This window comes from Marinobacter sp. NSM (assembly GCF_052380025.1).
GTDB lineage: Bacteria > Pseudomonadota > Gammaproteobacteria > Pseudomonadales > Oleiphilaceae > Marinobacter.
The window spans coordinates 57,474-113,305 of the sequence record NZ_JBQTCK010000002.1 but is presented as its reverse complement, the minus strand read 5'-3'; the positions used below and the strand labels follow the sequence as shown (position 1 = coordinate 113,305).

Sequence of the window (55,832 nt, the reverse complement as noted above, 5' to 3'; positions counted from 1 at the left end):
TGTTTGCGGACAACCTGCCGGGATTTCCCGATAATCTGGCGGTGGATGATCAGGGCCGCTACTGGGTTGCGTTTCCAACCCTGCGCAATGCCCAGGTGGACAGCATGCATCGCAAACCCTGGCTGAAGAATCTGGTGGCCAAGTTGCCTGACAGTCTGAAGCCCCAGCCACAGGAGTATGGGCTGGTGGTTGCCTTCGATACCAGCGGTAAGATGATCACCAGCCTGCACGATACCCGCGGCAGCCACCTTCAGGAAATCACCTCGGTGAATCCCCATGATGGCGTTCTATACTTTGGTTCACTTCACAATGACCGTATTGGCCGGCTACCGTTGCACGCTATTCCTGGCCTTGGAGAGCAACCATGACACGGGCACTGAACTGGGACTTGCCTGACCCGTTTACCATGACCATCACCGTTCGCCCGGAGGACACCGACCGCCTGGGGCACGCCAATAACGTGGTGTATGTGCGCTGGCTGGAAGAAGTGAGTTGGCAGCACATCGACAGCCTGGGCATGACCTGGGCCCTGCACGAAGAAACCGGCAAGGCCATGGCGATTACCCGCACTGAGCTGGATTACCTGGCCTCTGCCAATGCCGGGGATGAACTGGTGCTGGGTACCTGGCTCACTGACTGGGATGGCCGTTTCCGCTCTGCCCGGCAGTTTCAGCTGATTCGCCCGGCCGATGGCAAAACCTTGCTGCGGGCGCTCTCTACCCATGCCTGTGTCGATATGAAATCCCAGCGGCCAGCCCGGGCGCCCAAGGCCTTCGCCGAGATACTTGGCAGCGCGCTGGTTGCCGGCGGGCGGGGCCTGCCCGGTTGAGGCCGGGCCGGTAAAATTCTGCTAGTCTGAGAGTTCAGGCCGGTAACGGCACCGTTCACTGCTGTCTGGAGACGCCCATGGAATCATCTGATCTGACCGAAACCGGCACCATGCGCCACGTGGTCTATGATCGCTTTGGTGAGCGTGATGTGCTGCGCGTGACAGAATCGCCCATTCCGGAACCGGGTGAGGGCGAGGTGCTTGTTCGGGTACACGGCGCTGGCCTCAATCCCATCGACTGGAAAACCCGTAAGGGCATGGGGTTCGTCGCCACCCAGATAGAAAACAGTCTGCCCTGGACGCCCGGTTACGACGCGGCCGGTGAGGTGGTGGAAGTGGGCGAGGGCGTGACCACACTGGTGCCGGGCGACCGGGTGATGGGCATGATCGGCTTCCCGGTCACCGGCGGAGCCTACGCCGAGTACGCCATTGCCGACGCTGAAGATCTCGCCATTGTGCCGGAAGAGCTGGACCTGATCGCGGCGGCCGGCGTGCCCCTGGCGGCACTCACGGCCTGGCAGGCCCTGTTTGAAGTGGCGGAGCTGGAGTCTGGCCAGAAAATCCTGATTCATGCCGGGGCCGGTGGTGTTGGGCACTTTGGGGTTCAGTTTGCCCTGGAGCGGGGCGCCCACGTCATCGTGACGGCGTCCTCCCGTAACCGGGATTTTCTGGCGGAGCTGGGGGTGCATGAGGTGATTGATTACCACACCACTGACTTCACCGAAGAATGCTACGGCCTGGACGTTGTGCTGGACCTGGTAGGGGGCGAGACCGGCAAACGCTCCCTGCAAACCCTCAGTGACTCCGGCGTGCTGGTAACCATCCCTACGGTGACTGCCGATGACGTGGTCAGCGCCGCAGAAGCCATGGGCGTTCGAGCCCACGGCATGCGCTCACGGCCAGATGCCTTCCATCTGGAGGAAATCGCCGAGTTGATTGAAGACGGTGATGTGAAGGTCCATGTTGAGCAGGTATTTTCCCTGGATCAGGTACAGGCAGCCCACGAACTGCTGGAAGGCGGTCATGTGCGGGGCAAGCTGGTGCTGGATTGCCGTTAATCGGCCTGATTGGCTTTGCGGGCAATCCGGTTCAGTAGCCGGGAGGCGGCAAAGAAGCCAAAACTGGCGGTTACCGGGCTGGCTGCGCCGAAGCCGGAGGCGCAGTCGAGCCGCACCGGACCCTCGGTGGCTGGTTTCTGCAGGCATACCTCGCCATCGGCGGCTGGGTAGGTGAGCTGTTCCAGTGAATACACCGCCTCAATTCCAAAACGCCGCTTTGGATTCCGGGAGAACCCGTACTCCCGGCGCAGCATATTACGCACTTTTGCCAACAACGGGTCCTGGGTGGTCTTGCTCAGGTCTGCCACCTGAATCTGGGTTGGGTCCATCTGGCCGCCAGCCCCGCCGGCACAGACAATCGGAATCTTGCGCCGCTGGCAATGGGCAATCAGCGCTGCTTTCGCCTTCACGCTGTCGATGGCATCCACCACTCCGGTCATATCCTCGGTAATCAACTCCTCCACGTTTTTGGTGGTCAGAAACCCGAAATGCACGCGAATATCTGCCTGGGGATTGATGGCCTTCAGTCGCTCGGCTATGGCATCGGTCTTGGTGCGGCCATACTGGCCTTCCAGTGCGTGCAGCTGACGATTGGTGTTGGACACGCAGATATCGTCCATATCAATCAGGGTGAGTGTGCCGATACCGCTGCGCGCCAGGGATTCCGCCGCCCAGGAGCCAACACCGCCCAGGCCGACGATGGCTATGTGGGCATTACGGAAAGCGTTCAGGGCCTTGCGGCCATAGAGGCGCTCTATGCCGCCAAAGCGGAACGGATAATCATCGGCGGTCATGCAGCCTCCGGAATGCAGGGGAGAAAACAAAGGCGCATTGTAACCGAGACAGCGGCGGGCGGGAAAACACCATAAAAAAAGCCGCGCAAGAGCGCGGCTTCAAGAAGGTACCCGGCTCGGCAAGAGGCGGGTTGGACTAGTTCAGAGACACTAATCAACGTGACTATTATCAAGTTCTGATCTGTCTTTAAGAAGGTCAGAAGTTGCCAACTGTCGGTCATTTTCGGCCAGCCATTTTGGCCAGACCGGTATTGCCGTTTAAGCCACCCAGTGCTCGTCTTCAAATGCCATCAGGCTGTCTTTGCCGGTCTGGATGTCTTTCAGCAGCCAGTCCACTTCAGGCATCAGCTTCTCGAAATAGTAGCGGGCGGATACCTGCTTGCTCTCAAGCAACGGCTTAATGCCCTCTCCGAGTTGCAGCTGCTGGCCTGCGACGCCGGCCATGCGGGACCACAGATAGCCGATCACGGTCAGGGCCATAATCCGCAGGTACGGGGTGGCGGCAGCGCCGGCCTGTTCCGGATCTTTGGGGGCATTCTGGGCCAGCCACATGGTGGCCTGCTCCAGACTCTTCAGCGCACCCTTGAGTTCTTCGCGGTACGGCGCCTCCGGGTTGTCCTTCAGGTATCCAGTCAGTTCTGCGAACAGGGCGCGAACCAGCTGGCCACCTTTGAGGGACAGCTTCCGGCCCACCAGGTCCATCGCCTGGATGCCGTTGGTGCCCTCATAGATGCGGGCGATACGGCCGTCGCGAACCAGTTGCTCCAGGGGCCAATCCTGGGTGAAGCCAGAGCCACCCAGAACCTGCTGGCCCCAGTTGGCGTTGTTATAGCCTTCGTCGGTCAGGAAGGCTTTAACCACAGGCGTCAGCAGCTGCACCAGGTCGTCGGCGTTTTCACGCACGCTTTCATCCGGGTGAGCCACGGAAAGATCCAGCTGGTGGCCAGTGAACAGCGCCAGCGCCCGCATACCTTCGTTCAGCACCTTCTGGCGCATCAGCATGCGGCGCACGTCCGGGTGCACAATGATCGCGTCAGCCGGACCGTTCGGGTTCTTGGGGCCGCTCAGGGAACGGCTCTGCAGGCGTTCCCTGGCAAATGCCAGGCTTTCCTGGTAAGCCATCTCAGCCAGGCCAAGGCCTTGCATGCCCACCATCAGCCGAGCTTCGTTCATCATGGTGAACATGGCGCTCATACCCTTGTTAGGCTCGCCGACCAGCCAGCCTTTGGCGCCTTCAAAATTCATAACGCAGGTGGCGGAGCCTTTGATGCCCATCTTGTGCTCAAGGCCACCACAGAAGGCCGGGTTGCGCTCGCCGGAATCTGGCAGGAACTTGGGTACCACAAACAGGGATATGCCCTTGGTGGTGTCCGGTGCGCCCGGCAACTTGGCCAGTACCAGGTGTACAATGTTGTCGACCAGGTCGTGCTCACCGCCGGTGATCCAGATTTTGGTGCCCTCGATGGCATAGCTGCCGTCGTCATTGGGTGTGGCCTTGGTGCGGATCAGGCCCAGATCGGTGCCGCACTGGGGCTCGGTCAGACACATGGTGCCGGTCCACTCGCCGGAAATCAGTTTTTCCAGATAAGTCTGCTTCAACTCCTCGGAGCCGTGCGCGTACAGGGCGCTGATGGCGCCGTGGGTCAAGCCCGGGTACATGCCCAGGGACAGGTTGGTGGAGCACACCATTTCGTCCACGACAAACTTCAGGGTGTGGGGCAGGCCCTGCCCGCCGAATTCCAGTGGTGCATCCAGGGCGGTCCAGCCACCTTCCACAAACTTCCGGTAGGCCTCTTTGAAGCCGTCAGGTGTCTTGACCGATTTGGTTTCCGGATCGTAGCTACAACCCTGGCGATCGCCCACCTGGTTAGTAGGCTGGATGACCTCTGCCGCCAGTTTGCCGGCTTCATCGATCACCGCCGAAATCAGATCCGGAGTCGCATCGGCGTACTTTTCCAGTTCGTGCAGTTTGTCTGCGCCCAACACATCAAACAACAGAAAGCGAAGATCGTTCGCTGGTGCCTGGTATTGCATGGATACTCTCCTGTTTGGATATAGCAGTCTGGATGACTGCCGGATGTCGTTGTTTCAATCCGGAAGTGTCTCTTCATACGAGCGTTTGAATTTTTTGGTTTGCTGGCTGGTGGCCCGAAGGCATTGAATTTTCGTATCACCGTCATGGTATCCATTGATAGTGGAAGGGCGTGGGAATGACGATCGTGATTGCCGGTATATCCGGTGCAATTGGTGCGGCGTTGGCAAAACGCTATCTGGAGACTTGCCCGGAACAGGCCGTCATTGGTCTGTGCCGAGATCCTCAGTGGGCACCGGACGATCTCAGAAATCATCCCGGTGTGAGATTGCTGGCCTGGGATGCGGACGATGAGCAGCGGCTTGATAAAGCCGAGTTGAAAACGGCATTGGACGGTTCCGGCCCGATCGTCACGGTGATTTACGCCGCTGGCCTGCTGCATGACGACCGGCTTTTTCCCGAGAAGCGATTGGAAGACGTGGCGGCTGCTAACATGGCCCGTGCTTTCGCGGTCAACGCCACCGGATTTGCCTTGCTGATCCAGGCCCTGCTGCCCTGGCTGCGGCATCGTGAGTTCAAGCGCGTGGCAGCCATCTCGGCCAAGGTGGGGTCGATATCCGATAACGGGTTTGGCGGCTGGTATGCTTATCGGAGTTCAAAAGCCGCCCTGAATATGCTGGTGCGGAATCTTTCCATCGAACTGCCTCGCCGGTGCAAGCCCATTGCCTGCGTGGCGCTGCATCCGGGGACCACCGAGTCGGCCCTGAGTTCACCGTTCAGCCAGTCACTGTCCAAACTGACGGTACATACGCCCTTGCAGACGGCTGATAACCTGATCCGGGTATTGGGCGCCCTGGACGACAGCAGTAACGGTCGATTCTTCAGTTGGGATGGTTCGGAGTTACCCTGGTAGGCGGCGCCATGCGGGACACTATAGCGGCACCGCCCAGCTGAGCATGGAGTAATAAAGCCCGATGCCGACGAGCACATTGAATGGAAAGGTGACGCCCAGGGAAGCCAGCATGGCCAGGCCGATATTGGCATCGGGAACGGCGTGGCGAATTGCCACCGGTGCGGCGATGTAGGACGCACTGGCGGTGAGGGTGGCGAGGATGACGATAGAGCCGGTGTCGAGCCCGAGCAGAGTGCCCACCGTTAGCCCCGCCACCGACAGCACGGGGGGCATTGCAAGCCCGAATAGTACGATTCTCCAGTGGATCAGCTTCAGGTTGCGCAGGGTTTCGGCGGCCACCAGCCCCATCTCCAGCAGGAACAGCGACAGAATGACGGAAAAGGCGCTGGTGAGGGGGGCGGTGACCCCGGTGCCCTGTCCTGGCCCGTAAAGCGCTCCAATGACCACGCCACCCACCAGCAGGATAACGCTTCGGTTGGTCAGGGTTTCCTGCCAGAGCGGCGTGCCCTTGGCATCGCCAGTGCGTTTGCCAAAACGTCTGTAGAACCAAAGCCCGACCATGATGGCAGGTAACTCCAGAAGTACCAGATAGAGCGTGACCTGGCCGCCGGAGCTGAGGCCGCGAGTTTCAACCCAAGCCAGGGCGACGGCAAAAGTGCCCGCACTGACCGAGCCATAATGGGCGGCAAAACTGGCGGTGTCGGCGATCGACAAGCCGACGCCGTAGCGCAGGATCGGGATCATCAGCAGGGGTAACGCAAAACCAAGGCCTGCTATCGCAAGCATCTCCAGAAGCAGGTCTGGTGCCAGGTTCCCATACAGGGCCATTCCGCCCTTCAGGCCAATGGTGAGCATCAGCAGCAGGCTAAGAATGTCGTAGGCTTCTCGTGGAATGGACAGGTCAGATTTGACGGTTCCTGCTACCAGGCCGAGCAGGAAAAACATGACGATGATGTCGGGCATGTGTCAGCTATTGCGTTTTGAATGGGGCTGGAGTTGTTACCTACTATGGATCAGTTTAGGGCGATGGGCGCCCAAGTCAATTAAACCATTACCGGATTGCGATAACGGATCTTCGGTCGCCACAAAAAACGGAGGCAACCTGCCTCCGTTTTTCACTGGACTGATCAACTGAACTTACCGAATGAACGGATTCAACATCCTGGTGAAGGTGCCCGTCAGCTTGACCGGGGCGCTCAGTACAGACAATGTAATGCAGTCTTCACACCCGACGGCAACGGGCCTGTGCTCGTCCTGCTCATTTAACACCACAAAATCCCATTGGTTGAACACGCCCTTCTGGTCGGCGAACGCACCCTGCAGCACAATCGTTGTCTCATCACCGCGGTGAGTGTGGGCCGGAGCCTTGCCGCCTGCCACCAGTTTCTGCAGTACCACCCGCTCACCCTGGCCGGGAAACTTTTCCGAAATATCCAGTACGCTGACATCGCCCAGCTGACGTTTCCAGGGAAGCTCGTTGATGTCCTCACCAAGCAACTTCTGCAGCGGGCTCAATCGCGGTGCCTGCATAACCGGTGAAGCATCCTGGGGGACTGAGTCAATGCGCGCCATCAACTGCTCAAAACTGCCGACCGACACAGTGACCTTGGGCTGCTGTTCCATCATCACCGCGCCCAGGCTGTTCAGGGTGTCCACCCGGCTCCTACAGTGTGGGCACTGCTCGAGGTGCAGCCGGATGCAGAGAGCATGGGGCTCAGTCAGATTGCCAGCGCTGTATTCCATCAGGCTGAGACTGTCGGGGTGGTGCCGTGTCATACGTTCTGATCCTGCAAAATCACTTTTAACTTGTTCAATGCCAGGCGTACCCGGCTCTTCACGGTTCCCAGGGGGATCTGAAGTTCATCCGCCACCATCTGGTGGGATTTGTGCTCCATGTAGACCTTGGCAATCACGGTAATCTGTTCTTCTGGCAACTGGCTGAGCGATTCCCGAATCCGGCGTTCCGACATCAGCCGATGCAAGGAAGTCACGGGCTCATCTTCGTTGTCGCCCGGAATTTGCCACAAATCCTCGGTCTCCACCGCCATTTCAGCGCTGGTTCGCTGCATCTTTCGCAGCATATCAATCCGCTGATTACGGGCAATGGTAAAAATCCAGGTAGACGCCGCAGCCTTACGCCAGTCATACAGGCAGGAGCGGCGCCAGATGGAAATAAACACTTCCTGCACCAGTTCTTCGGCGTGGCTGGCCATGCCGTTGGAAATGGCGTAGTACTTTATCTGCGGCGCAAAGTGCTCGAACAAAGCGTGGTATGCAGCTCTATCCTGGTGTTTGCCTACTTTTTCCAGCAAGACACCCCAAGGGTCCTTTCGGCCCTCGGCTTTCGCTGGTTGCTGATCCAGTGTGGTCACCGGACGCTCCTTGACAGTCGCATGAGTTGAGCTGATTACAGTCATCATTCTAGGCACTCGCCGCTGGTTTGTCAGTCTGGTTATTTACGGGAGGCTGCAAGAAGTGGATTTCCTTGAGTGAAAAAAAATCTGGCCGCATTGTCGGCGGAGTTGTGTCAGTGGAGTGATTGCCGGATCCCAGAGCAGGCGCTAGTCTGACAACCATAATAACGACTCAAAGTTCAAACCATGAACGCACTGCTTTCCGGTGGCACCCTGCCTGTTATCCGGGCCCATTACGCAGAGATTCTTTGCCAGCTGGCAGAGGAGCGGGGCGTTGCCCAGCAAGAGCTGGTCAGCGCTGCCGGTATCCGCCAGCCACAACTGGGTCACCCGGATAATTTCATTACCCTGGACCAGTTCACGGAGCTGTGTCGTCAAGCCTTTGTTCGCTGCAAGGACGACAGCCTGGGGCTGGAGTTTGGCCGGCGCCTGAAATTTACCGCCCATGGTGCGCTGTCTCAGGCCGCCATCAGCTGCGACACCCTCGATCAGGCGCTGCGGGTGTTGATCAAATATTTTCGGATTCGTTTTGCCTACATGGCCCTGTCGTTTTTTATCGAAGGCGATGAAGCTGTCATTCAGCTCGATATCAAGCACGACACCCGGGATTTACATCGTTTCAACATCGAGGTCGTCCTGGCTTCCCTGATGGAAGTGAACAACTTGCTGTTTGGTCAGCGGTTGTTGGAGGGCGGGCGATGCCTGGTGGACTACGAACAACCAGCCAATGTGGGGCCTTACCAGCCGCTGTTTGGCAATGCCGTGAGTTTCTGCACCGGTGTTAACCAGCTCCGCTTCCAAAAGCAGTTTTTGAGCCTGCCGTTATCCTTGTCCAATCCTGTGGCTCGTCGCGTGGCTGAAGCTCAATGCGAGGAAGAAATGCGGCAGATGGAGGCATCCACCTCAGTAACGGAACGAGTGGTCAGGATGCTGGAATCGGTTCGTGACGGCCGCCTGCTGAGTCTGGAGGATGTGGCCGGGCAGTTACATGTGTCTGCTCGTACTCTGCGCCGCCAGCTGGCGGCAGAAGGCGCTCGTTTCCAGATGCTACAGGAAACCGTGCGCCATCAACGGGCGCTGGATTATCTAAGGCGACACTCTCCCCTGAGTATCGACGACATTTCGGAACACCTGGGGTACAGCGACCCATCCAATTTTGGCCGAGCCTTTCGCAAATGGGAGGGGATTTCACCCTCGGCCTGGCGCAGATTGCACCAGACCGACGATGATTGAGGGCTACTCCTCCAGGTAAGTGTAGCCCTCAAGACCGGCTTTCAGTTCGTCCAGTAATCGGTCCTGTGTGGGTTTATCCAGGTTGCTGGCGGCAAACTTATCCTGGTAGGACTTGATCAGGTTCTCCGGTTCAAAGTTGACGTAACGAAGCACCTTGGCGACGGTGTCGCCGGTAATGGGCTTGCCAATGTCATACTCGCCCTGGTTGTTCAGCCGCACATCCACCGAGTGGGTATCGCCGAACAGGTTGTGCATGTCTCCCAGGATCTCCTGATAGGCGCCGGTCATGAAGAACCCCATCAGCAGTGGCTCGCCCTCTTTCTCCTCCGGCAATGCCAGGGTAGTTTCGATGCCCTGGCCGTCCACGTACTGGTCAATCCGGCCGTCCGAATCACAGGTAATGTCCTGAATCACCGCGCGCCGGCTCAGCGGGCGGTTCAGGCCATTGATCGGCATCACCGGGAAAATCTGGTCGATGCCCCAGACATCCGGCAGGGACTGGAACAGGGAAAAGTTAACAAAGAGCTTTTCAGCGAGCTTTTCGTTGAGTTCATCGATAATTTCCCGGTGCGCCCGACTGCCACTGTCCAGCTGAACCCGAAGCAGGCGGCAGCAGGTGGTGTAGAGGGTTTCGGCCTGCGCTCGCTCGCTGAGTGACAGCAGACCATGGGCGAACTGGGCGTGGACATCGTTCATCGCATGCAGCACATCGTGGTAAATCTCGGCCAGCGACCGGGGTGAGTGATCATCCTGCAGGCTGAGAAAGTCGCGCCAAAGGTCATGCAGTGGTGCTGGTGCGTCTGCTTCAGGCTCAGTGACTTCCCGATGGTCTGGAGATTCCCGATCAATCACGTTGGTGACCAGAACCGAGTGGTGGGCTGTCAGGGCCCGGCCGGATTCACTGATCAGGTCCGGGTGGGGAATGCCCTGGCGATCGCATTCGGCTTGCAGCACATGCACCACGTTATAGGCGTATTCAAACACGCTGTAATTCATTGAGCAGCTGCTGCGGGAGCGGGTGCCCTCATAGTCCACGCTCAGGCCGCCGCCGATATCCACGGTGCCGACGGGTGCGCCCAACTGGTGCAGTTCCGTGTAGAAGCGGGCGCATTCCTTCAGGCCGGTCTGGATATCGCGGATGTTGGCAATTTGTGAACCCAGGTGGAAGTGCAGCAGCTGCAGGGTACCCAGAGCGCCAGCCTGTTTAAGGGTATTCACCACATCCAGAACCTGGCTGGCGGACAACCCGAACTTGGATTTTTCTCCGCCGGTGTTCTGCCAGTTACCTTTGCCAATGGTGGCCAATCGCGCCCGCACGCCAATCAGGGGTGATACCTCAAGACGCTCGGCCTCTTCCAGTATCAGAGGCAGTTCCGATTGCTTCTCCACCACGATAAACACCCGGTGGCCCAGCTTCTGGCCGATCAGGGCCAGGCGGATATACTCACGGTCTTTATAGCCGTTGCAGACAATCACTGACCCCGCTTTGGGGGCAAGGGCCAATACCGCCATCAATTCCGGCTTGCTGCCGGCTTCGAGCCCGACCTGTCCGGCCGAGGCGGCGGGTTGTGCCGCCAACAGCTCTTCCACAACCCGTCGCTGCTGGTTCACTTTGATCGGGTAGACCGCGGTATAGCGGCCCTTGTAGCCCTGTTCGGCGGTCACCTTGTTGAAGGCGCCACAAAGCTTGTTCACCCGGTCGTGCAGTATGTCGGTAAAACGGATCAGTACCGGCAGGGCAATCCCGGACTCGGCCAGAGACCGGGTCAGGTCAGGAAGGTTGATGCGGGCTGCGGTCCGCCCCCGGTCCGGGCAGATCTCGACTTCACCCCGGGGAGTCACCGCGATGTAGCCATCACTCCAGTGAGCGATGTTATAAACCTTGTGGGCAGGTAAGGCTGTGGTTTCAGGCATTGTTGCTATCCTGTCAGGAAACCGGAATGGCCCGCAGGCCGTTGTCAGGCTGCATTGTAGGACCTGACAGGCCGGATCGAAAGCATTGCCAGGCCACGAGTGGCCTGAAATGTGAAAAATACGGGGCGGCGAGGGGGAATAGTACTTTGGCTATGGCCTTGGGCCCCCTACAATACGCCCCTTTGAACAGGCCCCGACCCCGTGGTGGCGCAATGAATGGGAGATACAGATGACGGTATTGAACGAAGGCTGGTTTACCGAGGTATTTCAGGATCAGGGCACGGCATTTTCCCTGCAGGTCAAGCGCAAGCTGCACGAAGAGCAGACGCCGTTCCAGAAGCTGGAAATCTATGAAACGGAAACCTTTGGCAACCTGATGGTGTTGGACGGTTGCGTGATGCTGACCACCCGTGACAACTTTCTGTACCACGAGATGATGACCCACCCGGCGTTGTTCACTCACAAGAACCCGAAGAAAGTGGTGATAGTGGGCGGTGGAGACTGCGGAACCCTGAAGGAAGTGCTCAAGCACCCCGGTGTCGAGGAGGCCTGGCAGGTGGAAATCGACGAGCGGGTTACCCGCATGTCGGAAAAATACTTCCCGGAGCTGTGTGAGGCCAATAATGACCCCCGGGCAAATTTCTTTTTTGGCGACGGTATCAAGTGGATGCGGGATATTGAGCCCAACAGCATCGACCTGCTGATTATCGACAGTACCGACCCGGTAGGCCCCGCCGAAGGCTTGTTTGCCCTGGATTTCTACCGGGACGCCATGGCGGCGCTTCGGGAGGGCGGCATTATTGTGCAGCAAAGTGAATCGCCGCTGTTGCACACGGACAGCATCATCAAAGACATCCACAACGATATGCAGAAGGCCGGCTTCGGCCACGTACAGACTTTGCCGTTCCCTCAGCCTGTCTACCCGACCGGGTGGTGGAGCTGCACCCTGGGTAGCAAGGATAACCCGCTGAAGTATTTCCGTGAGGAAGACGCCAACAATCGCCCGTTCGTGACCCGCTATTACAACGCCGGCATTCACCATGGAGCCCTGGCGATGCCTCAGTTTATGGTGGATGCGCTGGAAGATGCGGTGCGCCCCGAAGAGGCCTGACAAAAATTAGACAGCTTCGCACTCTGAGCTATGCTGAAACAGTGTGGTCATTTGTTGATCATCGTGCTGTGTTCGGAGTGAAAGGAGTTGTTATGGAAACGCGCAAAGGTGAACAGGATCGTCACTGGTTTCGTAGTGAGCGGTTCTCGCTGGTCAACGGACAGTGGTTTTTCCAGACTCGCGAGGGCTCGATCCAGGGGCCATTTGACAGTGTCCACGAAGCGGAAATGGAATTGATGTTGTATCTGCGGCACGCGGATGACCAATTGTTCCAGGGCGTCTGTTAGTGACGGGACGCCAGTAACAGAAACAAGAAGGGCGCCATTTGGCGCCCTTCTTGTTTTCCGCGGTTGTCAGACCGGTTTACTGCTTGCCGCTGACAAACTCTGGATAGGCTTCCATGCCACACTCGGAGTAATCCACACCTTCGTACTCGTCTTCTTCGGATACCCGGATGCCCATGACCGCCTTGAGGATGCCCCAGACAATCAGGCTGGTCACGAAGACCCAGACAAAGATGGTGATGGCGCCGATGATCTGGCCGCTGAAGCTGGCGTCGCCGTTGGTAACCGGCACCAGCAGCAGGCCGAGCAGACCACAGACGCCGTGAACGGAGATGGCACCAACTGGGTCGTCAATGCGCAGTTTGTCCAGACTCACAATGCTCACCACCACCAGCAGACCACCAAGGGCACCGAAAACGGTTGCCAGCAGCGGGGTAGGAGTGTCCGGGCCGGCAGTGATGGTTACCAGGCCAGCCAGTGCACCGTTCAGGAGCATGGTCAGGTCAGCTTTGCCAAACATCAGTCGGGCAAGGATCAGAGCCGCTAGGCCGCCACCGGCCGCTGCGGCGTTGGTGTTCATGAACACGATGGCGACGTCGTTCGCGGATTCTGCGGAGGCAGTTGCCAGAACCGAGCCACCATTGAAGCCGAACCAGCCCATCCACAGGATGAAGGTACCGAGAGTGGCGAGGGGCAGGTTGGCGCCGGGAATGGCACGGATCTCGCCGTTCGGGCCGTATTTGCCTTTACGGGCGCCCAGCAGCAGGACACCAGCCAGGGCCGCAGCTGCACCAGCCATGTGTACGATGCCAGAGCCGGCAAAGTCACTGAAGCCAAGATCGCCCAGGTTATACATGCCAAACACATCGTTGCCGCCCCAGGTCCAGGCACCTTCCATCGGGTAGATGAAACCGGTCATCACAACCGCGAAGATCAGGAATGCCCAGAGCTTCATGCGCTCAGCCACGGCACCGGATACGATGGACATGGCCGTGGCTACGAAGACCACCTGGAAGAAGAAGTCAGCGGATGGCGCGTAGGTTGATGCAGCCTCATACTCGAAGCCTTCTTCAACGCCCATGCCAGTAATGCCGCTCAGGAAGGTGCCGCCACCGTACATGATCGCGTAGCCGCAGACCATGTACATGGTGCAGGCAACGGCGTACAGGGCGACGTTCTTGGTCAGGATTTCAGTGGTGTTCTTTGAGCGCACCAGGCCAGACTCGAGCATGGCAAAGCCTGCTGCCATCCACATGACCAATGCGCCACACACGAGGAAGTAAAACGTATCTAATGCGTACTGTATTTCAAAAACAGTGCTTTCCATAGGAGGCCCTCCGCACAAGGCTCTTAGGTTATAAATTTTTTGCGTTGGCTTTTTTCAGAGTCAGTCTGCTGTCAGACCGCTTCTTCGCCAGTCTCGCCGGTTCGAATCCGGATGGCTTGCGCCAGTTCGGTCACGAAGATCTTGCCGTCGCCGATTTTGCCGGTATTGGCCGCCTTGGTGATGGCTTCGATGACCTGGTCAAGCAGGTTGTCGCCAATGGCGATTTCCACTTTGACTTTGGGCAGGAAGTCCACCACGTATTCCGCGCCACGGTAAAGCTCTGTGTGGCCTTTTTGCCGACCGAAGCCTTTGACTTCAGTGACGGTTACGCCTTGTACGCCAATCTCGGATAGTGCCTCACGGACATCATCCAATTTGAAAGGCTTGATGATCGCTGTCACAAGTTTCATTGCTTTCTCCTTGGTAAAGCCGTCCCAACAGTGAGGGCCAGCGGCCGGTTGTTGAGTTCGGGATGCTGCCACCTCGCACATCAATTGTGCGGATTGCGTACGAGAGCTTTAGCATCGGGTGTGCCAACGCAAAAAAATTGTTTTAAATCAGTTTGTTGGTTATATCCTGTTCCAGAATGGCGCAATAACGCGCACCAACTTGGTGCGATGAGCCCGCCCTTGGCTCAAAAAAGAGCATGGCCGGTTTAGCCATCCGCCACCATTATAATGCGGACAGGGCACAGTATGGCAGGGGCGGCGGTGTGATACACTCCCACCAAAGCGGATAGCGACTCAGCCAAGGCTTTTGCCGCGTCGGGAAACAGAGACTCTCAGAGGTGATTTATGAAAGGACCACAGGACTTTTTTGCTCAGTTACAGGGCCAGTTTGGCCAGTTCGTACCGGATATGGCTCGGGCCGCGAAAGACGATTTTGAGGCCCAGGCCAGAGCAACGGTGATGACGGTCATGTCGAAGCTGGAACTGGTCACCCGCGAAGAGTTCGATGCCCAGCAGGCGGTACTGATGAGAACCCGTGAAAAAGTGGAAGCGCTTGAGAAGCGGGTTGCCGAACTCGAGCAGAAACTGTCCTCATAATGACCGGTCTGGCCCGGCCTGCAGGATGCAGCGGCCGGGCCTTGTAAGAAACTGATTGCCAAGGAAGGTTGCCATGCTTGCTATTGTCCATTCCCGTGCCAGTATTGGTGTGTCTGCACCCGCCGTTACCGTTGAAGTGCATCTGTCTGGCGGGCTGCCTGCCCTGTCGATTGTTGGTTTGCCGGAAACCGGTGTGCGTGAGAGCAAAGACCGGGTTCGCAGTGCCTTGATCAACGCCGGGTTCGAATTCCCCGCCCGTCGAATCACCATTAACCTGGCCCCCGCAGACCTGCCCAAAGAGGGTGGGCGCTTCGACCTGCCCATCGCCCTTGGCATCCTCGCCGCTTCCGGGCAGATTCCCGCCGAGAGTCTCAAAGACCTCGAGTTTATTGGTGAGTTGTCCCTGGATGGAGCATTACGGCCCCTGAAGGGGGTATTGCCGGCGGTACTGGCGGCCCGGGAGGCCGCTCGGGTACTGCTGCTTCCCCAGGACAATGCCGACGAGGCGGCGCTGGCCAGCAATGACGACGTGTTTGCCGCCAGCCACATCCTGACTGTCTGTGAGCATTTGTCTGGTCGCGCCCGGATATCCCCGGTAGCTCGAGCCCAGCCAGAAGCCGGGCCCCGGGACGAGGGGCTGGACCTAGCGGACGTCCGTGGTCAGCAGGTTCCCCGACGGGCCCTGGAAGTGGCGGCTGCCGGCGGGCACAATCTTCTGCTGTTTGGCCCGCCAGGCACCGGCAAAAGTATGCTGGCCAGCCGGCTGCCCGGCATACTGCCAGCCCTGGACGACACCGCGGCCATGGAAGTGGCCAGTGTGCATTCGGTCGCCGGCCTTCCCCTCAAGCCCGGTGGTTGGCGGCAGGCTCCATTTCGTTCCCCGCACCATACCGCTTCGGCGGTGGCGCTGGTGGGAGGTGGTAGCAGCCCAAGGCCCGGAGAGATCTCCCTGGCCCATCGAGGCGTACTGTTTCTTGACGAGTTGCCAGAGTTCCAGCGCCGCGTGTTGGAGGTGTTGCGGGAACCTATGGAAACCGGCGAAATATCCATCAGTCGGGCCGCCCGGCAAGTAACATTTCCTGCCAGATTTCAGGTAGTTGCCGCCATGAATCCATGCCCTTGCGGCTACAGCGGCCACCCAACCATGGAGTGTCAGTGTACCCCGCAACAGGTCATGCGCTATCGCTCCCGGATCTCCGGTCCTTTGCTGGATCGGTTTGACCTGCACGTTGAAGTGCCGGTGCAGGCCGGGGGCGTGTTGTTGGGGGCCGGTGAAACCGGAGAGTCCAGCGCCAGCGTCCGGGAGCGGGTGCTAAGGGCCAGGGCCAGGCAGTCAGAACGGGGTGTGCTCAATGCGGCCCTTGCCGGTAAGGCGTTGCACGAGGCCAGCCATCTGAACGCGGAGAGCGAGAAACTGTTGTCCGGAGCCATGGAGAAATTGGGTTTATCTGCGCGGGCGTTGCATCGGATTCTGCGAGTGGCCCGCACCCTGGCGGACCTGGATGACCAGCCAGCGGTAACCCGAAACTATCTGATGGAAGCACTCGGCTACCGGCAACTGGACCGTCAGCAGGGGCAAAGCTCGGTTGTCTCCGCTTGAGGCGGCCTACTCTGGTAAACTGGCGGATAACGTTCCCTAAATCAGATCCGCATTGACGGTTGAGGACCACAGATGACTGACCAGCATGAGACGCACGATGCCTCCGGCGACAACCCGATCACCACCCGCCGCGGTGTTCGCAGTTTTGTCTTGCGCCAGGGCCGGATGACCGAGGGTCAGAAAAAAGCCTATGAACGCAGCTGGCCCAAGTACGGCCTGACCCGTGACAACGGCATGATCGACCCGAGGGAAGTGTTTGGCCGGGACAACATGCTGAACCTGGAAATTGGGTTTGGCATGGGGAAATCCCTGGCGGATATGGCAGAAGCGGCCCCCGAGCAGGACTTTATCGGTGTGGAAGTGCATTTGCCCGGTGTTGGAGCCTTGCTCAAAGAGGTGGAGGATCGCGGGCTTGAGAACGTGCGCGTTTACAATATCGACGCCAATGACGTCATCGACTTGTGCTTACCAGATGCCAGTCTTGACCGTGTGATGGTGTTCTTTCCGGACCCCTGGCACAAGAAAAAGCACCACAAACGTCGCCTGATCCAGCACGACTTTGTTCAGAGGATTCGTCACAAACTCCGCGTGGGTGGTATTTTGCACCTGGCGACGGACTGGGAAAACTACGCCGAGCACATGCTGGAAGTGATGAACGATTCGGAAGGGTTCGCCAATACTCAGGAGCAGGGCGGCTACTCACCGCGCCCGGATGATCGTCCGATCACCAAATTCGAAAAGCGTGGTGAGAATCTTGGCCACGGAGTCTGGGATTTGTTGTTCTATCGCACCAATTGAGGCTGGATGGTGTCAGGAGTGGCTCAGCGGATGCCGGCGGGCAGCCCGGATGATGACGAGTCCGGCCACTCCGAGCAGTAGCCCGGTGAATTTGATCAACGCGAGGATAGTGGCGGTCATGCTCATGGAGTCTGTGGGCGGGCTCAGGTTGTTCAGCAGTACAATGTTCTCAGCCACGTCACTCAGCCCTGCCGTGATAAACAGTGCGCGCACCCAGCGTGCGACCTTGCGCTCCCGGATGCCGGGCCTGTCCCGGGTGAAGTGTCTGGTCAACTGCAACAGCGCGGCCAGGTAAGCCACGATAAACAGAAAGTCTACCCACAATGACGCTTTTGCCCAGATCAGGCCGTTCTCGCGCCAGCTGCGGATAATGGCGTAGGCCTGGTCCGCCGTGCCTGCCAGTTGGAAGCTGACAATGCCCTGAGGGGCAGAGCCGGTCTTCAGGGGTTGGTTGATGGCCATCAGAACCAGGAACAGCGCCACCGCCACCAGGATGGATACCTTAATGGGCGGTTTCATCGGGCGAGGCCCGGATGGCACGGTGTGCTGAGCTGAATTCATCAGAGGAAGTGCTCCAGCAGGCTATTCAGGTAACGCTGTCCTTGCTCGGTCGCCTGCAGGCGATCAGGGGTCAGCAGATGTTGTTTGCGTAATTGCTCAAGTTGTACCGCAACTGACGACAAGGGTAAACCTGTACGCTCAAGATACAGTTGTTCCGATGTGCCCCGTTTCAGGCGTAACGCATTCATCATGAACTCCAGCGGCCGGTCCTCCGGTGCCAGCTCTTCGCTACCGGAGGTGCGGGAGCCGATCCTTTGCAGGTAGGCGTCTGGTTGCCGGGTTTTCCAGTACCGCAGAATCCGGCCGTCGGCCAGGCTGACTTTGCCGTGGGCGCCGGCACCCAGCGCCAGATAGTCGCCAAAGCTCCAGTAATTCAGGTTATGCCTGCTTTCCCGACCAGGCAAGCTCCAGGCCGAGATCTCGTAATCATCGAAGCCCGCTGACCGAAGGTGGGTCGCCCCCTGTTGATATATGTCCCAGAGCCGATCGTCGTCCGGCAACGCCGGTGGTCGCGAGAAGAATTCGGTGTTCGGCTCAATGGTGAGTTGATACCAGGACAGGTGGGTTGGCCGGTGGGCCAGTGCGGCGTGCAGGTCGCTGACCGCCTGTTCCGGAGTTTGCCCCGGCAGGCCGTGCATCAGATCGATGTTGAAATTGTTGAACCCGGCAGCCCGGGCGGATTCGATGGCCCGGTGAGCCATGGCCTGATCGTGGATGCGGCCCAGGGATTGCAGGTGCTCCGGGTGAAAACTCTGTACCCCGATGGACAGCCGGTTGATGCCGGCTGCACGGAAGCTTTCGAAGCGGCCCGCTTCCAGCGTGCCGGGATTGGCTTCCAGGGTAATTTCCGCATCGGTCGAAAACGCCAGGCGTTGGCGGAGCCCGTCGAACAGCTGTTCATAGAAGGCGCCGCTCATCAGGGAAGGAGTGCCGCCGCCGATAAAGACGGTTTTGATAGGGCGCCCCTGGATATAGAGCAGGTCCTGATCCAGATCTTCCAGAATGGCGTTCAGATAGGCCGTTTCCGGAATTTCCCCCTTGATGGCATGTGAATTGAAGTCACAGTAGGGGCATTTGCGCACGCACCAGGGCACGTGGATGTACAGGCTCAGTGGCGGGCAGACCGCAACCGGGGTGGCGGTCATCGGTTTACCGCTCCGCTTGGAGTTGTACCAGCAGGCTGGCCAGGGCCCGGCCCCGATGGCTAATCTTGCCCTTCTGTGCCCGGGTCAGTTCTGCGGCGCTGCAGTTGAACTCCGGCGCCAGGAATACAGGGTCATAACCGAAACCGCCGTCACCCCGGGGCTCGGTCAGGATCTGCCCGGGCCAGCGGCCATGGCAGATGATTGGCGTGGGGTCGTCGGCATGTCGAAGATACACCAGAACACAATGGAACTGGGCAGTGCGTTGTGGGTCGGGAACGTCCTTCAAGGCATCCAGAAGTGCCGCCACGTTGTCAGCGTCGGAAGCGGCGTCGCCGGCGTACCGCGCCGAGCGCACGCCGGGCTCGCCATTGAGGGCATCCACAGCCAGGCCGCTGTCGTCTGCCAGGGCTGGCAGCCCGGTTTCCCGGGCGGCATGGCGGGCTTTGAGGATGGCGTTTTCAACGAAGGTGACCGCCGGTTCTTCGGCCTCGCTCACGCCCAGTTCGCCCTGGGCAACCGGCTGCAACCCCAGGGGACTGAGCAGTTCTGTCAGTTCGGCGATCTTGCCCTTGTTATTGCTGGCGATGACGAATTTCTGGCTCATGGTGTCAGTCATTGAACAGGGTATGGGAGAAGCGAACTGGCAGATCCCGGTTGTGGCCAGTGGGCCGGGCCGTGATGTTAAACGTCATCAGGTCGCCGGGGCGGTGCTGGTACTGAGCAACGAAGTAGACCGCGTCACCCTCCTGAATACGACGGAAGGCCAGGAAATTCACCTGCTGGATGTCATTGGTAACCTGGCCCTGTACCTGCCCGCCAACCGGCCGGATCTGGCCATGTTCGCCTTCGGTCATAATGGAAATGTTGATGATGCCAATGCCCCGGCTGCGTTGCAGGTTGTTGGCCCTGGCTACTTCCGGGTCAAGGAAGGTGCTTGGGAAAATGCTCCAGCGCACCTGGTAGTCACCGAAGTCTTCCTGGCCGGCCTGCGCCTGAGCGAATAACAGCAGTCCCAGGGTCAGGGTCAGTAGGCGAGTTATCGAACGAGTCATCATCATGGGTTCTCCCGCGTGATTCGATAGATGGCAATTTCCCCCAACAGGTTCGGCCAGAGCCTGGCCAGCCAGCTGTTCTGGTGCTGACCGTCTACCACCCGGCGGCTCTTGATGCGAATGCCTTTCTGACGGCACAAGGCTTCAAAATCCTTGAAGGTGCATAACCGTATGTTGGGGGTGTTATACCATTTATACGGTAGTGCGTCGGATTCGGGCATACGGCCACTCAGAGCCAGTCCCCAGCGCAGGCGCCAATGGGCAAAGTTGGGGAAGGTGACGATGCCCTCGCGGCCGACCCGGAGCATCTCTTCGATCACTTTGTCCGGTCGCCGAACGGCTTGCAGGGCCTGGGTCATCAGAACCACGTCGAACATGCCGTCGTCAAAATTGTCCAGCCCCTGGGTGTCCAGGTTCTGCTCGATCACGCTCACCCCTTTCGCCATACAGGTGGTGATGTGGTCCGGGTTGATCTCCAGGCCAAACCCCGTGGCGCCTCGCTCCCGCTGAAGAAAGTCCAGCAGGGTGCCATTGCCGCAACCCAGGTCCAGTACGTGATGCCCTGGCTGGACCCATTGCTGGATGATTTCCAGGTCTGGTCTCATGCGCCCACCTCCCGTGCCACCCGGTCCATATAGGCGGTGAAAATATCGGTGTACCTGGGGGTTGGAATCAGGAACGCGTCATGGCCCCAGGGGGCATCGATTTCGGCGTAGCTGACCTTCTTGCGGGCAGAGATCATGGCGTTCACCATCTCTTCGGAGCGTTCGGGCGAAAAGCGCCAGTCGGTGCTGAACGACAGCACCAGGTACTCGCAGCTTGCCGGTGCCAGAGCCTTGGCCAGATCCCCGCCGGCGGCATAAGCCGGATCGAAGTAGTCCAGGGCCCGGGTCATCAACAGGTAGGTGTTGGCATCAAAGCTTTCTGAGAAACGCTCGCCCTGGTAACGAAGGTAACTTTCTACCTGGAACTCGGCGTCGAACCCGAACTTGTAGGCCTCTTCCCGCAACTCCCGGCCGAATTTCTCACCCATGGAGGCGTCGGAAAGGTAGGTGATGTGGCCGACCATACGGGCGAGCATCAGGCCGCGGCGGGGCACCGCGCCAAAATCGTAGTATCGGCCGTCGTGGAACTCCCGGTCGGAGGTAATGGCCTGGCGAGCCACTTCATTGAAAGCGATATTCTGTGCACTGAGTCGGGGCGTGGACGCAATCACCACCGAGTGACGCAACCGTTCCGGGTAATCCAGGCTCCACTGCAACGCCTGCATGCCGCCCAGCGAGCCGCCGACCACCGCGGCCCATCGTTCAATGCCCAGATGTTCAGCCAGGTAAGCCTGGCTTTTTACCCAGTCGGCAACGGTAATCACCGGGAAATCCGGGCCATAGGGCTTGCCGGTTGCCGGGTTGGTGGAATTGGGGCCGGTGCTGCCGTGGCAGCCTCCCAGATTGTTCAGGCTGACCACAAAAAAACGATTGGTATCGATCGGCTTGCCCGGGCCGATGCAGCTGTCCCACCAGCCAGGCTTCTTGTCCTCCATGCTGTGATAGCCCGCGGCATGGTGATGGCCGCTGAGTGCATGGCAAATCAGCACCGCGTTGCTGGCGTCCGGATTCAGGGTGCCGTAGGTCTCCACCACCAGGTCGTAACTGTCCAGGATCTGGCCGCACGCCAGTTCGATCGGCGTGTCAAAGTGAATGGTTTGGGGGCTTACAAGGCCCACGGAGTCCGAGGGCAGGGAATCAGGCATGGCGGTGATGAGTTCCTGGTCCGGTCCATAAGTGTCTGGCCATTGGCCTTGGAGTGTTCAGAAAAGCGCGACAGCATCGCAGTTTAAAGGCGGGTGGGGGTTGCTGCAACCGGCGCGTGGCTGCGGCGCCGTTTTCGGGGCCCGCGCGATGTTCGAGCGGGCCCCGGTCCTTCAGATGGCGCCTGAGATATTGACCACTTTCTGCTGAATCATGGTGGGGGCCGGCTTGCGGATTTGCCGCATCATGGCGTCGGCCAGTTCCAGCTGTTTACGCAGGTCGACAATGGCATTATCCAGGCGCTGGCGCTCAGCGCGGCTGTCCCGGTCGCTGCGGACCATGTCGCGCAGGCGGCGGATCTGGTGCTCCAACAGCTGTTTCTGCTCCATGGAATACTGCATGATCGGCAGCAGGGCTTCCTGGGGCCAGCGCTCCACATCTTTGCGAACCCGGCCGTGAAGAGTACGGGCTTCGCCCACCATGACATTGAAGAAACGACGCACCAGCAGCGATTGTTCAGTCAGCAGGTTTTTCGGGCTGATGCGGAAACGCTTGGCTTTCTTGCGCAGTTCCCGAATAGCGATCACATGGCGGCCCGCCCGCAGCGGGATGGGCTCCAGGTGCCTGGCCCGGGTGTCTTCGTTATAACGGCGGTAGATGGCTCCGACCATTTTCTCCGCCAGCCTGCCTTCGGCCAGCAGGTTGGTCAGGTCGCTTTCCAACAGTTCAAAGAAATGGTCCATGGCCCGGTTCATGCCGGCCGTCGTCCAGCTCTTGGACATCGTGTGACGAACCTTGGCGGCGTGATTTTCAAAACGATCCTCGGCGACCAGATTCTTCAGCATCTCTCCCTGGGAATCCATGAGCCGGCGGGAGGAACGCAGGGTGATCAGCTTCTTGTAGTAGAAGTCATAGTCTTTCTGGGCGCGCTCTGCCAGCCGGCTGAGGGCGGCCTTGTCCATGGTGGCGCCGGCACAGGCCTGGCGTTCTTCTTCCAGTGATTCAAGCCGGTATTGCATGGCCGCCTGACTGTTTTGAAGCATGCCCAGAAGATCGTTGATCAGGTTCTGGGTAATCAACTGCTCCTTGTGCATCAGGATTCGCTGAATAATCAGTTGCTCGAGCTGGCCGATGTTGGAACGCCTGAACAGCTCGTTGTCTTTGCGCACCCGGGCCAGCAGTCCCTGTTTTGCCGACAGCGGAATCACATCTTGCTGGCGTATGCTCAGATGTTCCGCGGTATAGGTGCGTACCCGCTCAATGGCATCGGCGGTGTGTTGCTCGCCCTGCAGGTCGTCCCACAACACATCAATCTTGTTCAGCACGGCAAACCGGCCGGCCCGATGGTCGGCGTGTTCGGTATCGATATGATCTTTCCAGATCGTCATATCGCTGGCGGTTACGCCGGTGTCCGCACTTAACACAAAAATGACCGCGTGGGCGCGGGGCAGCATACTGATGGTCAGCTCTGGTTCGGAGCCCAGCGCGTTGAGCCCCGGCGTGTCGAGGATGCGCAGGCCACGCTCGAACAGCGGGTGGCGAATGCTGATCTGGGCGTTGCGCCAGGCAGGCACCAGTACATTGCCGGGGTTGTTGCGATCGTGTTCCAGCATGGCTTCGTCAAAGCCCAACTGGCGTGCTTCGTCAGGGGTCACGCTTTTGATGCGGGCAACCTCGGCCAGCACCTCGCGCATGACTTCCGGGTTGCGCTCGTCCAGCTCGTGCTTTACCCAGCGCTCAGGCTGCTTGCGCAGTTGCTGCAGGGAAAGCTCGCCGGTCCGGGTCTCAATGGGCAGGAGCAGAAGGTAGTTCTGGTTGGCACTGCGATCAAAGAACAGCTCCGTGGGGCACATGGTGGTGCGGCCTGCCTGGGACGGCAGCATGCGCTGACCATACTCCGAGAAAAACAGGGCATTGATCAGCTCGGTTTTGCCGCGGGAGTACTCGCCCACAAAGGCGATGGTCAGCTCATCTGCAATGAGCAGTTCAAGGCCATGGCGAATTCGGGTGCTGACGTCTTCCGAGAACAGATTGTTATCTTGCAGCCAGAGCCGGTACCGGCCAATCTGCCGTATCAGCTCTTTCTTCCAGTTGTGGTATGCCTCAACCTGCTGCGACAGAGTTCCCTGCTGATTCATTGGATAATCCTTCTGCGCGACTTCCGAGATTAAATGACGTTAATAGTAGCCTTTTTAGTCAGTTGGGTGGGGTGCGCCAGTAGGCATTTTTTGCGGTAGGTCGGGTTCTGATGCAAAAAAGGCTTCAGAATCATGTTGTTGACGCTGAAGCCTTCGGTGTTGCGAAATGGATAAAACTGTAACTGAATGTATATCTGTGAGGCAGGTTACATTCCAAGGCCGATGGAGCCGAGGCCCGCGGCGATCTTCATATGGTCAATCACCACAGAGATGACGTTCAGTATCAGGAACACAATGATTGGTGACAGATCCAGCCCGCCCATGGAAGGCATGACGCTGCGCACCGGTCGCATGACCGGTTCGGTAATCTGCGCTACCAGCTGGATAGCCGGGTGGCTGCTTTGCGGGGCAATCCAACTGACCACCACCACGGCAATCACTGACCAGAAGTAGATTTTGACAATCAGGCTGAGCACATTCAAAACCGCCCAGACGAGCAGGGTAATCGGATTGATGCCGGGAATCCCGCCGTTCAGGGCCACTAGGATCAGGAAGAAGGTAATGGCCTGGATAATGACCGCAAGTACCAGCGCTGCTCCATCAATGCCGCCCCAGCCGGGAATGAAACGGCGCAGCGGGCGCAGCGGCGGATTGGTGGCCTTCACCACAAACTGGGAAATCGGGTTATAGAAGTCGGCCCGAGCCAGCTGTAGCAGGAAGCGCAGCAGTACGATGGTCATGTAGAAGGTGGACGCGATCAGCAGGATCGTAATCACAATATCTGCCAGCATGTAGCTGTGTCTCCGTTAACGGTTACTGTTTATCTGCCAGTTCTTTGGACATTTCCCGGGAGCGATCAAACGCTGCGCCATAGGCCTTTTTCACAAGTTGCCGCAGGCCGCCGTCCTCAAAGGTATTCACTGCACGCTCGGTGGTGCCGCCGGGGGACATGACGTTGCGTTTGAGCTGTGCCGGGTCATCGTCGCTTCGGGCCGCCATTTCAGCCGCGCCAGCCATGGTCTGAATAGCGAGTGCCCGGGCGGTTTCAGGTGCAATGCCGGCTTCGGTGGCGGCGCCTTCCAGAGCTTCAAGCATCAAGAAGAAATACGCCGGGCCGCTTCCGGAAAGCGCGGTAACGCCGTGCAGCTGCTCTTCGTCGTCCACCCACAGCGCTGAGCCAATGCTTTCGAACATCGACTGTACCGATGTCTTCTGAGCGTCTTTGACCTGTGCGTTGGCAAACAGCCCGGCGGCACCCTTGCCAACCAGCGATGGTGTGTTGGGCATCACGCGAACCAGCGGCATGCCGCCGCCAAGCCAGGTGTCCAGAGTTTCAGCGGTCAGCCCTGCGGCGATGGAAACCATCAGCGGGCGGGTGTTCTGCACCATCGGGGCGATGTCGTGGCAGACATCCGCCATCACCTGGGGCTTAACAGCCAATACCACAATATCCGCCTGTTGGGCGCAGTACCGGTTGTCTGTGGTAACGCTGACACCAAAGCGCTTCCGGATGGATTGCAGGTGGCCATCGTCAGGGGCGCTTACCCAGATATTACCGGCCTGGTAGCCGTTCTCCAACATGCCGCCGATGATGGCGCTGGCCATGTTGCCGGCACCTATAAAAGAAATCGTGGGTGATGTGCTCAAGGGTCACTCCAGGGCTTTGGTCAGTGAATTCGTTGAATGCGATGATAGCAGGAACCAGCGGTTTCAGCTCTGGCTGTGTTTGGATGGCCTTGCCCCAAATAGAGCGGTACCTACGCGAACCCAGGTTGCACCCTCTGCTATGGCGATCTCGAGATCATCCGACATGCCCATAGACAGTGTGTCCATCGGGCCGGCCTCAGGAGACGCCCGTTTAAGCTCCCGCAGGGTATTGGCCAGCTTGCGAAAACTCATTCGCAGATCTGCCTCGGACTGGTCTGGATCGGGAATCGCCATTAGCCCTCGCAATTTCACGTTAGGCAAATCGCCGATCTCATCCACCAGTTCGGGCAGTTCGGACAGCGTGCAGCCGGATTTGCTGTCCTCGACATTGATGTTGACCTGCAGGCACAGATTCAATGGCGGTAAACCGGGAGGTCGCTGCTCGCTCAGGCGGCGTGCAATCTTCAGCCGATCAACGCTGTGCACCCAGGCGAACATCTCCGCAATTTGACGGGTTTTGTTGGACTGGATGGGGCCAATAAAGTGCCACTCAATCTGATTGAGATCCTTCAGGGCTTCAATCTTGTCCATCGCCTCCTGAAGGTAGTTTTCACCAAAGGCAACCTGGCCGGCACTGGCAGCGACCCTGAGTTCGTCTGGCTGGCGTGTCTTGCTGACTGCCAACAGGCGCACACTGCCGGGGTCCCGGCCTGCCTTCAATGTTGCTTTTTGTATGCGTCGGGTTACGCTCCCGATGTTGTCTGCTATGCTGCTCATAGTGTGAGTTTGCCGCTTCTGGACTAAAAGAAAAAGCCCTCCGAGGAATCCTATGGATATTACTGAACTGCTTGCCTTTTCGGCGAAACAGGGCGCATCGGATTTGCACCTGTCTGCCGGTCTGCCCCCCATGATCCGTGTTGACGGCGACGTGCGCCGCATCAACCTGCCCCCGATGGAGCACAAAGAAGTGCACGGGTTGATCTACGACATCATGAACGACAAGCAGCGTAAGGATTACGAAGAGTTCCTGGAAACCGACTTCTCGTTCGAGGTGCCGGGTGTGGCCCGTTTCCGGGTAAACGCCTTCAACCAGAACCGTGGCGCCGGCGCTGTATTCCGGACCATCCCCTCGAAGGTTCTGACCATGGAAGATCTGGGCATGGGGCAGGTGTTCAAGGATATTTCGTCCGTACCCCGTGGCCTGGTCCTGGTCACCGGGCCCACCGGCTCCGGTAAGTCCACCACCCTGGCGGCGATGATGGACTACATCAACGACACCCGCTATGAGCATATCCTGACCATCGAAGACCCGATCGAATTCGTGCACGACTCGAAAAAGTGCCTGGTCAACCAGCGGGAAGTGCACCGGGATACCCTGGGCTTTAACGAAGCCCTGCGTTCCGCCTTGCGGGAAGACCCGGACATCATCCTGGTAGGTGAGCTCCGGGACCTGGAAACCATCCGGCTGGCCCTGACCGCCGCAGAAACCGGCCACCTGGTGTTCGGCACCCTGCACACCACCTCCGCTGCGAAGACCATCGACCGGGTGGTTGACGTGTTCCCGGCCGAGGAAAAGTCCATGGTGCGGTCCATGTTGTCCGAATCCCTGCAGGCGGTTATCTCCCAGACCCTGATGAAGAAGATGGGCGGCGGCCGGATTGCCGCCCACGAGATCATGATCGGTACGTCTGCGATCCGTAACCTGATCCGGGAAGACAAGATTGCGCAGATGTACTCATCCATCCAGACCGGTGGCTCGCTGGGCATGCAGACCCTCGACCAGTGCCTGGAGCGCCTGCTGCAGAAGGGTCTGATTTCCCGCGAAGCAGCGCGGGCCAAGGCCAAGATGCCTGATAACTTTTAATTGGATTGCTCCGGGCCGTGTCGTTGGTGCCAGGAGCGGAAGGGGAGTTCACCAGACTCCCCGAATACAGTTTGACGGGTGGAGCGGGTGCAGCTTCCCAGGACTGTCTGCAGCATGGATGCTGCAGTCAAGCTTACATGGACGTATTGACAGCGTGTCCTGGGAAGCTGCACCCGCTCCACCCAGGCACCAAACAATGAAGACTGGGTACAAAAAATGGAATTCGAAAAACTGTTACGGCTGATGGTGGAAAAAGGCGGTTCGGACCTGTTCATTACAGCGGGTGTACCGCCAAGCATGAAGGTGAACGGGAAAGTGCTCCCTGTGACCAAAAACGCGCTGACGCCGGAGCAGACGAGGGAGTTTGTCTACGGCGCCATGAACGACAAACAGCGCGCCGAATTCGAAGAAACCCACGAATGTAACTTCGCCATCAGCGCCCGCGGTATTGGCCGCTTCCGGGTGTCCGCATTTTTCCAACGCAACCTGTGCGGTATGGTATTGCGACGGATTGAAGTGAAGATTCCCCAGATTGACGACCTGGCGCTGCCCGAGATTGTCAAAGACCTGGCCATGACCAAACGTGGCCTGATCATGTTTGTGGGCGCCACCGGTACCGGTAAGTCCACCTCCCTGGCCGCCATGCTCGGCCATCGGAACCGTAACAGCCGCGGCCACATCATCTCCATCGAAGATCCTATCGAATTCGTGCACCAGCACCAGGGCTGCATCGTCACCCAGCGGGAGGTGGGCATCGATACCGAAAGCTTCGAAGTGGCCCTGAAAAATACTCTGCGACAGGCGCCGGACGTTATCCTGATTGGTGAGGTGCGTACCCGCCAGACCATGGAATATTCGGTACAGTTCGCAGAAACCGGCCACCTGTGTCTGGCCACCCTGCACGCCAACAACGCCAACCAGGCCCTGGACCGGATCATCCAGTTTTTCCCGCCGGAACAGCACAACCAGATCTGGATGGACCTCTCCCTGAACCTCCGCGCCATAGTGGCTCAGCAGCTGGTGCCGACGCCGGATGGCAAAGGCCGCAAGGCCGTAATCGAAGTATTGATCAATACGCCGCTGGTGGCGGACCTGATTCGTAAAGCCGAAGTGCACAAACTCAAAGAGTTGATGGCCAAGTCCAACGAGTCCGGCATGCAGACGTTTGACCAGGCGTTGTACCGGCTGTACGCCGAAGGCTCCATCACCTATGAAGACGCTTTGGCCCACGCGGATTCCGCCAACGATTTGCGCCTGATGATCAAGCTCGGTGCCGATGCCCAGGGCGCCGACAAGCTATCATCTTCGGTCGACAAGCTCACCATTCAGGACGATTGATCGAAACCGAGCATCGATCCTCCTTCCAGGCGGCCCTGTCCGGGGCCGCCTTAATACCAAAGTCGTACTTTGTTAGTGCCTGCAACCAGTAGTTTTGGCATTTGAGGCCATGATGGTGCCCTGCGTATACTCCGCGCGAGACTAACAAAGGAGACACCATGCACAAGAATACCAATGCACTCGTAAAGGCCATCCGCTTCGCCACCCTGGCAGCCGTTGCGGCTCCGGCTACTGTTATGGCTGGCGGCTTTGCCCTGAATGAACAGAGCGCCAGTGCTATGGGTACCGCCAATGCCGGTGCTGCGGCTAATCCTGAGAATGCCACTACCGTATTCTTTAACCCGGCAGGTATGAGCCAGCTGTCTGGGACCAATATCTCGTTTGGTGCGGCGGTGTTGGATATTGATGCAAAGGCGAAGACCTCCAGTATCCGTGCAATTGGTGCCGATGGGCAGCCGGTTGATGAAGGTGATTATAGGAATGGCGGAGATATCGCCGACCCAGCAGTATTGCCTAATTTCTACCTGGCCCATGAAATCAACGACTCTATCGACGTTGGCTTTGGTATTCACGCGCCGTACGGACTGGCTGCAGATTACGAGAATGATTTTGCCGGTCGTTTTTTTGCTGACAAGACTGAGTTGACTGCGATCGCATTTACCCCGTCCATCGCTCTCAATAATGGCAAGGGGTTGTCGATGGGGTTGGGACTTAATGTGCTATATGCAGAAGGTCGCCTTAGCCGTTATCAAGACTTGAGCGCATCGCCTTTGGCTGCAACTGGAGCAGAGCCATACGCTGATGTGGAAGGGGATGATATTGGTGTGACTTTTCGGGTGGGCTTTTTGTATGAGTTGTCTAAACGTACACAATTCGGGTTGACCGCTCAAACAGGTACGGAGCTTAACCTGAAAGGAGATATGGAAGTTACTGGTCTTCCTGGGGCCCCTTTCACGCCAGTGACGACAGCAACCGAGAGGGTTGAAGTTCCTTTGGCGATTCCGGAGAGCATCTCATTTGGTGCCAGGCACAAGCTGACTGACGACATAACCCTTCTGGCTGGCGCTACTTATTCACGTTGGAGCCGCTTTGAAGAACTGGATATTGTTAGTCGCGAGGGGGAGACCGGGCAGGTCTCAGGAATTCTGGGCGCACTCAATGGTGGCCAGGCCCCTGACCCAATCAACCACGTGACAGAAGAGTGGAAGAACACCTGGCAGTTCAATCTGGGGGGTATCTGGCAGGCAACACCCGCATGGGCGTTCAAAGCGGGTTACGCCTACGATGAATCTCCTGTTGATCAGTATGTAACTGCCCGAATTCCTTCCACTGATCGTCATTGGTTGACGCTGGGTGCGCAATGGAAAGATGTTGCAAGTGGCTGGACAGTCGACGCTGCAGTCGGAACGTTGATCTTTGACGGCACTGCCAAGGTCGATGACCATGAGTATAGTCACGACGACCCAACGGGTGATCCAATCAGCCTATCTAACTACCAGGCCGAATACGACCTCAGCGCCTGGAGCGCCGCCATTGAGTTCAGCAAGGCCTTCTAACCGGCTGACCTCCTGAATGACTGGCCCGGCGCGCCCGGGTCAGCCCACTACCTGGCCACGGTAGATAACCTGTTTCTTCCGTGGTCGGGCTTCCTCCCCGCCTTCGTGTTGTTTATCGCTTGAGACGCTGCCTGCAATGGCCTGGCCACGGTACGTCTTTGCTTCGCTGCTTTCGTGCTCCACCTCGCTGAGTTGGGGTACCCTTTGTTTCAGTGCCTCCCAGGTATGAACCAGATGCTTTGATCGGGTTTTACCCGCGTACTCGGCCAGGTGCTCCGCCAGGTGGTCTTCGTTCAAATGAAGCTTTACTCCGAATTCAGACTGGATCAGCCTTCGGCACTGTTGCACCAGCTTCAGGTGGGACGGGTCGAATAACCAGTTGCGTTCATTCACTGCGGAATTCATGGAATAGGCCTCGCATTGCAGTCACGGCATAGGGCATCAGAGAGCCCAGACCCTCAGATGGCTGCAGTTTTCGTGCCGTGCCCGGAAGGTGGTCAAATGGAGCCGGAGGGTCGAGAAATGGAGAAAGGGCGCCCTGTCATTGTGCTTTTCTGGTGAAAATGAACAATAACAGGGCGTTATCAGGAAAGGGTGAGGCCTCAGTGGGCCTGATCCCAGTTGTCTCCGGTGCCGGCGTCCACCACTAATGGTACATCCAGCTTGGCGGCAGCCGACATCCGCTGTACCAGGCCTTTGCGTACCGTCTCGAGGGCATCTTCCCGAACTTCGATGATCAATTCATCGTGCACCTGCATGGTCATACAGGCATCGTCGGCATGCTCGGTGCGAAGCCATTGGTCAACATCAATCATCGCCCGCTTGATGATGTCGGCAGCGGTTCCCTGCATGGGTGCGTTGATGGCGGTGCGTTCGGCAGCCTGTTGCAGCTGTTTGTTTCGGGCGTTGATCTCCGGCAGGTACAGGCGGCGGCCGAACAGGGTTTCCACGTAGCCGTCGTCGTGGGCCTGTTTGCGGATATTGTCCATGTATTTGAGCACGCCCGGGTAGCGCTCGAAGTAGCGATCAATGTATTCCTGGGCGGTCTTGCGGTCGACTTCCAATTGGCGGGCCAGGCCGAAGGCGGACATGCCGTAGATCAGGCCAAAGTTGATGGCTTTGGCGCTTCGGCGCTGGTCGGAACTGACCTCGATCAGGCTCACGCCGAACACCTCGGCGGCGGTGGCTTTGTGAATGTCTTCGCCATGTTCGAAGGCCCTCAGCAGGCCCTTGTCGCCGGACAGATGCGCCATGATCCGCAGCTCGATCTGGGAATAGTCCGCCGCCAGCAGTTTGTAGCCTTCCGGCGCGATAAAGGCCTGGCGAATGCGGCGGCCTTCCGGAGTGCGGATAGGAATGTTCTGCAGGTTCGGCTCGGAGGATGACAGGCGCCCCGTGGCAGTCACCGCCTGATGGTAGGAGGTGTGTACACGGCCGGTGCGGTGATGGATCAGCTCTGGCAGGGTGTCCGTGTAGGTGGACTTTAGCTTGCTCAGGCTACGGTGTTCCACGATCAGTCGGGGCAGTTCGTGCTCGTGGGCCAGTTCCTGCAATACTGGCTCGGCGGTGGAGGGTGCACCCTTCGGAGTTTTCTTGATCACCCGCAGGCCGAACTTGTCGTACAGAATGGCCTGAAGCTGCTTGGTGGAGCCCAGGTTGAAGCTTTCGCCGGCCACCTCGTGGGCCTCTTTCTCCAGTTCCGCCATGCGCTCGGCCAGTTCCTGGCTGTGCTGGCGCAGGGTGCTGGCGCTGATCAGGGTGCCCCGCTGTTCGATGCGCGACAGCACCGGTATCAGCGGCAGGTCGATATCCCGGTAAACCGATTCCAGCTTACCGGTTTCTTTCAGTTTCGGGCTCAAAGCCTGGTGCAGGCGCAGGGTAATGTCGGCGTCTTCGGCGGCGTAGGGGCCTGCTTTCTCCAGATCAATCTGGTTGAAGGTGAGCTGCTTGGCGCCCTTTCCAGCGATGGATTCGTAGGTGATGGTCTGTTCACCCAGGTATTCCCGGGCCAGGCTGTCCATGTCGTGGCGAGTGGCCACCGAGTTGAGCACATAGGATTCCACCATGGTGTCGTCGCCAATGCCTTCCAGGTGGATGCCATGGTTCGCCAGTACGTTCTTGTCATACTTCAGGTTCTGGCCGATCTTATTCACGTCCGGGTTTTCCAGCAGCGGTTTAAGCTGGGCGAGCACATCGTCGCGGTCCAGTTGATCCGGTGCCCCCATGTAATCGTGGCCCAGTGGCACATAGGCCGCTTCCCCCGGCTCGATAGCAAAAGACACACCCACGATTTCGGCGTCCATGTAGCGCAGGCTGGTGGTTTCGGTGTCGAAGGCGAACTGGTCGGCGGCTTTCAGGCGTTGCAGCCAGGTATCCAGCTCTCCCTGCTCGGTAATCACGGAATACTGTTTCTCTAGCGGTTTTGCGGATTCCTGCTCGGTGGAGCGCTCACGTTGGTCGCTGGCGGAACCTTCGTTGTTCTCCAACTCAGCAATCCAGCTGCGGAATTCGTATTCCTTGAACAGTTCCAGCAGGGAATTGTCGTCCTGTTCCCGCTCCTGCAGATCTTCCAGGCCGAAGTCCAGGTCGACATCAAGGCGGATGGTGGCCAGTTCCCGGCTCAGGGGCAGGGTGCCGGTGGCTTCCCGCAGGTATTCACCGATCTTGCCTTTGATCTCGTCGGCGTGTTCGATCAGGTTGTCGAGATCGTTGTAAGTCTGCAGCCATTTCACCGCGGTTTTCGGGCCACATTTATTTACGCCCGGTATGTTATCCACCTTGTCACCCACCAGGGCCAGGTAGTCGATGATTTGTTCCGGGGTTACGCCGAATTTCTCGACCACTCCCTCCCGGTCCATGGCGGTTTCGGTCATGGTGTTGATCAGGGTCACGTGGTCACTCACCAGCTGGGCCATGTCTTTGTCGCCGGTGGAGACCACTACGTCGATACCCTTGCTGGTGGCTTCGTAGGCCAGGGTGCCAATGACGTCATCAGCCTCCACGCCCGGAACAATCAATAGGGGTAGCCCCATGGCGCGGACGATTTCGTGGATCGGTTCGATCTGAACGGCCAGATCTTCCGGCATGGGTGGCCGGTTGGCCTTGTACTCTTCATAGATGTCGTGGCGGAAGGTTTTGCCTTTGGCATCGAACACCACCACTACCTTGGAGCCGGGGAAATCCTGCTCAAGACGCCGCAGCATGCTGATAACGCCCTTGATGGCTCCGGTCGGATGGTTCTTGCTGGTAGTCAGTGGCGGCAGCGCATGGTAAGCGCGAAACAGGTAGGACGATCCGTCAACAAGAACCACGGGTGGGGTCTTTTTCTCAGTCATATCAAAGCCGGTCCGGAATCTGATTGAAGCGTTGGTTGGCTTGTGCAACTCTAGCCAGAAAGATGAACGAAAGGGTACCACGAAAATGAAACGAATCGCCTGTTCCACCGTGTTGGCTGGGCTTGTGGCGTTGCCAGTGATGGCGCAGCAAGAAGGCTCGCTGGATGCCACCCCGGTGGTCACGCCCCAGGAGCCTGTGGTTATCTCCGATTACCAGCCCCCGGAAGGCGGGCCGGAAATTGTGATCCGGCCGGGGGAGAATGAAGTGTTCTATGAATACCGCGTGAATGGCCAGCTTATGGAAATCAAGGTGGTGCCTAATGTTGGGCCCGAATACTACCTGGTGCCATCTGGTGGCGGCTGGATTCAGGACACTGAGTCTGACCTGCTGATCCCAAGCTGGGTGATCTTCCGCTGGTAACCTGGCACCTTTCCTTTGCGCTCAGATCAGGTTGACTTCCACCGGGTCTGAGCGTCGGCTTTCAAGCCCATCCACATCGACCGTCGTAATCGAGAACTCGTAGGCGCCAGGGGGCATGTCCTCGAGGCGGTAACGGGTTGTGCTGGCATCGTTCAACGGAATGATATTGAAATCATTCTTGTGCTTCATCCGGTAATAGATGCGATACCCGGAGATCTGGCCAGGTGCCAGTGACGAGCCATCTTCGCGGGTCATTGGTGGATTCCAGGCCAGGGTGAGGGGGCTTTCGGTATTATCCGCAGGATGCTGGCTCTCCTTCGCCGTGGGCGATTGCCCCAGTGTGGCCAGCAGGTTTGACTGTGCCTGTTTCAGCCGGGCATCTGAGACTTCCGAGGCGCGCTGTGTGTCGAGTTTGCTGGCGCGAGTGTCTTCCTGACAGCCAGTGATCATGGAGGCAAGGGCAATAATCAGCAGGCAAAGCACAGCCTGGCCGGGTAGTGGTGGCAGTAGAATTTTCATGGTCAACTCGCATACGGAGCCGTGGAGGGCTCTCTGGTTACTGATCGTATGGAGCCTGAATAAAACCGGGAGACGGGCTACCTGAAACAAGATGCGATTATGCCAGCCACTACCTTTCGATCAAGTGAACTATCTGTAAAAACCGAAAATTGGTTTTAGTATGAACATTCTAATTTTTATCCGTACCTTGGCAGGTGAAAGTTACCAAAGGCACGCAGAAGCAAGGGCTTGTGGTGTCTAAACGATCCTAATATCAAGGAGAACTACCATGGGTAAACTTAAATCCTACCAGGAACAACTGCAGGACATCGTTGAGAAGGGCATCAACGCTGCTGAAGAGCAGCAGAAGAAGCTGGCTTCCAAGCCGTTTGATTACGCAGAGAAGCTGGAAGCAGAAGCCCGCGAATACAGCGTAAAGACCCTGCGCAAGCGTTACACCGGTTACTCCGAGAACCTGTTCGAGCAGCTGCGCAGCCTGAACAGCCGTTTCGGCAATTTTGCGGCCGAACTGGTTGCCAAGCTGGAGAAAGAAGCGGCAGAAGGCGCTGATGCCGTTTCCGAAGCTGCAGAAGACGTAGCGGAAGCTGCCCAGGATGCCAAAAAGGCAGTAACTGCCAAGAAGCCGGCTGCGCGCAAGCCTGCGGCGCGCAAGGCGGCAGCCAAGAAGGAAACAGCTTCCGCCTGATCAGGTGGGTTAGCTGTAAACAAAGAGGGCGCTCAACTGAGCGCCCTCTTTGTTTTAAGCCTTATAGTCACTCAGGATCCAGCGGTAGCGTCCGCTCCTGGCCTGTGACGATTTCCAGCCGCTCAATATCGGCCTCAAATTCTTTCTTCATCGCACCGATATCCTGCTGCTGAGCGGCAATTTCCCGTTCCACGTCCCGGATCTGTGATTCCAGCCGACGAAACCTTTCCAGGGTTGCTGCCGGAATCTCCCTGCCAGCCCGCTCCATGTCGGCTGCCCGGCTTTGTTCGCTGTCAAGCTGGCTGGAAATTACGGAAATGTTGCCCCGTTTCAGTTGGATGATCCCTTCCAATTCGCGAATCTTTCGATGCATGGCGCGAACAGCCTGGTCTGGATGGCTGAAGCGCTTCAACAGCTGGCGATCCTGCTCCTGTTGAATCTCGGCCTGACGTTGGCGCTCTTTTTCCGCTTCCCGGGCGGCGATTTCCTCGGCTGTGGGGGCGGGTGGAATGGTTTCAATCACCCGGCCATTGGTACTGAGGATGTCGTAGCCGTGTTTGGTAGCTTCCTGCGGGATGGTGCTGCTGATCACCAGTTGACCGTTGTCATCCGTGTAACGATACATATTGGCCTGCACACTGGCGGACAGCAGCAGTCCTGCTGCGGCCAGGCTGGCAATAACCGTTGATTTGGACACACGGTGGTGCATGGTCAGACTCCGTAACGGTCACGATAGCTGGCCACTGTTTCCGCGTGGCCGGCAAACTCCGGATTGGACTTCAGGTAGTCCAGTACCTGCTCAAGACGAATGATGCTGACAACGGGGATGCCGAATTCCTGCTCCACTTCCTGGATGGCGGATAACTCGCCATTGCCTTTCTCCTGCCTGTCCAACGCAATCAGCACGCCGGCGGGCTCCGCGCCAGCGGCACGAATGAGGTCAATGGATTCCCGAATGGCGGTGCCGGCAGTGATTACGTCATCCACAATCAGTACCTTACCTTGTAGTGGGGCGCCGACAATATTGCCACCCTCACCATGATCTTTCTTTTCTTTGCGATTGAAGGCAAACGGTTTGCTGTTACCGTCTGTTGCAAGGGCCATAGCGGTCACTGTGGCCAACGGAATGCCCTTATAGGCGGGGCCGAAAATAATGTCATAATTCAGGCCGCTGCGTTCGATGGCTGCGGCATAGGCTTTGCTTAGCTGCAACAGGTCGTTTCCGGTATTGAATAGCCCGGCATTGAAAAAGTAGGGGCTGGTTCGGCCGGATTTGAGCGTGAACTCTCCAAAGCGCAGAACATTCCGCTCAATGGCAAACTCGATAAAATTTTGCTGATAGTCGTGCATGGCAAGGCTTCTGGCGGGGTTTGATCTTTAATTAAAGCGTAAAACCGGTATCATACACACAAACCGAATCAGGGAACATGTATGCGGGTAGTTACAATCAGCGTCAATGGTCTTGAACAGGCCGTTGAGAAGGGTTTTTTTGACTGGCTTGCAGAGCAGGACGCTGATGTCGTCTGTGTGCAGGACCACCGCATGCGTGCCTATGAAGTAGAAGACAAAAACCTGATTCCGGAAGGCTATGAGGCCTACTTTATTGATGGTGAGTTGAACGAACACGGTGGTGTGGGTATCTACACTCGCCATTTTCCGAAGGCCATCATGTACGGGTTTGCTAATGAGCAGGCAGACCGCGAAGGTCGCTTTATCCAGGCGGATTTCGACAAGGTCTCCGTGGCTTGCGTGCTGGCGCCCTGCGCCCTTGGCCGGGAAGACGAGCTGCTTGGTGAAGATGACCTGACCGTGCTCGATCACAAAGACGAGTTCATGGAAGCCTTCGGCCTGCATATGCAGAAGACCCTGCGTAAGCGCCGGCAGTTCATCTTCTGCGCCAACCTGCAGACCGCCCATCACGTGACGGACGCCAGCCCGCTGTACCACAAGACGGATTTCTCCGGTTTCCTGCCCCATGAGCGTGCATGGCTTGATTGCCTGTTTGATGAGATGGGCTGCATTGATGGTTTCCGGGAAATCAACAAACATAGCAATCAGTTTACCTGGTGGCCGGAGCAAACCGAGGGCTCCCGTAAGAAGGCGGGTATTCGGGTGGATTACCAGTTGTTGACGCCGGGTATTCGCAAGACCATCCGTGATGGCTGGATTGATGAAGACACCCGTTTCTCTGATCACGCGCCGGTGATCATGGATTATGATATTGAAATCGGCTTTTAAGCGTTGAGATAGTCGACCGCGTGTCCGGAGGGGGAAGCCTTTCCGGGACACGCTACGAGCACATCCCTGTGCGCTCCGCTCCGGCAATCCATGGCCGGAGAGGGTCCCGGAAAGGCTTCCCCCTCCGAACCCGCGAGTTTTCAGTAGGTCGTCAGGCTTCAGCGCCCAGAGCTTCTTTCTGGATTTCAAATAGCTCGTTAATCGCCTTACGCGCAAGAGCCAGCATGGAGTCCAGTTCGGTTTGCTCGAACGGCGCGCCTTCCGCAGTACCCTGAATTTCGATGAAACCGCCCTGATCGGTCATGATCACATTCATATCGGTTTCCGCTTCGGAGTCCTCCGGGTAATCCAGATCGGCTACCGGCGTACCTTTGTAAACGCCCACAGAAATGGCGGCGATCATTTGCTTGAGCGGTGATTTTTTCAGCCGCTTGGCTGCTACCAGGTGGTTCAGGGCGTCTACCAATGCCACGCAGCCACCGGTGATGGCCGCTGTGCGGGTGCCGCCGTCGGCCTGGATAACGTCGCAGTCGATGGTGATGGTGTGCTCGCCCAGGGCTTCCAGGTCAACCGCGGCGCGGAGGCTGCGGCCGATCAGGCGCTGGATTTCCACGGTGCGGCCACCCTGTTTGCCGCGGGCGGCTTCGCGGCCCATGCGGCTGCCGGTAGAACGGGGCAGCATGCCGTACTCGGCGGTGATCCAGCCTTTGCCTTCGCCGCGCAGGAACGGCGGTACCTTGTTCTCAACAGAGGCGGTACAGATGACTTTTGTATCACCAAACTCTACCAGAACCGAGCCTTCGGCATGGCGGGTGTAGTTGCGGGTGATGCGGACGTCTCTGGGTTGCTCGGGCGTTCTGCCACTTGGTCGCATAGTGTGTCCTGTTTATGAAAATACATGTCCGGGCGGTGCCGGGCGGAATCTTTGAAAGGTCGGCGAGTATAACACGTAGCATGCCCGGGGCGGTGGCCTGCAGGGTGATCTTTGGTCGGGTTCGCCGCCTGGGCAAATACCCTGTTAAACTCGACGCTTCTGTTCATCGGTTATGGAGCCAATATGATCCGCAGCATGACTGCTTTTGCCCGCAAGGATACCCAGGGTGACTGGGGTACGCTCACCTGTGAGATCCGTACCGTAAATCACCGCTACCTAGAGCCGTCTTTCCGTTTGCCGGAGGCGTTCAGGGAACTGGAGAACCGGTTTCGAGAAGAGCTGCGCAGTCAGGGGTTAAAGCGGGGCAAGGTGGATATCTCCATGCGCCTGCAGTCTGCGGAGAACGAGGTGCAGAGCTTCGAAATCAGCGATGAAATGGCCAAGGCGGTGAACGAGGCGGCCAACCACATCAACCGCATTCTCGATAACCCGGCCCATATTAATGCACTGGATATTTTGCGTTGGCCAGGCGTGATGTCTTTGCCGGAGAAAGACTACAGCGCTGCGAAAGAGGCGGCTGCCGGTCTTTTCAAAGACGCGGTCAAAGAGCTGATGTCCGTTCGCGAGCGGGAGGGCGAGCGCTTGCGGCCGTTATTTGAGGAACGTCTGGCCACCATGGGCAAGCTGGTGACAGAAGTGCGTGAGAAAATGCCGCAGCTGCTGGCCGCCCAGGAGCAGAATCTGCGGGATCGCTTCGATAAAGCAAAAGTGGAGCTGGAGCCGGAGCGTGTGGCCCAGGAAATGGTGATGCTGGCGCAGAAGAGTGATGTGGCCGAGGAACTGGACCGGCTGGAGGCTCATATCAGTGAAGTGACCGATACCCTGAAAAACGATGATGTCATCGGCCGGAGGCTGGATTTCCTGATGCAGGAGCTGAACCGGGAAGCCAATACCCTCAGCAGCAAAAGTATTGACGCGGCGGTTACCCGCGCGGCGGTGGACCTCAAGGTTTTGATCGAGCAAATTCGGGAGCAGGTGCAAAACCTTGAATGATTGTCGCGGGCCGGAGTAGACCGGCCCGTTTCTGCCTTATTCTTTCTCGGCCGGTTTAATGGCCACGAGATCGGTTCTCAGGTGAGTCAGCACTTTCTCAGCCGTATTGCCGACAACTTTGGCCGCCAGACCGGTTTTGCCGGTGGTGCCCATGACCACCATATCAGCCTTGATTTTGTTGGCGACACTCGGGATCACTTTTTGTGCCGGGCCAGCGACAATGTGAACCTGCTCCGGGTTCAGGTGCCAGGTGTTGCGCAGGTGTTCGATTCTGGGCTTCAGTTCTTCCTCGCGCTTGCGTGTATGGGCGGCGGTATCAATGATGTCCAGATCAGCCAGCACCACCGATGTGTGGAGCGCATGTACCAGGTGTAGGTCGGTATCCATGGCCTTGGCCAGCCGCCAGGCATGATCAATAATCCGGTTGTTCAGGGCCCGTTTAACTGGCTTCTCCGAGCTCAGGTCAATGGCGGCCAGAATCGGGTGTGCTTTCTTCCATTTGTTGTCTGCCACCAGCATCACCGGCGCCGGGCACTCCCGAATCAGATGCCAGTCGGTGGGTGTGTACAGGAACGTCTCGGATCGATGCCCGGTTTTCACCACGGTGCTGATATTCTCGCGTTCGCAATGCTCGTTAATCCATTGGTGAATCTGCTTGGCCCAGACCGTGTGGGCGACCACGTTCAGGTCGTCGCAGTTTGCCAGTGCCAGCATTTTCTCCAGCCATTCCTGGCGTGACTCGATCAGTGCCTTGCGTGCATTGTTCTGAACCACCGGGACGGAGGGGAGGGCGTCCAGATATTCATGCACGAAGGCCACGATTTCAAGGCTGGCACCGGTCGCCCGGGCCAGTTCAATGCCCCGGCTCAGTGCGGTCTGGTGCTTGTGTTTCGGGTCCATGATGATCAGGAGTTTGTCCATTCCGGGCTTCCAATAATCGGCAGATTCAGGGTGAGGGGCTGATGGCCCCGGTGTCTGGGTTTAACGCGCTATATTATCAGTAGAACACGGCTCGGGATGCGCATATAAGTCAAACCCCGTATAATTCACGGTTTTCTCGCAGGCCCCTGGGGCTGCGCAAACTGTATTTGGAGTCAGTAAGCCATGAGCCAGGCCGGTGAGCAGGGTACCCTGTTTGTAATTTCCGCTCCCTCGGGCGCGGGCAAAACCAGCCTTGTCGCGGAAATGCTCCGTCAGGATTCGCAGCTGGGCGTGTCGGTGTCTCACACCACCCGGCCCATGCGCACCGGCGAGCAAGACGGCGTGAATTACCACTTCGTCAGCCGTGATGAGTTCGAGGCGATGATTGCCGAGGGCGATTTCCTGGAGCATGCCGATGTTTTCGGTAATTACTACGGCACCTCGCATGCGTGGGTCCGCGAGACCCTCGCGACAGGTCAGGATGTCATCCTGGAAATTGACTGGCAGGGTGCCGAGCAAGTTCGCCGCCTGGTTCCCGAGTGCGTCAGTATCTTTATTGTGCCGCCCTCCGCGGAGGTGCTGCGTGAGCGCCTGATTGGCCGCGGCACCGATGCGCCGGAGGTGATTGAGCGCCGGTTGGCAGAGGCGGAAGAAGAATGCCGGCACGCTGCCGAGTTTGACTACCTGGTGGTAAACGACGATTTCGGCGTGGCATTGTCCGACCTGCTGGCCATCACCCGCGCCCAGCGGCTGAAAATGTCGGTGCAACAGTTGCGTCACGGCAAACTGCTGGCGGGTCTTGTCAGTCGGGACTGAATCTGGTTTTACCTGTATACAAATTGAGCCGGGGGCAGTAGACTACGCGGTCTGCTAAATCAGTGATTCTTTTTGTCGGGGAAGATAATGGCACGAGTTACCGTTGAAGATTGTCTGGAAAACGTTGATAACCGCTTCCAGCTGGTCATGCTGGCCACCAAGCGCGCCCGCCAGATTGCCACCAAAGGTTCAGAGCCTATGGTTGCTGAAGAGAATGACAAGCCGACGGTTATCGCCCTGCGTGAAATTGCCGAAGGTAAAGTTACTCGCGATCTGCTGACCGAAGACGACGACGAGTAAAATCGCCGGCAGGAGTGTGTAGATTTACCTGCCAGCGATTGAGACCCATTGAAATCTGTCACCGCAGTTTTATAGTGTAGCTATATAAACTTGCTGGAAGGACAAGGGAAGGCCCGGATGCATGCATTCGGGCTTTTTTGTCCCTGGCGAACAGAGAACACTGGAGGCGCGGTGTCGGAAGAGGCAACGGTTGAAGAACTGGCGAAAGAGCTCAGTTCGTATCTGGATACCAGTCGCATCAATCAGGTGCGAAGGGCTTACTATTACGCGGAGCAGGCCCATGAAGGGCAGATGCGTAAAAGTGGCGACCGTTACATTACCCACCCTCTGGCCGTAGCCCACATCCTTGCCGAGCTGAGACTGGACCATCAAAGCCTGATGGCGGCCATGCTCCATGACGTTATCGAAGACACTGGAATCCCCAAAGACGCGCTGACAGAACAGTTTGGTGAAGATGTCGCCGAGCTGGTGGATGGTGTCTCAAAACTGACCCAGATTGAATTCCGCTCCCGAGCCGAAGCCCAGGCCGAGAACTTCCAGAAAATGACCCTGGCCATGGCCAAGGATATCCGGGTAATCCTGGTCAAACTGGCAGACCGCCTGCACAACATGCGCACGTTGGGGCCGATGCCCTATGAAAAGCGCCAGCGCATTGCCACCGAAACCCTGGATATCTATGCCCCGATTGCGAACCGGCTCGGGATGCATGCCATCTCCACAGAACTGGAAGATCTTGGCTTCTCCTCGCTGTACCCAATGCGGTCCAAGTACATTTCCAAGGCGGTGGACAAGCTGCGGGGTAGTCATCGAGAGATCATTGATGAGATTCGGGGCAAGCTGCAGGAGAAACTGGAAGAACGGGGTTTGCCCGGGCGCATTCAGGGCCGGGAGAAACACCTGAACTCCATCTACAACAAGATGAAGTTCAAACAGAAATCCTTCCATGAAATCATGGATGTCTATGCGTTTCGGATCATCACAGACACGGAAGACGATTGTTACCGCATTCTGGGTGCCGTGCACAGCCTCTACAAGCCGCTGCCGGGCCGCTTCAAAGACTATATTGCCATGCCCAAGGCCAACGGCTACCAGTCGTTGCACACAACACTGTTCGGCATGCACGTGAACATCGAAATCCAGATCCGCACCGAGGAAATGGAGCACATCGCCAATAACGGTATCGCCGCGCACTGGATGTATAAAACCGACGATTCCGGAGTCACCAGCATCAATCAGTCCAGGGTTGATCGATGGGTGAAAGGGTTGATGGAAATGCGGGAGCGGGCGGATGACTCCATGGAGTTCATCGAGCACGTAAAGGTTGACCTGTTCCCTGACGAGATCTACGTGTTCACGCCCAAAGGGCGCATCATGGAATTGCCCAGCGGCGCCACATCGGTTGACTTTGCCTACGCCATTCACACCGATATCGGTAACGCTGCGGTTGCCTGCCGGATCAACCGCAACCTCGCCTCCCTGAGCCAGCCGCTGCAAAGTGGTCAGACCGTCGAGATCATCACTGCGCCCGGCGCCAAGCCGAACCCCGCATGGTTGAGCTTTGTGGTCACCGGTAAGGCCCGAAGCAGCATTCGACATGTGTTGAAAACCCGCAAGCGGGCAGAGTCCATCGAGCTGGGCAGAACCCTGCTGAAGAAGTCCCTGAAAGGATTCGGTGCAAAACTGGCTGACATCAGCGATGCCCAGAAACAGGCTGTGGTGAACCACAATCAAGTCAACAGTTTTGATGACCTGATCGGCGATATCGGGCTGGGCAATCGCATGGCCTACCTGGTGGCGCGGCAGCTGGTATCTGGCAACGAAGCGCTGGATGGTCCGGCCAATCTGGAGAGTGTGGAGGTCGACAAACAGGGCGCGGTGACCATTCGCGGTACCGAAGGCATGCTGGTGCGCTTTGCCAACTGCTGCAAGCCGATTCCGGGCGACCCGGTGGTCGGCATGATGGATTCTGGCAACGGCATGGTCATTCATTCCGACACTTGCTCCCGTCTGCCGGAAGACGACGAAGGCCGTGCCCGCCTGACCCACCTGAAATGGGCCAAAGACATCACCGATGAGTTCTCAGTGGAGCTGCGCGTAGAGCTGGAGCGTCAGCGCGGTGTGATTGCAGAAATGGCCAACGCCGTTGCCATGGCCGATGGCAACATCGAGCGGATTAACGTGGAAGAGCAGAATGCCAAGTTTGGTATTGTCAGCCTGGTGGTTCACGTGAATGGCCGTAAACACCTGGCACGGGTGATGCGCCGGGTGCGCAACATTCGGGCGGTGACCCACATCAGTCGGGTTCGCCACTGACCAGACCGAGGTATGGTTGACAGTGGCCACGGCGAAGGGTGACGATTGGCGTTTTGAACGAGAGGAAATTACAGGTCATGACCAACAAATCTGTCATCCAGACTGAAAACGCCCCTCAGGCGATTGGTACATATTCCCAGGCGGTGAAAGCCGGGGACACCGTGTATTTGTCTGGCCAGATTCCGCTGGACCCGGAAACCATGGAAGTGGTCGCAGGTGACTTCGCCGCCAAGACCCGCCAGGTGTTTGAAAACCTGAAGGCCGTGTGCGAGGCCGCAGGCGGTGAGCTGAAAGACATCGTCAAACTGAACATTTACATGACCGACCTGGCCAACTTTGCCACCGTGAATGAAATCATGGCGACCTATTTCCAGGAACCTTACCCGGCACGGGCTGCCGTGGGCGTGGCAGCGTTGCCGAAAGGTGTGCCTGTGGAAATGGAAGCCGTGATGGTGCTCAGCTGAGGCCGTCGATGAGTTCCCGGTATCCTGCCTTGTAATCGGGGTACCGGAACTCAAAGCCGGTGGCCAGCAGGCGCTGATTACTGCATCGCTTGCTGCCGGCTCTGCCGCCCTTACGGGCACCCTCCACCGGATCTTTACACGGCACCTGCTGCCGAACCCACGCTACCACGTCATCCAGCCGCACCGGCTCGCAATCACTACCAATGTAGAGATCGTCCAGTGGTTCTCCCTTCATGGCTTTTTCTGTCAGCCAGGCGACCGCCCGGGCCGCATCCTGCTCGTGAATCCGGTTGCTGAACGGGGCAGGGGGCTCTGGGTTCATTCGCCCTTCAAGAACCTCCTCCAGAAAGCGTTGCCGGCTGTGGCCGTAAATACCGCTGAACCGGACCACGGTGGCCGGGTGAATACTGTTCAGGGCGGTCTGTTCGCCTTCGAGAATGAGTTGCCCGGTGAAGCGGTCTGGCCTGGCCTCACTGTGTTCATCCACCCAGCTGTTGTCGTTCTGGGCGTACACGCTGGTGCTGCTGATGAACAGGAGTCTGGTTAATTTATTCGGACCCAGGGTGTTGATCAGGTTCTGTAGTCCGGTGACGTAGGCATCCCGGTAACCCGGTTCGTCGTAGCTTGATGGTGTCAGGCAGTAAATCACCACATCAAGATTTTCTGGCAGTTGGCCTTTCAGTGTATCTGGCCGGGTCAGGTCGGCACCTATACCTGTAACTCCGGGCGGTACCTTGTGTGGGTTCCGGCGCAAGCCGCACACGTCAGCCGTCTTCGCCAGCAAGGAGGCGATGTCGCCACCCAGCTTGCCGCAGCCCGCCACCAGGATTCGCGTTGAATATTTGCGATCCATCATTGCCATAGACAATTTCAATCCTTATGCTTTCGCTGATAAAGTATGTGAAACTTCGACCTGCACCCTGTGACCGGAGCTCACCATGACACTCACCGAGTTACGATACGTCGTTACGCTTGCCCGGGAAAGGCATTTTGGCCGCGCGGCAGAGCGTTGTCACGTCAGTCAGCCCACGTTGAGTGTGGCGGTTAAAAAGCTGGAAGATGAGCTCGGCATTCCGTTGTTTGAGCGGAGCAAAAGCAGTATCCGCGTCACTGAAGTGGGCCAGCGGATTATCGAACAGGCCCAGCGGGTTCTGGACCAGGTGGGTGTCATCAAGGACATGGCCCAGGACGGCAAGAATCAGCTCAACTCGCCGCTTAAGGTGGGTGCCATCTACACCATTGGTCCCTATCTGTTCCCGCACCTGTTGCCGGAGTTGCGCCGCGCCGCGCCGGAAATGCCGCTCTATATAGAAGAGAACTACACCGCCAACCTGCGCCAGAAACTCCGGCATTCCGATCTCGATGCCATCATCATCGCCTTGCCATTTGAAGAGCCGGAGGTGGTCACGCTGCCGCTGTATGATGAACCCTTCGTGGTGTTGCTACCGGCCGACCACGCGCTGACGGCGAAAGACCAGATCACGGCGGAAGAGATGTCCAAGGAGCAGCTTCTGTTGTTAGGGCCGGGCCACTGTTTCCGGGACCAGGTGCTGGAATCCTGCCCGCCATTGGTTGATGCCATCACCAAGCGCACTGATAACGGCCAACCTGAACTGGTTACTGAAGGTAGTTCTTTGGAAACCATAAGGCACATGGTGGCTTCAGGGTTAGGGATCACCGTGTTACCCCTGTCTGCCGCCACCGCCATCAAATACCAGGAAGATATCCTGGCGGTGCGCCCGTTTGCGCCGCCGGTACCCTTCCGCACAGTCGCCCTGGCCTGGCGCGTAACCTTCCCCCGCCCGAAAGCCATTGATGTGTTGTCGCTGGCGGCCAGCCAGTGCCGCGTAATGGAGAAGGCGAAAACGGCAACGCCGGTGGTTGCTGAGCGCGCCTGAGGGCTGTTATGACGTCACTGGACGACATTTCCGTTACCCAGCTCAAGGGCGTAGGAAGCGCCCTCGCGGGAACGCTTGCCAAGCTGGGTATCCATTCCATTCAGGACCTCCTGTTTCATCTGCCTTATCGTTACGAAGACCGAACCCGCGTTGTCCCAATGGGCAGTTTGCGCATCGGCGACGTGGCGGTGGTCGAAGGCGAAGTCATGAAGGCCGACCTGGTAATGGGGCGCCGTCGATCGCTTCAGGTTACCCTGCGGGATGACAGTGGTTTTCTGGTGATGCGGTTCTTCCACTTTAACGCAGCCCAGAAAAACCAGCTGACTGAAGGCGCGCGGGTTCGTTGTTTCGGTGAGGTTCGCCCCGGCCGGGCCGGTTATGAGTTCTATCACCCCGAATACCAGGTTAATCCGCCACCCATGGCAGCTGCCGGTGAGGCGACACTGACTCCGGTCTACCCGCTGACCGAGGGCATTCAGCAGCCCCGGGTGCGAGGCCTGTGCCAGCAGGCCTTGGGTTACCTGGCCCGTTTCCCGATCAAGGACTGGTTGCCGCCGTCACTGTTATCAGACTATCAACTGCCTGGTATTACTGACGCGGTCAAACTGGTGCATTCTCCTCCTGCCGATGCGGCGGTGCATTTGCTGATGGAGGGCCGGCACCCGGCCCAGCAGCGCCTGGTGATGGAGGAATTGCTGGCCCATCAACTCAGCCTGTTGCAGGTGCGTGAGCAGATTCAGGCCCGGGCGGCGCTCCCACTGTTGCCGACCGGTGACTTGCCGGAGCAGTTCCTTGACCAACTGCCGTTCAGCCTGACTGGCGCCCAGAAGCAGGTGATGAAGGAGATCCGGCAAGACCTCAGTCAGCCGGTGCCCATGCTGCGCCTGGTTCAGGGCGATGTTGGTTCCGGAAAAACCGTGGTGGCAGCTCTGGCAGCGCTACAAGCCATTGGCTCGGGCGCTCAGGTAGCCCTGATGGCACCGACGGAGATTCTGGCCGAGCAGCATTACCGGAACTTCCGGGGCTGGCTTGCCCCTTTAGGGATTGAACTCGCCTGGTTGTCTGGCAAGGTAAAGGGCAAGGCCCGGCAGGAGGCTCTGGCAGCGGTTGCTTCCGGCCAGGCGCAGGTGGCCATCGGTACCCATGCGCTGTTCCAGGACGAGGTTCAGTTCCAGCGCCTGGCCCTGGTGATTGTTGACGAGCAACACCGGTTTGGTGTGCACCAGCGCCTGGCGCTTCGCGAGAAAGGCGTCGGCGGTCAGTTGGCCCCGCATCAGTTGATCATGACCGCAACACCGATCCCCCGAACCCTGGCCATGAGTGCCTACGCCGACCTGGACACGTCGGTGATCGACGAACTGCCGCCCGGCCGGAAGCCGATAGAAACCGTTGTGCTGCCGGATTCCCGCCGTGATGATATTGTTGAACGGGTGCGCACCGCCTGCCGTCAAGGCCGCCAGGCGTATTGGGTGTGCACGCTGATTGAGGAATCCGAAGCGCTACAGTGTCAGGCTGCGGAGGTGACAGCGCAGGAACTGGCGGAGCGATTGCCGGATCTGAAAATCGGATTGGTCCATGGTCGGCTCAAAGCCGTAGATAAGGCCATCGTAATGGAACGGTTCAAGAGTGGCGAGCTGGACTTGCTGGTGGCCACCACCGTGATTGAGGTGGGAGTTGATGTACCCAATGCGTCGCTGATCATCATTGAGAACCCGGAGCGTCTTGGGCTGGCGCAACTGCATCAGCTGCGGGGGCGTGTGGGCCGGGGGGAACAGGCCAGTTTCTGTGTGTTGATGTATCACCCGCCGTTGTCGAATAACGGAAAAGCAAGGTTGCAGGCGCTCAGAGACAGCCAAGATGGTTTCTTTATTGCCGAAAAAGACCTTGAGATTCGTGGCCCGGGTGAAGTTCTGGGTACCCGCCAGACGGGCTTGATGCAGTTCAGGCTCGCGGATTTTGAACGGGACAAGGACTGGATCGAACCCGTCAAAGCGATGGCGCCCGCGCTCATGCGACAGCCAGCGGTGGTGTCCGCTCTAATCAGGCGATGGCTCGGGGAGAATATTCGGTACGGCGAGGTGTGAGGCCGAGGCCATACTCTGTTGGCTCATTGTGGCCTGGCCCACTTTTTGCCAGAGTTTGCTTGAAATTAGCTGCATAATGCAGCCAAATAGGTATCAAACCTTCTTTGGAGAAAGTTATGGAGCTCCCTGTTTCTGTTCAGCAAGCGCTTGGCGACAGCGCCGCAGGGGTGTCGCTGAGAAATGCGAACCAGATTCAGCCGCAGCACCTGTTGCGTATGGTGCTGCTGAATGACAGCGAAGGTAATCTGCAGGCTATTTGCCGGCGGGATGACTTGCTGGATCTGGAAGTGCTGAACAAACAGCTTGGCCGTGATCTGAGGATGATGCAGCGGCGCGAGCAGGTCCGGGTGCGCCAGCGCTCCGGATTACAGGAGTTGCCCGCCTTGCCATCGTTAACTGGCTGGCCGACTGTGATCGACCGGAGGGTGGATGAACTGGAATCCGTCGCCCTGGAATTGGCGGATCAGAAACTGGCGATCATGATGCCAGCGGCGGATTTCCGCCAATTGACCGCCAAGGCGGAACGCCATGACTTTGCGGTGGATACCGACACCATCTCTGTGAATCTCGACAATCACGGTGCTGATCGGGACCAGTTGCATTCTGCGCTGAAAAAATTTACTGGTCTGCGCATCCTGCAACGGCTGGAGGATACCCTGGAATTGCCGCCACTGCCTGAGACCGCTCAGCGCATTATTCACCTTCGGGTAAACCCGAACGCGGTCATGGGCGACCTTGTGGATGTGGTAGAGAGCGATCCCAGCCTGGCAGCCCAGGTAGTAAGCTGGGCGTCGTCCTCGTTTTATGCCGCGGCGGGGCAGGTGCGCTCGGTGCACGATGCGGTGTCGCGGGTGCTGGGCTTTGATCTGGTGATGAACCTTGCTATGGGCCTGGCCCTTGGGCGGGCACTCAAACACCCGAAAGACCATCCGGATGGCTACGTGGATTACTGGCAGCAGGCTATCTGGCAGGCGCAATCGGCTGGCATTCTGGCGAGTATGATGCCCAGGGGCCGGCGCCCGATGTTTGGCCTGGCGTATCTGGCTGGCCTGTTGCACAACTTTGGCCACCTGGTACTGGCCCAGGTGTTTCCTCCCCATTTCAAACTGGTTTGCCGCTCTCTGGAAGTGAACCCGTATATCGATTCCAGCGTGATCGAGCATTACCTTCTGGGCATCACCCGTGAGCAAATCTCCGCCCAGTTGATGGAAAACTGGGGCATGCCCGACGAAGTAACCCTGGCCATCCGGTATCAAAAGAATCCCACTTACGATGGCCCCCACAGTGATTACGCGCGATTGCTTTGGCTGGGGCGTCAGTTGCTGACAGAACGAGGGGTTGCACTGGGGGCAGGAAAGCTGGCTGACGCTTCCGTATATGAGGAGTTGGGCCTGGATCGAGAGGCTGTGGAGGAACAGTTCGATGAGCTGGTCAACAGCAAAGACAGCATTATGGCCATGGCCGGCATGATGGGCCAAGGCTCGTAAAAAAGCCGGCCTTGGAAGGCCGGCAAATTCAACCGCTTTGCAGAGTCGCCCAAACTTATCAGGAGACAACAACACAGGTTTCTGCCCCGGATGCGTGGGGGCAGCGTCCTTGTTTAAAGTTAGACAAGCTACTGGAAAAGGAAAGCACCAAACGCTGCTTCGCAATCCATGAGCGCAACGTCAGGTTTGCACGGAAAGCAAAACTATTGATTTGCTTTGCTATATTTCTCTGGGCGCCCGGCCATCCGTTACAAAAAATTACAAAATAGGCGCCGATCAATCGAAACGATGGTGCCGTATGGCGGTTGCTGCCCGGCGCACCTCGTCTGAATGGGCCTGTTCGACGGCATGGCGTTCTTTATCCATTTTCTCGACAAAGCGGGTGTCAGTGGCCTGCCGGGCCCGATGAGTCGGCATGTGCTGAATCTTGTCGTGAACCTCCTGAAACACCCGGAAAGGTGATTTTTCCAGCAGGTCCGGGGCAACGTGGTCCAGCAAGCCCTTGAGTCGCAGGCAAGCCTCGGAGTACTCCACCTGGTCTTCCTCCACCGCCATTGCAATAATCCGGATGCTCTCAATCATCTCGTCCCGGCGCTTGGCCCGAAACTCCTCCGACTTTTTCTGGCGCAACCGGTGTTCCGAGATCGCCCTGGCCTGGCGCCAGATGTAGAACAGCAGAATGCCTATGGCCACCAGGCCAATAACGATGATGACCAGTTGGAGCCCTCTGGGCATGATGTGTCTCCCTGTGGTGAATGTGTCAGGCCTGCTTGAGTTGCGCCTCAGTTTGCCAGACTTTGACACTCACTACCTGCCCATTTAACACGGATGTGCCGGAAACCGGGTCCACATCTGCGTCGTTCAGCACGTCATTGATGCTGGCGCCAGCATGGGCCGCCGCCGTGGACTGGCCGGTGCCCGGGCGATGATGACCCCAGCCATGGGGGATGGACACCACGCCGGGCATAATATCTTCGGTCACTTCCACCGGCAGGACCACTGATCGGCCGCCGGAGCCGATTTCCGCCTGCTGGCCGTCGGTCAGCCCACGGGTTTCGGCATCCACTGGGTGCATCATCAGTGTGCAGCGGCTTTTGCCCTTCACCAGTCGCTGACTGTTGTGCATCCAGGAGTTATTGCTGCGCACATGGCGCCGGCCGATCAGCTGCAAGTCATCGGCTTTGCAGGGCTCCAGCAAGGCTTTCAGCCGTTCTACATCGGCAAGATATCGGCGTGGTGCCAGCTGTATCTTGCCATCCCGGGTATACAGGCGCTCTGGCAGCGAGGGTTGCAGGGGGCCAAGATCAACGCCGCTGGGATAGTCTTTCAGAAAGGACAATGACAAACCTTTGGGTAACTCCTGCCAGCGCCGATTCAGGGGGCTGAGTTTGGCCAGGCCTTTCAGGGGGTGGCGCTTGGGCAAGCTGTCCATGGCCAGGTCCAGTGCCGGCTGGACGAGCTTGCCTGCCTTGCCCAGGTTGGCGCCGTAGGGGCCGGTGCGCAGCAGGGCGTCCAGAATCGGGTCTGGCCCCAAGGCTTTGAATGCCTTCCAGCCCAGCTCAGAGCGCAGTGGCAAACGACCGCCTTTGCGAGCTTTCTCCAAGCGATGGGCCAGTTCCAGAAGAATCTGCCAGTCGTGGCGAGCGTCTGGTACAGGTTCAAACAGGGCTTCGCTGTATTTGGCCACGTTGCGAACCGCAAACATACTGAAAATCAGATCGTAATGGCTGCGCTCAAGCGCGGCGGTGGGCGGCAGTATCACGTCGGCGTGGCGGGTGGTTTCGTTCAGGTAGTAATCCACCGACACCATAAACTCGAGACCTTCGAGGGCCTCATCCAGCCGTTGTCCATTAGGATTCGACAGAACCGGGTTCCCGGCCACGGTCACGAATGCACGAATCTGCCCATCACCGGGGGTGAGCATTTCATCAGCCATGGTGCTGGCCGGGTACTCGCCGGCAAACTCCGGCAGCCCGCGAACCCGGCTGTGCCGCTTGGCGAAGTGGCCATTCTGGCCAGACAAGGCCCCCAGTGCCACCAGGTCAACAGCGGGTTGGGTAAACAGAACACCGCCGGGAATATCCAGTTTGCCGGTCAGGATGTTGAGGCAGTAGGCCAGCCAAGTGGTGGTGGCACCGAACGCCTGGGTGCTGGTACCCATTCGGGTATACAGGGCAGCCTTGCGGGTGTTCGCCAGATCCCGGGCCAGCTGGCGAATGTCGTCTGCGGCAATGCCCGTGGCTTCTGCGACCGATTCCGGGCTGAAGCCAAGCGCCGCCAACCGCAGCAGGTCCATGTCTTTCACCAGCCGCTCGGCTGCGCCGGCGTTAACCAGGTTCTCCGCAAACAGGGTATGTACCATGGCCATCAGCAGCAGGGCATCGGTGCCGGGGCGAACAAAGTGGAACTGGTCCGCGAGCTTGGCGGTTTCCGTGCGGCGGGGGTCGATCACAACCAGCTTGCCGCCACGCTGTTTCAGGGCTTTTATCCGCCCGCGTACGTCCGGCACCGTCATCAGGCTGCCATTGGAGGCCATCGGATTGCCGCCAATGCAGATGAACAGGTCGGTATTGTCGATGTCCGGAATCGGGAACAGTATCTGATGCCCGAACATTTCCAGGCTGGCGAGCATGTGAGGTAGCTGGTCGTTGGAAGTGGCAGAGAAGCGGTTTTGGGTGCCAATGGCATGCAAGAACGGCATGGTGGTCATCAGGGTGCCGTGGTTATGTACGTTGGGGTTGCCCAGGTACACGCCAATGCTGTTGCGGCCATGGCGCTTGCGAATATCGGTCAGCCGCTCGGCTACCAGGTCAAAGGCGTCATCCCAGGAGATCTCCTGCCAACCGTCGGCGGTTTTGCGGATTGGCTTGCGCAGGCGTTCGGCATCCTCATGCAAATCCTGCAAGGCAACCGCTTTCGGGCATATATGGCCCTGGCTGAGCGGGTCCTGCTCGTCGCCCTTGATGAAGGCAATCTTGCCATCCTGAACCTCAATCGCGACGCCACACATGGCCTCACAAAGATGACAGGTACGGTAGTGTGTGCCGTTTTGCATGGGGCTCTCCCGGAATTGTTGTTTTAGGTTTCAAGTTGCAACCAGATTATCAGGAAATGGCTGCGAGGTGAAAGAATAGGGTTAGTGCCGCAAAGAAAAAGGCCATGCTGTCTCAGCATGGCCGTGGTTACTTGTTGAAAAGGGCTAGGTCAGAGTCTCCTAGGGATCAAGACGATGCGTTTCTGGCACCTGCTTTATTGGGAAAGAGATAAAGTTAAGGTTTACGCCACCCTCTGGAATTTGGAGCGGGATTATAACTGGGCCTTCGGCAACAGCCGGTTCATCGCAGTTTGGATCGATGAAGCATGCAAGTGAACTGACTATGTTGCCAGCGCCGGCACCTAGACCGTTGATTACGTCAACCAGATCACCAAGCAAAGGCAAGTCGCTGAGAAGTGGAATCCTTAAATTTACGTTGACGTCCAGATCTACAGCTTTCTGCGAAATTAGGGATACTTGCATGCGACCATCATCAAAAAATGTGATCGGTCCTTCAAGATGCAGTTCAATGTCTTTGCTGTAAAGATCATGGTTAAGTAACTGAGCTGCCGGCAGGCTTAAATTGGGGGCATCAAGGGTCAATGGTGCAACGGTTCTGAAGCGCGTTTCGCCTTTCTCGTCCTCAAAGATCTGCCCTTTCAGGAAGCCAAAAGGATTGTCCTCAGAGGGCTCTTGGTATTTCATTCGCAAAATGGTTGTACCAGTCGCCTGCTCACCCAACGCTGCCAGGAACACGCTGGCGCTGGTGGCCGCCAGTTGAGTCGGGTATAGGATGACATCCACTTCAGGACCGGTTGCCGGCTCTGGCGTCACGGGTCCAACAACGTCGGTGTTCAGAGCAAACGTTTGATAAATAAATTTGTTTTCCGGGCATGTTGTTCCTGGTGTGCAGCCAACATTGGCGGGTACCGGGGCTCCGAGTACTGACGCACTGCTACCTCTCACCAAGAGTTTGGCGGAGTTGGCAGAGGGTGCGAATTCAGAGCTATCGCCTGGGACTAGCTCATGATTGAATGGCTCCAGGCAATCTGTGCCAGCCAGCGTATCGCAATCAACCACATAGTTGGAGTTGGTGTCTCTAACTGGAAGATTGCGGAGTGGAGTGTAAACCGAGGCAGTCGGTTCTGAACCGCGGAAAACAATGTCCAGATTCGGACCGCCGACGGAGGAAGGGTCGACCAGCAAATCTGCTTTGAAAGGCATGCCAAGCTCGGAACAGATTGCCTCTTCACCTTCGCAGGGGCCGTCGCGACTCACCAGCTGGTAACGATAAAAGCTATCTTCCCACGGCCTATCAGGAAAGAAACGAATTCGCTGATTGCTGAATTCGAGGCGACCACTCACTTCTTCGGTAGGCTCTCCGGTTTCACTCAGTTTGTGAACCTTAAAGGTTTCTCCGAGACGTACAGTGTTCGGGTCCATAGACTGAGAGAAAACCACCACGATAGGACGGTCTGCTGGCATAGGTGAAATCGGTAGTACCTGACCTCGTGGACCATCCGGAGCGGCATCGAGACACTGGCCATGTGTCCGCTGCTCAAAATTCACATCCGTGGTCACGCAGGGATAACCTGGATAGGTAGTCAGTGGAATGGGCGAGACCACAGGGACGTCAGAGCCACCGAGGTCGGGGAGTTCGAAATTGAGTGCCAGTGACGAACTTCCATTGCCCGCGAGGTCTGTTAGGTCAGAGGTCACCAGAACGGTGTAGGGTACGCCATGTTCAAGACCTCCGAGCGGATTAACGGACACAGTTGTCCCATCGGCTTGTATACGAGTCTCGACAACCTCACCATTGTTCTTGAGCAAAACCACGCCTGCTTCAACCGTGCTTGGGAGCAGCGGTTCGTCAAAGTTCAGAATGACAGGATCTCCTGGGCGTTGCATTTGATCCCTGTTACCAGGAAATGTTTCGTCATCGCCCGGTAGCCAGCTCACTAAGCGAGGTCCCGAATTATCGAACAGCCTGGTTTCTAATGCTTGAAGTTGAGTGTCGACAGATGTGTCGGCCTGGATTTGAAAAGCAATCGTCGAGTTCGTTACCTCCTGACCAAGTAGGTTCGGTTCGACGATCCCTATTGCGTCTATGGTCAAGATGCCGTCCTCGACCAGTGCGATACCGACGAGCTCTACATGGAGTAGGTCTTGGGAGAGTGATGCATTGGGCTGCGCGGCCTCGGTATTCATTGCCACATCCATAAACAGTCGAACGTGACGCGGCGCATTTTGGTCTTGAGTGTAGGGGTTGGGCAAAAGATATCCAGTTGCATCAGACACCATCACGACGTTTATGTCACCGGTTTGCTGAAGCTCACCAGTTTGCTGGTCGATGATCGCAACTGTACCGTTCACCCGCACGGGTAGTGAGCTGCCGGTAAGACGACTTCCGCGAGGTATTCTTAGTGGCAATGCCTCGTCAGCACCGAAGCTGGGAGCGAAAGCCAGCTCGGTGAATAACCCTCCGAGAGACGTCGACTGATCTGTCACACCTTGAAGCACAGAATTCAAGATGACGCCATTGATTGCCTGACCGTTAAGTTTTGACGTGGCATTTCCAGCGAGCAAGGCAGGATTCGTCGCATTCTGGAACTGCACTGCGGTCGGCTCCGAAGCACGTGCGGAAAATAATTCTTGAGCTGTGAGACGCTCCCCGGTGGTGGAGGGTAAGTTTGAGATTGAAAGTGTGTAGTTTCCCCCCGGTAAGAGCTTGTCCTCGGGAGATCCGCAAGTCGAGGGATTTCCTGTTGTGCAGGGGTCCAACGTAATTCTGCGATCTTTAACAAGAACTTCTGATGGAACAACGTTGCCATTGGCATCAAGTAAACGGATCTGGCCGCCCAGATCTTTCCATTGCGGATCTACAGGCTGCGTTAGTTCCAGTCTAAAAGCAGACAAGTCTGAGGGCTGGAAGGGGGTGTTAGCCCTTGGGATAATGTTGGCAATTTCGAACGCTGGTGAGGTCGTATC

The 55,832-nt window shown here is 57.8% G+C and carries 53 protein-coding genes (2 of these 53 cut by a window edge); 24 read left to right on the top strand and 29 right to left on the bottom strand.

Annotation, left to right across the window (positions count from 1 at the left end):
• The 3 genes from ACTZWX_RS04595 to ACTZWX_RS04585 all read left to right on the top strand — a co-directional run.
• Positions 1-368, top strand: partial view of an SMP-30/gluconolactonase/LRE family protein gene (locus ACTZWX_RS04595; protein WP_444713412.1) — the 3' portion only. Its footprint begins 718 nt before the window's first position; 368 of the gene's 1,086 nt are visible here — the last part of the coding sequence; the start codon falls outside the window, past its left edge; the stop codon is at positions 366-368.
• The gene (locus ACTZWX_RS04590) at positions 365-829 is read left to right on the top strand and encodes an acyl-CoA thioesterase (RefSeq protein ID WP_444712926.1); all 465 of its coding nucleotides are present in this window, start codon (positions 365-367) and stop codon (positions 827-829) included. Before ACTZWX_RS04595 ends, ACTZWX_RS04590 begins: the two co-directional genes overlap by 4 nt.
• A gap of 77 nt (positions 830-906) precedes the next feature.
• Positions 907-1,887 carry an NADP-dependent oxidoreductase gene (locus ACTZWX_RS04585; RefSeq protein ID WP_444712925.1) on the top strand — a complete coding sequence of 327 codons (981 nt, stop codon included), beginning with the start codon at positions 907-909 and terminating at the stop codon, positions 1,885-1,887.
• Here the strand turns inward: ACTZWX_RS04585 and tcdA are convergent.
• Both tcdA and ACTZWX_RS04575 read right to left on the bottom strand, forming a co-directional pair.
• A complete protein-coding gene (gene tcdA / locus ACTZWX_RS04580; RefSeq protein ID WP_444712924.1) occupies positions 1,884-2,681 on the bottom strand; it encodes a tRNA cyclic N6-threonylcarbamoyladenosine(37) synthase TcdA in 798 nt (265 codons plus the stop codon). The two genes, ACTZWX_RS04585 and tcdA, sit on opposite strands and share 4 nt — an antisense overlap.
• Before the next feature lie 258 nt (positions 2,682-2,939).
• Positions 2,940-4,715 carry an acyl-CoA dehydrogenase C-terminal domain-containing protein gene (locus ACTZWX_RS04575; RefSeq protein ID WP_444712923.1) on the bottom strand — a complete coding sequence of 592 codons (1,776 nt, stop codon included), beginning with the start codon at positions 4,713-4,715 and terminating at the stop codon, positions 2,940-2,942.
• Positions 4,716-4,891: 176 nt separating this feature from the next.
• Here ACTZWX_RS04575 and ACTZWX_RS04570 point away from each other — a divergent pair, with 176 nt between their 5' ends.
• Positions 4,892-5,626 (top strand): SDR family NAD(P)-dependent oxidoreductase, encoded by a 735-nt coding sequence (locus ACTZWX_RS04570; RefSeq protein ID WP_444712922.1) that lies wholly within the window; start codon positions 4,892-4,894, stop codon positions 5,624-5,626.
• Positions 5,627-5,644: 18 nt separating this feature from the next.
• Here ACTZWX_RS04570 and ACTZWX_RS04565 read toward each other — a convergent pair whose 3' ends face one another.
• The 3 genes from ACTZWX_RS04565 to ACTZWX_RS04555 all read right to left on the bottom strand — a co-directional run bounded on the left by ACTZWX_RS04565 (position 5,645) and on the right by ACTZWX_RS04555 (position 7,998).
• Complete coding sequence (locus ACTZWX_RS04565; RefSeq protein WP_444712921.1) at positions 5,645-6,589, bottom strand: sodium-dependent bicarbonate transport family permease; 945 nt, start codon at positions 6,587-6,589, stop codon at positions 5,645-5,647.
• A gap of 174 nt (positions 6,590-6,763) precedes the next feature.
• Positions 6,764-7,402 carry a ChrR family anti-sigma-E factor gene (locus tag ACTZWX_RS04560; RefSeq protein ID WP_444712920.1) on the bottom strand — a complete coding sequence of 213 codons (639 nt, stop codon included), beginning with the start codon at positions 7,400-7,402 and terminating at the stop codon, positions 6,764-6,766.
• Positions 7,399-7,998, bottom strand: a complete 600-nt coding sequence (locus ACTZWX_RS04555) for a sigma-70 family RNA polymerase sigma factor (RefSeq protein ID WP_061332542.1) — start codon at positions 7,996-7,998, stop codon at positions 7,399-7,401. Before ACTZWX_RS04555 ends, ACTZWX_RS04560 begins: the two co-directional genes overlap by 4 nt.
• A 228-nt stretch (positions 7,999-8,226) precedes the next feature.
• On the opposite strand from ACTZWX_RS04555, the gene ACTZWX_RS04550 reads away from it, so the two are divergent.
• Positions 8,227-9,273, top strand: coding sequence for an AraC family transcriptional regulator (locus tag ACTZWX_RS04550; RefSeq protein ID WP_444712919.1), 1,047 nt, complete (start codon positions 8,227-8,229; stop codon positions 9,271-9,273).
• Between the two features lie 3 nt (positions 9,274-9,276).
• Here the strand turns inward: ACTZWX_RS04550 and speA are convergent, their stop codons facing one another.
• Complete coding sequence (speA, locus tag ACTZWX_RS04545) at positions 9,277-11,187, bottom strand: biosynthetic arginine decarboxylase (RefSeq protein ID WP_444712918.1); 1,911 nt, start codon at positions 11,185-11,187, stop codon at positions 9,277-9,279.
• Between the two features lie 229 nt (positions 11,188-11,416).
• Between speA and speE the strand changes: the two genes are divergently transcribed.
• Positions 11,417-12,298, top strand: coding sequence for a polyamine aminopropyltransferase (gene speE, locus ACTZWX_RS04540; RefSeq protein WP_444712917.1), 882 nt, complete (start codon positions 11,417-11,419; stop codon positions 12,296-12,298).
• Between the two features lie 92 nt (positions 12,299-12,390).
• Positions 12,391-12,585, top strand: coding sequence for a DUF6316 family protein (locus tag ACTZWX_RS04535; protein ID WP_061332547.1), 195 nt, complete (start codon positions 12,391-12,393; stop codon positions 12,583-12,585).
• A gap of 76 nt (positions 12,586-12,661) precedes the next feature.
• Here ACTZWX_RS04535 and ACTZWX_RS04530 read toward each other — a convergent pair whose 3' ends face one another.
• The gene (locus ACTZWX_RS04530) at positions 12,662-13,909 is read right to left on the bottom strand and encodes an ammonium transporter (protein ID WP_444712916.1); all 1,248 of its coding nucleotides are present in this window, start codon (positions 13,907-13,909) and stop codon (positions 12,662-12,664) included.
• Positions 13,910-13,980: 71 nt separating this feature from the next.
• Positions 13,981-14,319: a P-II family nitrogen regulator gene (glnK, locus tag ACTZWX_RS04525; RefSeq protein WP_058091350.1), complete on the bottom strand. Its 339-nt coding sequence runs from the start codon at positions 14,317-14,319 to the stop codon at positions 13,981-13,983.
• 384 nt (positions 14,320-14,703) lie between these two features.
• Between glnK and ACTZWX_RS04520 the strand changes: the two genes are divergently transcribed.
• The 3 genes from ACTZWX_RS04520 (at position 14,704) to trmB (ending at position 17,353) form a co-directional block, all read left to right on the top strand.
• The gene (locus ACTZWX_RS04520; RefSeq protein WP_061332549.1) at positions 14,704-14,955 is read left to right on the top strand and encodes an accessory factor UbiK family protein; all 252 of its coding nucleotides are present in this window, start codon (positions 14,704-14,706) and stop codon (positions 14,953-14,955) included.
• 73 nt (positions 14,956-15,028) lie between these two features.
• A complete protein-coding gene (locus ACTZWX_RS04515; protein WP_444712915.1) occupies positions 15,029-16,555 on the top strand; it encodes a YifB family Mg chelatase-like AAA ATPase in 1,527 nt (508 codons plus the stop codon).
• A gap of 72 nt (positions 16,556-16,627) precedes the next feature.
• A complete protein-coding gene (trmB, locus tag ACTZWX_RS04510) occupies positions 16,628-17,353 on the top strand; it encodes a tRNA (guanosine(46)-N7)-methyltransferase TrmB (RefSeq protein WP_061332551.1) in 726 nt (241 codons plus the stop codon).
• A 12-nt stretch (positions 17,354-17,365) separates the two neighbouring features.
• On the opposite strand, the gene ACTZWX_RS04505 is transcribed toward trmB, so the two are convergent.
• The 10 genes from ACTZWX_RS04505 to ACTZWX_RS04460 all read right to left on the bottom strand — a co-directional run bounded on the left by ACTZWX_RS04505 (position 17,366) and on the right by ACTZWX_RS04460 (position 26,421).
• Positions 17,366-17,914, bottom strand: a complete 549-nt coding sequence (locus ACTZWX_RS04505; RefSeq protein WP_444712914.1) for a hypothetical protein — start codon at positions 17,912-17,914, stop codon at positions 17,366-17,368.
• The gene (gene hemW / locus ACTZWX_RS04500) at positions 17,914-19,059 is read right to left on the bottom strand and encodes a radical SAM family heme chaperone HemW (RefSeq protein ID WP_072678615.1); all 1,146 of its coding nucleotides are present in this window, start codon (positions 19,057-19,059) and stop codon (positions 17,914-17,916) included. The genes ACTZWX_RS04505 and hemW overlap by 1 nt, the downstream gene beginning before the upstream one ends.
• Before the next feature lie 4 nt (positions 19,060-19,063).
• Entirely contained in the window at positions 19,064-19,663 is a 600-nt protein-coding gene (gene rdgB, locus ACTZWX_RS04495; protein WP_444712913.1) for an RdgB/HAM1 family non-canonical purine NTP pyrophosphatase, read from the bottom strand.
• Positions 19,664-19,667: 4 nt separating this feature from the next.
• Complete coding sequence (locus tag ACTZWX_RS04490; RefSeq protein WP_444713411.1) at positions 19,668-20,114, bottom strand: DUF4426 domain-containing protein; 447 nt, start codon at positions 20,112-20,114, stop codon at positions 19,668-19,670.
• Positions 20,114-20,716: a methionine biosynthesis protein MetW gene (gene metW / locus ACTZWX_RS04485; RefSeq protein ID WP_061332555.1), complete on the bottom strand. Its 603-nt coding sequence runs from the start codon at positions 20,714-20,716 to the stop codon at positions 20,114-20,116. Before metW ends, ACTZWX_RS04490 begins: the two co-directional genes overlap by 1 nt.
• Entirely contained in the window at positions 20,713-21,861 is a 1,149-nt protein-coding gene (metX, locus tag ACTZWX_RS04480; protein ID WP_444712912.1) for a homoserine O-succinyltransferase MetX, read from the bottom strand. The genes metW and metX overlap by 4 nt, the downstream gene beginning before the upstream one ends.
• Positions 21,862-22,032: 171 nt before the next feature.
• Positions 22,033-23,997: a dynamin family protein gene (locus ACTZWX_RS04475; RefSeq protein ID WP_444712911.1), complete on the bottom strand. Its 1,965-nt coding sequence runs from the start codon at positions 23,995-23,997 to the stop codon at positions 22,033-22,035.
• Positions 23,998-24,203: 206 nt separating this feature from the next.
• A complete protein-coding gene (locus ACTZWX_RS04470) occupies positions 24,204-24,788 on the bottom strand; it encodes a YggT family protein (protein WP_061332558.1) in 585 nt (194 codons plus the stop codon).
• A 22-nt stretch (positions 24,789-24,810) separates the two neighbouring features.
• Positions 24,811-25,644: a pyrroline-5-carboxylate reductase gene (proC, locus tag ACTZWX_RS04465; protein WP_444712910.1), complete on the bottom strand. Its 834-nt coding sequence runs from the start codon at positions 25,642-25,644 to the stop codon at positions 24,811-24,813.
• 63 nt (positions 25,645-25,707) lie between these two features.
• On the bottom strand, positions 25,708-26,421 hold the full coding sequence (locus tag ACTZWX_RS04460; RefSeq protein WP_444712909.1) for a YggS family pyridoxal phosphate-dependent enzyme: 714 nt from the start codon (positions 26,419-26,421) through the stop codon (positions 25,708-25,710).
• Between the two features lie 52 nt (positions 26,422-26,473).
• Between ACTZWX_RS04460 and ACTZWX_RS04455 the strand changes: the two genes are divergently transcribed.
• From ACTZWX_RS04455 to ACTZWX_RS04445, 3 genes are all read left to right on the top strand, one after another.
• Complete coding sequence (locus tag ACTZWX_RS04455) at positions 26,474-27,508, top strand: type IV pilus twitching motility protein PilT (RefSeq protein WP_058091364.1); 1,035 nt, start codon at positions 26,474-26,476, stop codon at positions 27,506-27,508.
• A 216-nt stretch (positions 27,509-27,724) separates the two neighbouring features.
• A complete protein-coding gene (locus tag ACTZWX_RS04450; protein WP_061332594.1) occupies positions 27,725-28,846 on the top strand; it encodes a PilT/PilU family type 4a pilus ATPase in 1,122 nt (373 codons plus the stop codon).
• A gap of 158 nt (positions 28,847-29,004) precedes the next feature.
• Positions 29,005-30,402: an OmpP1/FadL family transporter gene (locus tag ACTZWX_RS04445; protein ID WP_444712908.1), complete on the top strand. Its 1,398-nt coding sequence runs from the start codon at positions 29,005-29,007 to the stop codon at positions 30,400-30,402.
• A gap of 39 nt (positions 30,403-30,441) precedes the next feature.
• On the opposite strand, the gene ACTZWX_RS04440 is transcribed toward ACTZWX_RS04445, so the two are convergent.
• Positions 30,442-30,807 (bottom strand): hypothetical protein, encoded by a 366-nt coding sequence (locus ACTZWX_RS04440; protein WP_444712907.1) that lies wholly within the window; start codon positions 30,805-30,807, stop codon positions 30,442-30,444.
• A 197-nt stretch (positions 30,808-31,004) separates the two neighbouring features.
• The gene (gene polA, locus ACTZWX_RS04435; protein WP_444712906.1) at positions 31,005-33,737 is read right to left on the bottom strand and encodes a DNA polymerase I; all 2,733 of its coding nucleotides are present in this window, start codon (positions 33,735-33,737) and stop codon (positions 31,005-31,007) included.
• An 85-nt stretch (positions 33,738-33,822) separates the two neighbouring features.
• Here polA and ACTZWX_RS04430 point away from each other — a divergent pair, with 85 nt between their 5' ends.
• On the top strand, positions 33,823-34,158 hold the full coding sequence (locus ACTZWX_RS04430; protein WP_444712905.1) for a DUF2782 domain-containing protein: 336 nt from the start codon (positions 33,823-33,825) through the stop codon (positions 34,156-34,158).
• Between the two features lie 21 nt (positions 34,159-34,179).
• On the opposite strand, the gene ACTZWX_RS04425 is transcribed toward ACTZWX_RS04430, so the two are convergent.
• Positions 34,180-34,677, bottom strand: coding sequence for a fibronectin type III domain-containing protein (locus tag ACTZWX_RS04425; protein WP_444712904.1), 498 nt, complete (start codon positions 34,675-34,677; stop codon positions 34,180-34,182).
• A gap of 268 nt (positions 34,678-34,945) precedes the next feature.
• Between ACTZWX_RS04425 and ACTZWX_RS04420 the strand changes: the two genes are divergently transcribed.
• Complete coding sequence (locus ACTZWX_RS04420) at positions 34,946-35,362, top strand: hypothetical protein (RefSeq protein WP_444712903.1); 417 nt, start codon at positions 34,946-34,948, stop codon at positions 35,360-35,362.
• A 67-nt stretch (positions 35,363-35,429) separates the two neighbouring features.
• On the opposite strand, the gene ACTZWX_RS04415 is transcribed toward ACTZWX_RS04420, so the two are convergent.
• Positions 35,430-36,071: a DUF4124 domain-containing protein gene (locus tag ACTZWX_RS04415; RefSeq protein WP_444712902.1), complete on the bottom strand. Its 642-nt coding sequence runs from the start codon at positions 36,069-36,071 to the stop codon at positions 35,430-35,432.
• 2 nt (positions 36,072-36,073) lie between these two features.
• A complete protein-coding gene (pyrE, locus tag ACTZWX_RS04410; RefSeq protein ID WP_061332566.1) occupies positions 36,074-36,712 on the bottom strand; it encodes an orotate phosphoribosyltransferase in 639 nt (212 codons plus the stop codon).
• 81 nt (positions 36,713-36,793) lie between these two features.
• Here pyrE and ACTZWX_RS04405 point away from each other — a divergent pair, with 81 nt between their 5' ends.
• The gene (locus ACTZWX_RS04405) at positions 36,794-37,600 is read left to right on the top strand and encodes an exodeoxyribonuclease III (protein WP_444712901.1); all 807 of its coding nucleotides are present in this window, start codon (positions 36,794-36,796) and stop codon (positions 37,598-37,600) included.
• Positions 37,601-37,751: 151 nt separating this feature from the next.
• On the opposite strand, the gene rph is transcribed toward ACTZWX_RS04405, so the two are convergent.
• Positions 37,752-38,474 carry a ribonuclease PH gene (gene rph, locus ACTZWX_RS04400; protein ID WP_444712900.1) on the bottom strand — a complete coding sequence of 241 codons (723 nt, stop codon included), beginning with the start codon at positions 38,472-38,474 and terminating at the stop codon, positions 37,752-37,754.
• Between the two features lie 183 nt (positions 38,475-38,657).
• On the opposite strand from rph, the gene ACTZWX_RS04395 reads away from it, so the two are divergent.
• Entirely contained in the window at positions 38,658-39,527 is an 870-nt protein-coding gene (locus ACTZWX_RS04395; protein WP_444712899.1) for a YicC/YloC family endoribonuclease, read from the top strand.
• 36 nt (positions 39,528-39,563) lie between these two features.
• On the opposite strand, the gene ACTZWX_RS04390 is transcribed toward ACTZWX_RS04395, so the two are convergent.
• The gene (locus ACTZWX_RS04390) at positions 39,564-40,448 is read right to left on the bottom strand and encodes a universal stress protein (RefSeq protein ID WP_444712898.1); all 885 of its coding nucleotides are present in this window, start codon (positions 40,446-40,448) and stop codon (positions 39,564-39,566) included.
• Positions 40,449-40,631: 183 nt separating this feature from the next.
• On the opposite strand from ACTZWX_RS04390, the gene gmk reads away from it, so the two are divergent.
• From gmk to ACTZWX_RS04370, 4 genes are all read left to right on the top strand, one after another.
• The gene (gmk, locus tag ACTZWX_RS04385; protein WP_444712897.1) at positions 40,632-41,264 is read left to right on the top strand and encodes a guanylate kinase; all 633 of its coding nucleotides are present in this window, start codon (positions 40,632-40,634) and stop codon (positions 41,262-41,264) included.
• 87 nt (positions 41,265-41,351) lie between these two features.
• Positions 41,352-41,564: a DNA-directed RNA polymerase subunit omega gene (gene rpoZ, locus ACTZWX_RS04380; RefSeq protein ID WP_058091993.1), complete on the top strand. Its 213-nt coding sequence runs from the start codon at positions 41,352-41,354 to the stop codon at positions 41,562-41,564.
• A 171-nt stretch (positions 41,565-41,735) separates the two neighbouring features.
• The gene (locus ACTZWX_RS04375) at positions 41,736-43,877 is read left to right on the top strand and encodes a RelA/SpoT family protein (protein WP_444712896.1); all 2,142 of its coding nucleotides are present in this window, start codon (positions 41,736-41,738) and stop codon (positions 43,875-43,877) included.
• Positions 43,878-43,954: 77 nt separating this feature from the next.
• The gene (locus ACTZWX_RS04370) at positions 43,955-44,341 is read left to right on the top strand and encodes a RidA family protein (protein ID WP_011784170.1); all 387 of its coding nucleotides are present in this window, start codon (positions 43,955-43,957) and stop codon (positions 44,339-44,341) included.
• Here the strand turns inward: ACTZWX_RS04370 and ACTZWX_RS04365 are convergent.
• On the bottom strand, positions 44,334-45,203 hold the full coding sequence (locus tag ACTZWX_RS04365; RefSeq protein WP_444712895.1) for a sugar nucleotide-binding protein: 870 nt from the start codon (positions 45,201-45,203) through the stop codon (positions 44,334-44,336). The two genes, ACTZWX_RS04370 and ACTZWX_RS04365, sit on opposite strands and share 8 nt — an antisense overlap.
• Positions 45,204-45,279: 76 nt before the next feature.
• Between ACTZWX_RS04365 and ACTZWX_RS04360 the strand changes: the two genes are divergently transcribed.
• From ACTZWX_RS04360 to ACTZWX_RS04350, 3 genes are all read left to right on the top strand, one after another.
• Positions 45,280-46,239, top strand: a complete 960-nt coding sequence (locus ACTZWX_RS04360; RefSeq protein WP_444712894.1) for a hydrogen peroxide-inducible genes activator — start codon at positions 45,280-45,282, stop codon at positions 46,237-46,239.
• Positions 46,240-46,247: 8 nt separating this feature from the next.
• Positions 46,248-48,323 (top strand): ATP-dependent DNA helicase RecG, encoded by a 2,076-nt coding sequence (recG, locus tag ACTZWX_RS04355; protein WP_444712893.1) that lies wholly within the window; start codon positions 46,248-46,250, stop codon positions 48,321-48,323.
• Positions 48,324-48,439: 116 nt separating this feature from the next.
• Entirely contained in the window at positions 48,440-49,810 is a 1,371-nt protein-coding gene (locus tag ACTZWX_RS04350) for an HDOD domain-containing protein (RefSeq protein WP_444712892.1), read from the top strand.
• A 276-nt stretch (positions 49,811-50,086) separates the two neighbouring features.
• On the opposite strand, the gene ACTZWX_RS04345 is transcribed toward ACTZWX_RS04350, so the two are convergent.
• From ACTZWX_RS04345 to ACTZWX_RS04335, 3 genes are all read right to left on the bottom strand, one after another.
• Positions 50,087-50,545, bottom strand: a complete 459-nt coding sequence (locus ACTZWX_RS04345; RefSeq protein ID WP_152437218.1) for a DUF2489 domain-containing protein — start codon at positions 50,543-50,545, stop codon at positions 50,087-50,089.
• A gap of 25 nt (positions 50,546-50,570) precedes the next feature.
• Positions 50,571-52,865, bottom strand: coding sequence for a molybdopterin oxidoreductase family protein (locus tag ACTZWX_RS04340; RefSeq protein ID WP_444712891.1), 2,295 nt, complete (start codon positions 52,863-52,865; stop codon positions 50,571-50,573).
• Between the two features lie 159 nt (positions 52,866-53,024).
• Positions 53,025-55,832 carry the 3' portion of an Ig-like domain-containing protein gene (locus ACTZWX_RS04335; RefSeq protein WP_444712890.1) on the bottom strand. Its footprint extends 474 nt past the window's final position, so the window shows 2,808 of its 3,282 coding nt (coding positions 475-3,282); its start codon lies beyond the right edge, outside the window; its stop codon occupies positions 53,025-53,027.

Bases quoted from the DNA above. Each gene is read 5' to 3' on its own strand.
- ACTZWX_RS04515 (WP_444712915.1), top strand. From the start codon at position 15,029: ATGCTTGCTATTGTCCATTCCCGTGCCAGTATTGGTGTGTCTGCACCC.
- ACTZWX_RS04425 (WP_444712904.1), bottom strand. From the start codon at position 34,677: ATGAAAATTCTACTGCCACCACTACCCGGCCAGGCTGTGCTTTGCCTG.
- recG (WP_444712893.1), top strand. From the start codon at position 46,248: ATGACGTCACTGGACGACATTTCCGTTACCCAGCTCAAGGGCGTAGGA.
- ACTZWX_RS04520 (WP_061332549.1), top strand. From the start codon at position 14,704: ATGAAAGGACCACAGGACTTTTTTGCTCAGTTACAGGGCCAGTTTGGC.
- ACTZWX_RS04350 (WP_444712892.1), top strand. From the start codon at position 48,440: ATGGAGCTCCCTGTTTCTGTTCAGCAAGCGCTTGGCGACAGCGCCGCA.
- ACTZWX_RS04390 (WP_444712898.1), bottom strand. From the start codon at position 40,448: ATGGACAAACTCCTGATCATCATGGACCCGAAACACAAGCACCAGACC.
- ACTZWX_RS04565 (WP_444712921.1), bottom strand. From the start codon at position 6,589: ATGCCCGACATCATCGTCATGTTTTTCCTGCTCGGCCTGGTAGCAGGA.
- metW (WP_061332555.1), bottom strand. From the start codon at position 20,716: ATGAGACCAGACCTGGAAATCATCCAGCAATGGGTCCAGCCAGGGCAT.
- ACTZWX_RS04560 (WP_444712920.1), bottom strand. From the start codon at position 7,402: ATGACACGGCACCACCCCGACAGTCTCAGCCTGATGGAATACAGCGCT.
- ACTZWX_RS04340 (WP_444712891.1), bottom strand. From the start codon at position 52,865: ATGCAAAACGGCACACACTACCGTACCTGTCATCTTTGTGAGGCCATG.
- ACTZWX_RS04370 (WP_011784170.1), top strand. From the start codon at position 43,955: ATGACCAACAAATCTGTCATCCAGACTGAAAACGCCCCTCAGGCGATT.
- ACTZWX_RS04470 (WP_061332558.1), bottom strand. From the start codon at position 24,788: ATGCTGGCAGATATTGTGATTACGATCCTGCTGATCGCGTCCACCTTC.
- ACTZWX_RS04550 (WP_444712919.1), top strand. From the start codon at position 8,227: ATGAACGCACTGCTTTCCGGTGGCACCCTGCCTGTTATCCGGGCCCAT.
- ACTZWX_RS04440 (WP_444712907.1), bottom strand. From the start codon at position 30,807: ATGAATTCCGCAGTGAATGAACGCAACTGGTTATTCGACCCGTCCCAC.
- ACTZWX_RS04405 (WP_444712901.1), top strand. From the start codon at position 36,794: ATGCGGGTAGTTACAATCAGCGTCAATGGTCTTGAACAGGCCGTTGAG.
- ACTZWX_RS04420 (WP_444712903.1), top strand. From the start codon at position 34,946: ATGGGTAAACTTAAATCCTACCAGGAACAACTGCAGGACATCGTTGAG.
- ACTZWX_RS04430 (WP_444712905.1), top strand. From the start codon at position 33,823: ATGAAACGAATCGCCTGTTCCACCGTGTTGGCTGGGCTTGTGGCGTTG.
- tcdA (WP_444712924.1), bottom strand. From the start codon at position 2,681: ATGACCGCCGATGATTATCCGTTCCGCTTTGGCGGCATAGAGCGCCTC.
- ACTZWX_RS04460 (WP_444712909.1), bottom strand. From the start codon at position 26,421: ATGAGCAGCATAGCAGACAACATCGGGAGCGTAACCCGACGCATACAA.
- rph (WP_444712900.1), bottom strand. From the start codon at position 38,474: ATGCGACCAAGTGGCAGAACGCCCGAGCAACCCAGAGACGTCCGCATC.
- ACTZWX_RS04575 (WP_444712923.1), bottom strand. From the start codon at position 4,715: ATGCAATACCAGGCACCAGCGAACGATCTTCGCTTTCTGTTGTTTGAT.
- ACTZWX_RS04445 (WP_444712908.1), top strand. From the start codon at position 29,005: ATGCACAAGAATACCAATGCACTCGTAAAGGCCATCCGCTTCGCCACC.
- ACTZWX_RS04590 (WP_444712926.1), top strand. From the start codon at position 365: ATGACACGGGCACTGAACTGGGACTTGCCTGACCCGTTTACCATGACC.
- gmk (WP_444712897.1), top strand. From the start codon at position 40,632: ATGAGCCAGGCCGGTGAGCAGGGTACCCTGTTTGTAATTTCCGCTCCC.
- ACTZWX_RS04450 (WP_061332594.1), top strand. From the start codon at position 27,725: ATGGAATTCGAAAAACTGTTACGGCTGATGGTGGAAAAAGGCGGTTCG.
- ACTZWX_RS04505 (WP_444712914.1), bottom strand. From the start codon at position 17,914: ATGAATTCAGCTCAGCACACCGTGCCATCCGGGCCTCGCCCGATGAAA.
- ACTZWX_RS04490 (WP_444713411.1), bottom strand. From the start codon at position 20,114: ATGATGACTCGTTCGATAACTCGCCTACTGACCCTGACCCTGGGACTG.
- speA (WP_444712918.1), bottom strand. From the start codon at position 11,187: ATGCCTGAAACCACAGCCTTACCTGCCCACAAGGTTTATAACATCGCT.
- ACTZWX_RS04415 (WP_444712902.1), bottom strand. From the start codon at position 36,071: ATGCACCACCGTGTGTCCAAATCAACGGTTATTGCCAGCCTGGCCGCA.
- ACTZWX_RS04365 (WP_444712895.1), bottom strand. From the start codon at position 45,203: ATGGCAATGATGGATCGCAAATATTCAACGCGAATCCTGGTGGCGGGC.
- ACTZWX_RS04345 (WP_152437218.1), bottom strand. From the start codon at position 50,545: ATGCCCAGAGGGCTCCAACTGGTCATCATCGTTATTGGCCTGGTGGCC.
- trmB (WP_061332551.1), top strand. From the start codon at position 16,628: ATGACTGACCAGCATGAGACGCACGATGCCTCCGGCGACAACCCGATC.
- ACTZWX_RS04530 (WP_444712916.1), bottom strand. From the start codon at position 13,909: ATGGAAAGCACTGTTTTTGAAATACAGTACGCATTAGATACGTTTTAC.
- ACTZWX_RS04475 (WP_444712911.1), bottom strand. From the start codon at position 23,997: ATGAATCAGCAGGGAACTCTGTCGCAGCAGGTTGAGGCATACCACAAC.
- speE (WP_444712917.1), top strand. From the start codon at position 11,417: ATGACGGTATTGAACGAAGGCTGGTTTACCGAGGTATTTCAGGATCAG.
- pyrE (WP_061332566.1), bottom strand. From the start codon at position 36,712: ATGCACGACTATCAGCAAAATTTTATCGAGTTTGCCATTGAGCGGAAT.
- polA (WP_444712906.1), bottom strand. From the start codon at position 33,737: ATGACTGAGAAAAAGACCCCACCCGTGGTTCTTGTTGACGGATCGTCC.
- ACTZWX_RS04585 (WP_444712925.1), top strand. From the start codon at position 907: ATGGAATCATCTGATCTGACCGAAACCGGCACCATGCGCCACGTGGTC.
- ACTZWX_RS04360 (WP_444712894.1), top strand. From the start codon at position 45,280: ATGACACTCACCGAGTTACGATACGTCGTTACGCTTGCCCGGGAAAGG.
- ACTZWX_RS04455 (WP_058091364.1), top strand. From the start codon at position 26,474: ATGGATATTACTGAACTGCTTGCCTTTTCGGCGAAACAGGGCGCATCG.
- metX (WP_444712912.1), bottom strand. From the start codon at position 21,861: ATGCCTGATTCCCTGCCCTCGGACTCCGTGGGCCTTGTAAGCCCCCAA.
- rpoZ (WP_058091993.1), top strand. From the start codon at position 41,352: ATGGCACGAGTTACCGTTGAAGATTGTCTGGAAAACGTTGATAACCGC.
- ACTZWX_RS04570 (WP_444712922.1), top strand. From the start codon at position 4,892: ATGACGATCGTGATTGCCGGTATATCCGGTGCAATTGGTGCGGCGTTG.
- glnK (WP_058091350.1), bottom strand. From the start codon at position 14,319: ATGAAACTTGTGACAGCGATCATCAAGCCTTTCAAATTGGATGATGTC.
- rdgB (WP_444712913.1), bottom strand. From the start codon at position 19,663: ATGAGCCAGAAATTCGTCATCGCCAGCAATAACAAGGGCAAGATCGCC.
- ACTZWX_RS04395 (WP_444712899.1), top strand. From the start codon at position 38,658: ATGATCCGCAGCATGACTGCTTTTGCCCGCAAGGATACCCAGGGTGAC.
- ACTZWX_RS04535 (WP_061332547.1), top strand. From the start codon at position 12,391: ATGGAAACGCGCAAAGGTGAACAGGATCGTCACTGGTTTCGTAGTGAG.
- hemW (WP_072678615.1), bottom strand. From the start codon at position 19,059: ATGACCGCCACCCCGGTTGCGGTCTGCCCGCCACTGAGCCTGTACATC.